Origin of the sequence: Pseudomonas amygdali (assembly GCF_002699855.1) — a bacterium.
GTDB classification, from domain to species: domain Bacteria; phylum Pseudomonadota; class Gammaproteobacteria; order Pseudomonadales; family Pseudomonadaceae; genus Aquipseudomonas; species Aquipseudomonas amygdali.
In genome coordinates this window covers 1-47,689 of the sequence record NZ_LKBW01000224.1, presented here as the reverse complement: position 1 = coordinate 47,689, position 47,689 = coordinate 1, and the positions used below count along the sequence as shown (strand labels likewise).

Sequence of the window (47,689 nt, the reverse complement as noted above, 5' to 3'; positions counted from 1 at the left end):
CCGAGCTGGTAAAACAAGGGCCTGCCTGACGGCAGGCCCTAACCAGCCCGAACACAAAAAAACTGATACTCCCGAACAAAAAACGCGATGTTTACTCATCGCCTTCCCGAAGAGGCAGCAAGCTGCCTCTCAGGTCCGATGACTAAAATCCTTACATTCCTTTTTTGGCCTTGAACTCACGACGGCGACGATGCAGTACCGGCTCGGTATAGCCGTTAGGCTGTCGCGTACCTTCGATCACCAGTTCGACGGCTGCCTGGAAGGCAATGTTGCTGTCGAAGTCTGGCGCCAGCGGGCGATACAGCGGGTCATTGGCATTCTGGCGATCCACGACCGGTGCCATGCGCTTCAAGCTTTCCAGCACCTGAGCTTCGCTGACAACGCCGTGACGCAGCCAGTTGGCCATGTGCTGGCTTGAGATGCGCAGCGTTGCGCGGTCTTCCATCAGGCCGATGTCGTTGATATCCGGTACTTTCGAGCAACCTACACCCTGATCGATCCAGCGCACCACGTAGCCGAGAATGCCCTGTGCGTTGTTGTCCAGTTCGTTCTGGATTTCTTCGGGCGTCCAGTCGGTGTTCGGCGCAAGGGGAATGGTCAGAATATCATCCGCCGATGCCTGCTCGCGTTGAGCCAGTTCGGCCTGGCGAGCGAATACATCGACCTTGTGGTAATGCAGGGCGTGTAGCGCAGCCGCTGTAGGCGAGGGCACCCAGGCAGTGTTTGCGCCAGCCAGCGGGTGAGCGATTTTCTGTTCCAGCATGGCGGCCATCAGGTCGGGCATGGCCCACATGCCTTTGCCGATCTGTGCGCGACCTTGCAGGCCGCATTTCAGGCCGATGTCGACGTTGGAGTTCTCGTAGGCACTGATCCATTTCTCGGCTTTCATCTGCGCCTTGCGCACCACCGGGCCCGCTTCCATCGAGGTATGGATTTCGTCACCGGTGCGGTCGAGGAAGCCGGTGTTGATGAATACCACGCGCTCGCTGGCTGCCTGAATACAGGCTTTGAGATTGACCGTGGTACGGCGCTCTTCGTCCATGATGCCGACTTTCAATGTGTTGCCCGGCAAGCCCAGCACCTGCTCGATACGCCCGAACAGTTCGTTGGTAAACGCGGCTTCCTCCGGCCCGTGCATCTTCGGTTTGACGATGTACATCGAGCCGCTGCGGCTGTTGCTGCGCGAGGTATTGCCGTTGAGGTTGTGGATCGCAGCCAGACTGGTCAGCAGGCCGTCGAGAATACCTTCCGGCACTTCCTTGCCATGCTTGTCGAGAATCGCGTCGATGGTCATCAAGTGACCTACGTTACGAATGAACAGCAGCGAACGACCGTGCAGCGTGACTTCGCCGCCTTGTGGCGTGGTGTAGACGCGGTCCGGGTTCATGGTGCGGGTGAAGGTTTCGCCGCCTTTGGACACCGATTCCGCCAGGTCGCCTTTCATCAGGCCTAGCCAGTTGCGGTAGACGACCACTTTGTCGTCGGCGTCGACGGCTGCAATGGAGTCTTCGCAATCCATGATGGTGGTCAGCGCGGCTTCCATGAGGATGTCTTTCACGCCTGCCGCATCGGTTTGGCCAACCGGGCTGGAAGCGTCGATCTGCAATTCGAAATGCAGGCCATTGTGTTTGAGCAGCACGGCGAACGGCGCTGAAGCCTCACCCTGAAAACCCACCAGTTGTGCATCGTCGCGCAGGCCCGTGTTGCTGCCGCCCTTGAGGCTGATGACCAGTCTGCCGTCGATCAATTTGTAAGCAGTCGAATCAACGTGCGAGCCAGCCGCCAAAGGGGCTGCCTGATCGAGGAATGCGCGGGCGAAGGCGATCACCTTGTCGCCACGCACCTTGTTGTAGCCCTTGCCTTTCTCCGCGCCGCCTTCTTCGCTGATGGCATCGGTGCCATAGAGCGCGTCATACAGCGAGCCCCAGCGGGCATTTGACGCATTGAGCGCAAACCGTGCGTTCATTACAGGCACGACCAGTTGCGGTCCGGCCATGGTGGCTATTTCTTCATCGACGTTTTGTGTGGTGATCTGGAAGTCCGCTGCTTCTGGCAGCAGGTAGCCGATCTCCTGAAGGAAGGCTTTGTAAGCCGAGGCGTCGTGAGCCTGTCCGGCGCGCGATTGGTGCCACGTGTCGATCTGCGCCTGCAATTCATCTCGTTTGGCGAGCAGTGCCTTGTTCTTTGGCGCAAGGTCGTGGATCAGTTGGTCCGCACCCGCCCAGAACGCAGTGGCGTCGATGCCGGTTCCGGGTGTGGCTTCGTTCTGCACGAAGTCGAACAGGACTCTGGCGACTTGCAGGTCACCGACTTGAACGTACTCAGTCATTGCACTTGCCTCACTCTGCTCAGCAGGGTCGAGCACACTCGGGGAGCGCTCTGTTATTGATCTTGGTGTCATGTAGTACGAGATTCTGGATACTACATGAGCCGCCGTTGCGTGAAAACGTCGCTGAATATGTCATTAAACGACTGGATATTCATATCGGGTCACGATGATATTCATTGTGTTCCCAAAAGCGCCCGGGATTGTTCCATAAAGCGTGGCAAACGGTACACGATTTACCGCGCACGGGCTGCCTTCGGGGCTGTCTATACTGGTGCGACCGACGCCGTTTTCAAATCACCTGCACAGAAAAAGGAATAGACCGCGGATCATCTCGTCGTAACGCTGGTTGCTCCCGACAAACCGGGTCAGGTCGAAAGTATCGCGCAGTGCATTGCCGAGCAGGGCGGTAACTTGCTGGAAAGCCGCATGTCGCGCATGGCCGGGCAATTTGCCGGGATCCTCAAGGTGGGCGTCGAGCCGGAAAAGTACGATGACCTGATCAAAGCGTTGAACGCCCTGTCGGCCCATGGCATTCGCATGCTGTTGGCTGAAAGCGTGATAGAGACAACCGCCCCGACTCAGTTGATCAGCATGCAACTGGTCGGTAACGACCGCCCCGGCATTGTGCGCGACATCACCCGCTTGCTGGCCGGGCAGGGTGTCAACGTTGAACACTTGATCACCGACGTTCTCCTGCGCCCATGAGCAGCGAGTTGCTGTTCCACGCCGATGCAGTGCTGGGCGTACCGGTGGGCTTGTCGCTGGATGACCTGCAGGCAGGGCTTGAGACCCTGGCTGATGATCTGATGGTGGAGCTGGTGTTGGGTACTGAGGACTAGATTAACTTTCAGGTTATCCAAGTTAACCGTGCATCTGCCTGTGGATAACCTGGGGGAATAGCCTTGCACGCCATGTTCGCCGTGGGCTGGCGAAAGTTGATCAAAAAACCAACAGTTTCAATGGCTTGTGCACAGATAAGGTTAGCCTGCCTGTGGATAACCCTTGGAGAACCTCTTGCAGGCCACGGGGGGCGTGGCTTGCGAGGTGTTGTGTGTTTTTTGATCAGCCTCGGCCGCGGGATTTCAGCCAGATATCCACACTGTAGATTGCCAGCCCCGCCCAGATGAAGGCGAAGGTGATGATGGTGCTGGTGGTCAGGTGCTCCCCATACAGCAGCACCGCCAGCAGCAGAACCAGCGTGGGCGCGAGGTATTGCAGGAAACCCAGGGTGGTGAAGGGCAGGTGACGGGCTGCGGCGTTGAAGCACACCAGCGGGATCAGCGTCACCGGGCCTGCGGCGGCGAGCCAGATGGCTTGCGTGGTGGTCCAGAATTCCGGCTGGGCGCTCACGGCCGTCGGGTTGAGCGTTAGCCAGATCAATGCCAGCGGCACCAGCATCCAGGTTTCCACCACCAGGCCAGGCAAGGCGGCAACCGGGGCTTTTTTGCGGATCAGGCCGTAGAACGCAAAGGTCAGCGCCAGGGCCAGTGACACCCACGGCAGGCTGCCGACGTTCCAGACCTGCTGGGCGACACCAATGGTGGCGAAAGCGACCGCCAGCATTTGTAGACGCCTGAGCCGCTCGCCCAGCAACAGCATGCCCAGCAGCACGTTGACCAGCGGGTTGATGTAATACCCGAGACTGGCTTCAAGCATGCGGCCGTTGTTAACGGCCCACACGTAGACGATCCAGTTCGCAGCGATCAGCGTCCCGCTGAGTGCCAGCACGGCCAGTCGCTGTGGGTTGTTGCGCAGGTCACGCCACCAGCCGGGATGTTTCCAGAACATCAGCACGATCGAGCCGAAGAGGGCTGACCAGAGCACTCGATGGATGATGATCTCGATGGCCGGAACGGCGGAGATGGCCTTGAAGTAGATGGGGAACAGGCCCCAGATGGTGTAAGCACTCAGGCCCAGGATGTATCCACGGCGTGGATTGGCAGCTTGCATGGAGCGTCCCTTTAATACAGAAATTTCCGGTTTTATTGTGGGGTGATGCGGTTGATGGTTTTGATCGTACTCACGCTGGAGCGCTGGATGTTATACACAGGTTCGGCTGATTCACGACATCTGTGCCGCGTCGCTTGTTCAGGATCGGACGCGGAGCGTCCAGAGCTGCATGCGACGCGGAGCGCCGCACGATAATCTGGGGCTCATCAGGTCAAAACAGCTTCAACGGCTCTTCATTCAGCGCTGACATCTGCTCGCGCAGGGCCAGAATATGGTCGCCCCAGTAACGCTCTGTGCCGAACCATGGAAAGCTGTGCGGGAATGCAGGGTCGTCCCAGCGCCTGGCCAGCCAGGCGCTGTAGTGCATCAGGCGCAGGGCACGCAGTGGTTCGATCAGGGCCAGTTCGCGTGGATCGAAATCATGAAACTCGTTGTAACCGTCCATCAGCTCCGACAACTGGCCGAGGCGCTCTTGGCGATCACCGGCCAGCATCATCCAGATGTCCTGAACGGCAGGACCAAGGCGGCAGTCGTCCAGGTCGACGATGTGGAACATCTCGTCGCGGCACATCATGTTGCCGGGGTGACAGTCACCGTGCATGCGAATGTTGGTATGCGGCGTGGCGGCGTAAACGTCCTCGACACGCTTGAGCAGGTCACGGGCTACCGACTCGTAAGCCGGAAGCAGGCTGCGCGGGATGCAGTCGTTTTCCAGCAGGTAATTGACCGACGCATGGCCAAAGTTATTCACACCCAGTGCTTCGCGGTGCGCAAACGGTTTGGTCGAGCCGACCGCATGGATACGCCCCAGTAACTGACCCAGGCGATACAGCTGATCCAGATTGCCCGGCTCCGGCGCGCGTCCGCCTCGGCGCGGGAATAGCGTGAAGCGAAAGCCGGCATGTTCGAACAGGGTTTCGCCGTTATGCACCATGGGCGCAACAACGGGCACTTCGACCTCGACCAGCTCGTAAGTGAAGCTGTGTTCTTCAAGGATGGCTTCGTTGGTCCAGCGCTGTGGCCGATAGAACTTGGCGATCAGCGGCTGACCGTCTTCGATACCGACCTGATACACGCGGTTTTCGTAGCTGTTGAGTGCCAGGATGCGGGCATCGCTGAGAAAACCGATGCTTTCAACGGCATCTAGCACCAGATCGGGAGTGAGTGTTGCAAACGGGTGAGCCATGACTACTCCTGCGCGCAGCAGGTTGCCGCGTCGGACCGCTGATGGTAACGCAGACCGGTCCCGGTTCGCTAAACCCCTCCTGTTTAAAATGCCCAAGGGTCGAGTTGTCACCAAACGGTCATCCTCCGGTCGCTGTTTAGCCATGTTCGCCACTTAGAGTTGCCGCCAATGAGATCGATCTCAAGCGAGCGACCATGACTGATTTGAAAGAAGTTGCACGACTGGCCGGGGTTTCCCGGGCGACTGCTGCACGCGCCTTCGCAAGTCCTGAGGTGGTGCGCGCCGAGACCCGCGAGCGAGTATTCGTCGCTGCTCGTGAGCTGGGCTTTCGCCCCAATCGGCTGGGCAGACAGTTACGTCTGCAAACCACCAATCTGATTGGCGTCATCGTGCCAAACCTGCTCAACCCGGTGTTCGCCGAGCAGTTTCAGGCTATGGAAAGGGCGGCGCGGGCACGGGGCTACAACCTGTTGTTGGCGACCACCGACTACAGCGCCGAGCGTGAAAGCGCCGTTGTTGAGGAACTGCTGCGCCAGCGGGTCGACGGGCTGGTGCTGACCGTAACCGACGCCGAGCACAACCGTGTGCTGGAGAGCCTGGCCATCGAGGACACGCCGTTCGTGCTGGCCTATCACCAGACCGACAATGAGGAGTACAGCGCTGTGTCTGTGGATAACCGCGCAGGCATGGCGCTGGCGACGCGGTATCTGATCAACGCCGGCCATCGGCGTATTGCGATGGTCGCAGGCCCGGTCATGCAGTCCGACCGCGCCCGCCTGCGTTACGAAGGCTATCGCGATGCCATGAACGAGGGTGGGCTTGAGGCGCGCCCGGTAATTGAAATGCCTGCCCATACCAACGCCGACTTCGCCGCGCTCGAACCGTTGTTACGTGGTCCGACTGCGCCAAGCGCGCTGGTCTGTTCCAACGATCTATTGGCTATCAGCCTGATCGCCGAATTACGCCGCAATGGTTGGGGTGTTCCCGAGCGTCTTTCGGTCATCGGCTTCGACGGCATCACGCTGGGCACGCAGATGCACCCGACGCTGTGCAGTGTGGTTCAGCCGATTACCGAACTGGCGCACATCGTCATCGACCAGTTGCTGTCGCGGATTGCCGGCGCGGCACCGGTTTCTCATTGTCTGCCGTGCCATATCCGGCCCGGCGAAAGCACCCAGCCCTACCAGGAGATGCTTCATGCTCAGCCTCAGTAAAACCCTCGCGGCACTGCTGTTATGTAGTGCGGCCAGCCTCGCCCAGGCCGCCGAAACCGCCATCTGCTACAACTGCCCGCCTGAGTGGGCTGACTGGGGCACGCAGCTCAAGGCCATTGCCGACAGCACCGGTGTACAAGTGCCGCTGGACAACAAGAACTCGGGGCAGGCGCTGGCGCAGATCGTCGCCGAGCAGGCCGCGCCGGTCGCAGACGTGGTGTATTACGGCGTGACCTTCGGCCTGCAAGCGCAAAAGGCCGGTGTGGTCGATACCTACAAACCCAAGCACTGGGACGACATTCCCGCAGGCCTGAAGGACCCTGAAGGGCACTGGTTCGCCATTCATTCCGGCACGCTGGGCATCATGGTCAATGTCGACGCACTGGGCGGTCTGCCGGTGCCGCAAAGCTGGGCGGATCTGCTCAAGCCCGAATACAAGGGCATGGTCGGCTACCTCGACCCCTCCAGTGCATTCGTCGGGTACGTGTCCGCCGTTGCGATCAATCAGGCCATGGGCGGCACACTGGACAACTTCGGCCCGGCCATCGACTACTTCCAGAAGCTGGCGAAGAACTCGCCCATCGTGCCCAAGCAAACCGCTTATGCACGCGTACTGTCCGGTGAGCTGCCGATTCTGGTCGACTACGACTTCAACGCCTATCGCGCTCGCTACAAGGACAAGGCCAACGTCGCTTTCGTGATTCCCAAGGAAGGCACCATTGGCGTGCCGTACGTGATGAGCATGGTTGCCAAGGCACCGCACCGCGCCAATGCCGAGAAGGTGCTGGATTTCGTCCTGTCTGACGAGGGCCAGGCGCTGTGGGCCAAGGCTTATTTGCGTCCAGTGCGCTCGAAGATGCCTGCCGACGTGGCCGCGCAGTTCCTGCCCGACAGCGATTACGCTCGTGCCGGTGTGGTGGATTACCAGCACATGGCTGCCGTGCAGGAAGCCTTTGCTGCCCGTTATCTGCGTGAGGTGAAGTAATGTCAGCCTCGCCGGGACACGCGCTGGCTCTGCACAAGGGCGGATTTATGAAGCTGCGGCTGCGCCCGACCGCTGCGGTGGCACTTGCTCCGGCGCTGGCGGTGTTGCTGGCATTCTGGCTGCTGCCGCTGACCCACCTGATCCTGCTCGGCGCGCAAGGTTCTGACGGCAACGGCAGCGGTTACTGGCAGGTGTTGAGCAGTGCTCAATATCTCGGCAGCCTGGCGCAGACCTGTCTGCTGGCACTGGTGGTCACGCTTGCGGCGTTGCTGGTCGGCGGTATCAGCGGTGTGTTTCTGGCCCGTAACCAGTTTTTCGGACGCTCTGCGCTGGTGGCGTTGCTGACCTTTCCGCTGGCGTTTCCTGGCGTGGTGGTGGGCTTTCTGGTGATTCTGCTGGCCGGTCGCCAAGGCATCTTCGCGGCACTCGGGCTGGAACTGGCTGGCGAACGCTGGATATTCGCCTATTCGCTTACCGGTTTGTTCATTGGCTACCTGTATTTCTCGATTCCGCGCGTGATTCTCACCGTCATGGCCGCTTGCGAAAGCCTGGACCGCAGCCTTGAAGAAGCTGCGCATTCGCTGGGCGCGGGTCATTGGCGGGTGGTGTGCGATGTAATCGTTCCGGGGCTGGCACCCGCGCTGGTGTCCTGCGGTGCGATCTGCTTCGCCACGTCGATGGGCGCATTCGGTACTGCATTTACGCTTGGTACGCGCCTGAACGTCACGCCGGTGGCGATCTACAACGTGTTCACCAATTACGCCAACTTCACCGTAGCCGCCGCGCTGTCGGTGATCCTCGGGCTAGTGACATGGGCGGTGCTGTTGCTGGCCCGTCGCATGGTCGGGACATCAGGGGTTGCCCTTTGAAACGTTCTCCATTGTTTGCTGCGCAACTGGCATTCACGTTACTGGTTTGTGCGTTCATGCTGGTCCCGGTAGTGCTTTCGCTGCTTGCCGGGCTGACCCGCAATTATTTTCTGGGCCTGTCGAGCGGCTTGACATTCGACTGGCTGGTGCAGGTCTGGCAAGCCTATTCACCGACCGTCTGGTTGTCGCTGCAACTGGCTGTGGCCTGTGCGATCTGCGTATGCCTGGTCGGCGTTCCGGCAGCGTATGCGCTGGTGCGCATGAACAATCGCTTCAGCCGGGCCTTTGAAGAACTGATGGTCCTCCCCGTCGCCATGCCCGGCCTGGCCAGCGCCCTGGCGTTGCTGCTGACCTACGGCCAGTTCGGCAGCTTTCGCAGCAGCTGGCTGTTCATTCTGGTGGGCCATGTGTTGTTCACGTTGCCGTTTCTGGTGCGCCCGGTAATGGCGGTCATGCAGCGTCAGCAACTGCCGGTTCTTGAAGAGGCTGCCGCCAGTCTGGGCGCCGGGCCGATCAAGCGCTTTTTCAGCGTGGTGGTGCCCAATTGCCGCGCCGGGATTCTGGCCGGTGTGCTGATGGTCGTGACCCTGTCGCTGGGTGAGTTCAACCTGACCTGGATGCTACACACGCCGATGACCAAGACCCTGCAGGTCGGTCTGGCCGACAGCTACGCCTCAGCCCGACTGGAAGTCGCCAGCGCCTACACCCTTCTTTTTCTGTTGCTGATTGTGCCGCTGCTGATTGCGTTGCAGGCCATCAGTGCGCGTCTTGCCCGAGGAGAGAGCCGATGAGCGGAACCACCATTCGCCTGAAAGGCTGCCGCAAGGCATTTGCCGACGGCACCGTTGCTGTAAAGGATCTGCACTTGACCATTGAGCCTGGCGAAACGCTGGCGATTCTCGGTCCGTCCGGTTGCGGCAAGACCACCACCTTGCGTCTGATCGCCGGGCTTGAACGTCCGGACGTCGGTCAGGTGTTGTTCGATGATCAGGACGTTACGCGCCTGCCTATCGAGCGGCGTGACGTCGGGATGGTGTTTCAGAACTACGCGCTGTTCCCGAATCTAGACGTCGCCGGGAACATTGTTTACGGCCTGAAGATTCGCGGCCTGTCGCCTGCCGAACGAAGCAAGCGTTGCGATGAGTTGCTGGAACTGGTTGGCCTGACCGGTCATGGCAATCGTCGTGTCAACGAGCTTTCTGGTGGTCAGCGTCAACGGGTCGCGCTGGCCAGGGCTCTGGCACCGCGTCCGCGGGTGCTGCTGCTCGACGAGCCGCTGGCGGCACTGGATGCGCAGTTGCGTGAGCGCTTGCGCAGCGAGCTCGATCAGTTGTTGCGTGGGTTGGGCATCACCTCGGTGTTCGTCACCCACGATCAGGGCGAAGCCATGGCCGTGGGCGACCGGATTCTGGTCATGGAAAAAGGCTGCGTGTCGCAGTTGGCAACGCCCAGAGAAATCTATCAGCAGCCGGCCAATGCATTTGTCGCCGGGTTTGTCGGCAATCTGAATGCGTTCAGCGTGGTCGAGCGCACCCCGTCAGGCCTCAAGGTGAGCGGCGGCGAGCTGCCGTGGAACGGCGCTGATCTGCCGGGCACGGTCTACTGCCGCCCGGAACATCTGCGCCTGATGCCGGAGCGCGGGCACCTTCAGGGTCGCCTGGTCGGGCAGTTTTTTCAGGGTGCGCAAAGTCGTTTGCTGGTCGATGTCGGAGGTCCGCAGCCGCTGTTGGTGGACAGCACCGACAACGTTATTCACGCCGCCAACGCTGCCATCGCCCTGAGTGTTGAGCCGCAGGCGCTGTTCACCCTGCATTCGTAACATCGTTTCCGTAGAGAGATTATTTTGAATCGTCCGTTTCTTATTGCCCAGATCAGTGACTTGCACCTCAAAGCCGACGGGCGCCTGACCTATGGCGTGGTCGATACACTGGGTGCATTGCGCCGCGCAGTCGAACACATCAACGCCAGCAAGCAGCGCCCAGACATAGTGGTGATCAGTGGTGATCTGGTGGACTTCGGGCGTGAGGACGAATACGCCGTGCTCAAGCCTGAGCTGGAACGCCTGCACATGCCGTTCTATCTGGTGCCCGGTAATCATGACGATCGACACAAACTGCTGGCTGCGTTTGCCGAAAAGGTGTACCTGCCATTGTCGGCCAGCGGACCTCTGGACTGGGTGGTGGAGAAATACCCGGTACGTCTGATCGGCATGGACACGACCATTCCCGGCGAGCATGGCGGACAACTGGATTACTGTCAGTTGGACTGGTTGCACGCGCAGCTGTCACGTCGTCCTTATGTACCGACGGTGATCATCCTGCACCATCCGCCGTTCATTACCGGCATAGGGCACATGGACCGCGAACCCTTCGGCAACGCGTCGGCGCTGGAGCGTGTGATTGCCCAGCATCCGCAAGTGGAGCGTTTGTTGTGCGGGCATTTGCATCGCCCCATGCAGCGGCGTTTTGGTGGCAGCGTGGCAAGCATCTGCCCTGGCACCTCACACCAGATCGTGCTGGACCTCGACGAAGCCGCGCCTGCCCATTTCAACCTGGAACCGGCAGGCTACGTGCTGCATCGCTGGCATTCGGAACAGGGGTTTGTCAGTCATAACGCAGTGTTCGGCGACTATGAAGGGCCATACCCGTTCTACGATGTGAACGGGTTGATTGATTAATTGATTGCTCATCGCTCCCACGCTCTGCGCCCGGCGTGATACTCAAGTCTTGATGAGCCCGGAAAGCGGGGCTCGACGCGCAGTATCAGGCGGAGTAAAGATCCTTGTGGGAGTGAGCTTGCTCACGAAGACGGTGTTTCAGTCGATGCATTTTCGACGATCATACAGCCCTCTTCGCGAACAAGTTCGCTCCCACGGCCTCCGGCCAGAATCAATAGCAGACCTTTATATAACGATGAGCGATCTGCGTCCTCTTCCTGATTGCCGATCAGGCGCCGATAACGCCGCCATCTTCCCGGGTGATGACCATCACCGATGAGCGCGGTTTACCGTTGGGCAAATGCTCGGGGAACGTGGAACCACCGTTTTCACCGGGATGCTGGATGCCGATGAACATGGTTTTATAGTCCGGCGCAAAGCTGATGCCGGTGATTTCGCAACCAATCGGCCCGACCAGAAAGCGACGAATTTCGCCGCTGGCAGGATCGGCGCAGAGCATCTGGTTATTGCCCATGCCCGCGAAGTCACCCTTGTTGCTTGAGTCGCCATCGGTCTGAATCCACAGTCTGCCGGCTTCATCAAAGCTCAGGCCGTCGGGGCTGTTGAACATGTTCTGCGCGTTGATATTGCTCGACCCGGCCTGCGGTGTACCGGCATGCACAGTCGGGTTACCCGCGACCACGAACAGGTCCCAGTCGAAGGTCATCGCTGAAGGATTGCTGCCTTCTTCGCTCCAGCGCAGGATCTGCCCGTATTGGTTCTTGGCGCGTGGATTCGGCCCGCCTACAGGCTGACCCTCTTCGCCGCGTTTGACGTTATTGGTCAGTGTGCAATAGACCTGACCGTCTTTGGGACTGACTACGATCCACTCCGGGCGGTCCATGCGCGTGGCTTTTACAACGCTGGCCGCCAGGCGCGCGTGAATCAGCACTTCTGCCTGATTATTGAAACCGGCAGCCGCGTCCAGGCCATTCTTGCCATGAGTCAGTTCGACCCACTGGCCCTTGCCTTTCGGATGATCCGGATTGCTGTCGCCTGCATCGAACTGCGCCACGTACAAGGTGCCGTGGTCGAGCAGGTTACGGTTGGCTTTGGGGTTCTGGTGATCGATCTTGTCGCGGCTGATGAACTTGTAGATGAACTCGCCACGCTCGTCGTCGCCCATGTACACCACGGCGCGGCCACCCTTGGTTTGGGTGAAGGCCGCGTTCTCATGCTTGAAGCGACCGAGTGCAGTGCGTTTGACCGGTGTGGACTTGGGGTCGAACGGATCGATCTCGACCACCCAGCCATGACGGTTGACCTCGTTGGGGTTTTTCGCGACGTCGAAGCGCGGGTCGTGCGGGTGCCAGTTGATCTCCTTGCTGGCGGCAACCACGCCATAGCGCTTCATGCCGGCGTCGAACTTCTGCTCGGCGTTGCTGCTGCCGAAGCAATCAGTGAAGTTCTCTTCGCAGGTCAGGTAAGTGCCCCACGGCGTCTGGCCGCTGGAGCAGTTCTGAAATGTGCCGAGCGCCTGGGTGCCGGTCTTGTCGGCGTCCGTTTTGAGCCAGTCGTGCCCGGCTGCCGGGCCACTCAGGCTGATCGGCGTGTTGCCATGAATGCGACGGTTGTAGCGCGAGTCCTGAACGAACTGCCACTTACCATTGTGCTGCTGCACTTCGATCACGGAAACGCCTTCTGCAGCCAGTGCCTTTTGCACTTCTTCAGCCGATTGCGGCTCCTTGCCGTGATCGAAAAGGTAGCGGTAATTGGTGTATTCGTTGTTGATCGCCATCAGTGCGCGATCCTTGTGGCCTGGCATCGGGAACAGGCACATGCCGTCGTTGTTGTCGCCGAACTGCACCTCCTGAGCCTGGGCTGTGCCCTTGCCGCTCGGGTCGAAAGCCGGGCCGCCTGCCTGTAAAGGGTGGCCCCAACTGATCAGAACCGATGAGGTGTAGCCTTGCGGCAGGCTGATGCTGTCGGCAGTGGCGGCAGGGATGCTCTGGAAGCCCAGCAGTGTGCCGGACGCTGCGCTGATGCTGTTCGCGAGAACCGTGCGGCTCAACAGGTTGCCACCCAGAAACATCGCTGCGCCGCACAGGGCACCTGCGCTGATGAAGCCGCGGCGGGTGAGGCCGACCTTGTCTGTGCCGACCAGATTTTCCAGATCTGTGGTTTGATTTTCTTCTAATAGTTTCATCATCAAGGCTCCCTCGAATATGGCAGCCACCTTAGTGCGCACATATGACGGAATTGTGTCGCGGTAATGACTTGCCGACGCTTACATCGGTATACCCAGCAACACCAGTGAAGCGGCAAATCTTGCCTGCACCGTGGCACCGGTTTTCAGCTGCTGTGCATGCAGGTGCTCAGGTGTCGCCAGGGCGCACAGCGTCTGGCCGCCGGGGAGTGAGATGCGTACTTCGCTTGGGCCATCTTCGGCGTCGGTCACGCTGTCGATTCGGCCGATCAGGCAATTGTTTCCATTTGTTTCTTCGCTGTTGTCTGCATGCAGTTTCAGCCAGCCGGCCTTGATCAGTGCAACCACCTCCGTGCCGTTTTCCAGCTCCAGACGCAGGGTGCTGTCATGGGTGACCTGTGCTTCGATGAACACCTCGCCAGCCAATTGCAGGCGAACCTGATCGTTGTGTCCCTGACGGGTGATGCTGACGATCCGCCCCAGCAACTGGTTGCGTGCGCTGGTACGCAAGGTCAGGCGATTGAGCAGGTCAAGGTCGCTGCTGTCTTCGGCCGCTTCCAGCACTTGGGCCTGCAATGCCTGCACCCGCTGATAAAGACGCAGCACTCGCTCGCCCTCTAGCGACAGCTTAGCGCCGCCACCGCCACGTCCGCCGACACTGCGTTCTACCAGCGGCTTTTGCGCCAGATTGTTCAGCTCATCAATGGCGTCCCATGCTGCCTTGTAGCTCAAGCCTGCGCTTTTCGCGGCACGGGTGATCGAGCCCTGTTCGGCAATGTGCTGCAACAACGCGATACGTTGCGGGCGGTGGACCATGTGTTGCGTCAGCAAGGTGGGTAGCGACATGGTAATCCGGGGCGGTCGAGTAGGAGAGGGCAGTATGATCGCTCTCGCGCATGGCGTCGAAAACCGGTCGCGGAGCGTCCAGGGCTGCGCTACCACGCGGAGTGTGGAAGCGATGAGCGTTTTGAGGTTTCTGAGCATAGCGCCCAATCAATCCCCAGGCTTCGGCGTTCTTGCCAGGCAGTACACGTCCACTCTTCGCGCGCCGGCCTTGTTCAGGAGTCGCGCAATGACCTCTGCCGTCGAACCGGTGGTCAGGACGTCGTCCACCAGCGCCAGGTGCTTGCCCTGCACCCAGTCGGGATCAACGAGGGTGAAGGCGTCGCGCAGATTGCGTTTGCGTGCCTTGGCGTCCAGCCCTTGTTGCGCTGCTGTCTCCCGGCTGCGTAACACATGGTGTTCGTCAACGGGCAGCTGCAACTGTTTACCCAGCCACCCGGCCAGCATCGCCGCCTGATTATAGCCGCGCTGGCGCAGGCGCTTGTTGGCGAGAGGAACAGGAATCAGGTAATCGGGACGTGGCAGGTCTTCCTCAAAACGGTGCTGCAGAAACTGCCCGCACAGTTCGGCCAGCAGGCGCCCCATCGGCCATTTACCGTTATGTTTGAATCGGGTAATCAGGCTGTCCACCGGGAAGTCGTACAGCCACGGCGCGATGACCTGCGCAAATCCGGGAGGGCGCTTGCAACATTGCGCGCAGCTCATGCCGGAGAGGGGTAACGGCAGCGCACAGCAGTCGCACTGGCCGCCCAGCCATGGCAGCTCGGCTTCGCACGGCACGCAGACAGGCATTGGCACCTCGCTGCGCTCATGGCATAACAAACAGTGTTGTTTGTTTTTTAACCAGATGTAAACCTCGTATTGGCGGTTGGGTTGACAGCGCATGGCTCTTCCTTAAATATGCCCGACATCCGTGTAGCGCATGGTGCCTTTACGCCCTCGCGCATTGCCCAGAAACACCAAGGAGCCGCCCGATGAGCGCCAGCACCACCGCCACTTTGCGTCACGACTGGACTTTAGCCGAGGTCAGGGCGCTGTTCGTACAGCCATTCAATGACCTGCTGTTTCAGGCGCAAACGGTGCACCGCGCTCATTTCGACGCCAACCGTGTGCAGGTTTCCACGCTGCTGTCGATCAAGACCGGCGCTTGCCCGGAAGACTGCAAGTACTGTCCGCAGTCCGGTCACTACAACACCGGTCTTGAGAAAGAAAAACTGCTGGAAGTGCAGAAGGTGCTTGAGGAAGCAGCGCGTGCCAAAGCCATTGGTTCGACCCGTTTCTGCATGGGCGCGGCCTGGAAGCATCCTTCCGCCAAGGACATGCCTTACGTGCTGGAGATGGTCAAAGGCGTGAAAGCCATGGGCATGGAAACCTGCATGACCCTCGGCCGTCTCGATCAGGAGCAGACCGAAGCGCTGGCCACTGCCGGGCTGGACTACTACAACCACAACCTCGACACCTCGCCGGAGTTCTACGGCAGCATCATCACCACCCGGACCTACAGCGAGCGCCTGCAAACCCTGGCCTACGTGCGCGATGCCGGGATGAAGATCTGCTCGGGCGGCATTCTGGGCATGGGCGAGTCCCTCGACGACCGCGCCGGGCTGCTGATCCAGCTGGCAAACCTGCCGGAGCACCCGGAGTCGGTGCCGATCAACATGCTGGTCAAGGTTGCCGGTACGCCGCTGGAAAACGCCGAAGACGTCGCCCCGTTCGACTTCATCCGCATGCTCGCGGTGGCACGGATTCTCATGCCGCAGTCCCACGTGCGGTTGTCTGCCGGGCGCGAAGCGATGAACGAGCAAATGCAGGCGCTGGCCTTCTTCGCCGGTGCCAACTCGATTTTCTATGGCGACAAGCTGCTGACCACCGCCAACCCGCAAGCCGACAAGGACATGCTGTTGTTCTCCCGTCTGGGCATCAAGCCCGAAGCGGGCGAAGGCCATGCTGATGAAGTGCATCAGGCTGCCATCGAACAGGCGCTGGTCGAACAGCAAAGCAGTTCGATGTTCTACGACGCTGCTTCTGCCTGACCCCTTGAACGGGCCGGTCTGCTCCGGCCCGTGTTGAACTGCCATCTTTCGGACCGGGGCCTGCATGTCTTTCGATCTCCGCACGCGCCTCGACGCCCGTCGCGCCGAACATCTCTACCGCCAGCGCCCATTGCTGCAAAGCCCGCAAGGTCCGCAGGTGGTTGTCGATGGTCAGCCATTGCTGGCGTTCTGCAACAACGATTACATGGGCCTGGCCAACCATCCGGAAGTGATCGCCGCCTGGCAGGCAGGTGCCGAGCGTTGGGGCGTGGGCGGCGGGGCGTCGCATCTGGTGATCGGCCACAGTACGCCGCACCACGAACTGGAAGAAGCGCTGGCCGAGCTGACCGGTCGTCCTCGTGCCCTGTTGTTCTCCAATGGCTACATGGCCAACCTCGGCGCGGTGACAGCCTTGGTCGGGCAGGGCGATACAGTTCTGGAAGACCGCCTCAATCATGCCTCGCTGCTGGATGCCGGTCTGCTCAGCGGCGCACGGTTCTCGCGCTATTTGCACAACGATGTGACCAGCCTGACAAGCCGCCTGGAGAAATCCGTGGGCGATACGCTGGTGGTCACTGACGGTGTGTTCAGCATGGATGGTGACATCGCTGACTTGCCTGCGCTGGCCCAGGCTGCGAAGGCCAAGGGTGCCTGGCTGATGGTGGATGACGCCCACGGCTTCGGGCCGCTGGGTACAAACGGTGCCGGAATCGTCGAGCACTTCGGCCTGAGCGTGGAGGATGTGCCGGTACTGGTCGGCACCCTCGGCAAATCGTTCGGCACCTCTGGAGCATTCGTGGCCGGCAGTGAAGAGTTGATCGAAACCTTGATCCAGTTCGCCCGGCCCTACATTTACACCACCAGCCAGCCACCTGCGCTGGCCTGCGCGACCTTGAAAAGCCTGCAATTGCTGCGTACCGAACATTGGCGTCGCGAGCATCTGGCGAGCCTGATCCAGCAGTTTCGTCAGGGTGCCGAGCAGATCGGCCTGCAGTTGATGGACAGCTTTACGCCGATCCAGCCAATCCTGATCGGCGATGCCGGACGGGCTCTGCGTCTGTCGCAGTTGCTACGTGAGCGTGGCTTGCTGGTGACGGCGATTCGTCCGCCGACCGTGCCTGCGGGCAGTGCCCGATCGCGCGTAACGTTGTCTGCCGCGCACAGCAAGGCCGACGTACAGCTATTATTGGAGGCTCTGGAGCAGTGCTACCCGCTGCTGGATGCAAGTGAATCCACGGAGCCCGTCCATGCGTGATCGTTTGATTCTACTGCCGGGCTGGGGCTTGGGCGTTTCGCCGCTGGAGCCGCTTGCCGCCGCGTTGCGCGGGCTTGACGAGCACCTGCGGGTCGAAATCGAGCCGTTGCCGGATATCGACAGCTGCGACCTGCCTGACTGGCTCGACGAACTGGATGCCAACCTGCCGGATAACGTCTGGCTGGGCGGCTGGTCGCTGGGCGGCATGCTTGCCGCCGAGCTGGCAGCACGGCGTGGCGAAGGTTGCTGCGGGCTGCTGACCCTGGCCAGTAATGCCTGTTTCGTCACCCAGGGCGCGTGGCCGAATGCGATGCCCGCGCAGGATTTCGATGCGTTTCTGGCTGGCTGTTCCGCTGACCATGACGCGACCCTCAAGCGTTTCAGCCTGTTATGCACTCAAGGCGCAGTAGACTCACGCGGTCTCGCCCGGTTACTCAAGGCTGGCGCGCCGCACAGCTCCAAAACTGCTTTGGTCGATGGGCTGAAGATACTCCAGCAACTCGATACACGTAGCGCGCTGCAAACCTATCGCGGCCCGCAACTGCACCTGTTTGCCGGACTTGATGCGTTCGTGCCGGCTGAAGCAGCAAGTGATCTGCTGGCCTTGTTGCCGGATGTCGAGGTCGGTCTGATCGAACAGGCCAGTCATGCATTCCTTGTGGAAAACCCCCACGGAGTAGCCGCTGCGATTCACGCCTTTCTGCACGAGTTGGACGATGACTGATCTTTCTATGCCCAAACCGCCCTCTGTCCTGCCGGACAAACGGCAGGTCGCCGCGTCTTTTTCCCGGGCCGCGGGCAGCTATGACAGCGTGGCCGAACTACAGCGCAGCGTCGGCAGCGAGCTGCTGTCGCGTCTGCCTGCGCAGTTCAGTCCGGTTCGCTGGCTGGATCTGGGGAGCGGCACTGGCTATTTCAGCCGGGCACTGGATCAGGTTTTCAGTGGCAGCGAAGGCATCGCGCTGGATATCGCCGAAGGCATGTTGCGCCATGCGCAGCCATTGGGCGGTGCACAGCACTTTGTGGCAGGTGATGCCGAGCACCTGCCACTGCGTGATCAGAGTTGCGGGCTGATTTTCTCCAGCCTCGCTGTGCAGTGGTGTGCGGATTTCGCCGCGGTGCTCCGTGAGGCTCACCGGGTATTGCAACCAGGCGGTGTGTTTGCCTTCGCCAGCCTGTGCGTCGGCACGCTGTACGAGTTGCGTGACAGCTGGCAGGCAGTCGACGGCCAGGTTCATGTAAACCGCTTTCGTCACGAGGATGATTATCGTCAGTTGTGCGCTGCCAGCGGTTTACAGGTGCGCAGCCTGGATGTGTGCCCGCAGGTGTTGCATTACCCCGATGTGCGCAGCCTGACGCATGAGCTGAAAGCGCTCGGGGCGCACAACCTCAACCCTGGGCGGCCCAGTGGCCTGACCGGACGCGAGCGGATCAAGGGCATGGTTCAGGCCTACGAAGCCTTCCGTCAGGAAGCCGGTCTGCCCGCTACCTATCAAGTGGTGTACGCGGTGCTTGAAAAAGCCTGACGGCTCCACGTCATAAGGAAGATTACCGAGATGAGCGCTGCTTATTTCATCACCGGAACCGATACCGATGCTGGCAAGACCACGGTAGCTGCCGGTTTGCTGCATGCCGTCCGCTTGAAGGGCTTGAGCACCGCAGCGGGCAAGCCTGTGGCATCCGGTTGCGTAGTGACTGCACAGGGACTACGCAATTCCGACGCGCTGGCGTTACAGGCCGAGTGCTCTGTCGAGCTGGATTACGATGAAGTCAATCCGCTGGCTTTCGAACCGGCCATTGCGCCGCATCTGGCCGCGCGCGAGGCAGGTGTCGTGTTGACGGTCGACTCGTTGCTGAAGCCGATGCAGCACATTCTGGATAAACAGGCCGACTTCACCTTGATCGAAGGCGCAGGCGGCTGGCGCGTGCCCTTGGCCGGGCAGAGCAACCTTTCTGATCTGGCCATTGCGCTGGATCTGCCGATCATTCTGGTGGTGGGCGTGCGTCTGGGCTGTATCAATCATGCGCTGCTGACTGCCGAAGCCATCGCCCGGGACGGTCTGCACCTGGCAGGCTGGGTGGCCAACGTCATAGACGCAAACACCTCGCGGCTTGAGGAAAACCTCGCCACGCTGGTCGAGCGTCTGCCTGCACCCTGTCTTGGACGCGTGCCACGATTGAACGAGGCGAGCGCCGGAAATGTGGCGCAATACCTTGAATTAGGGCAACTGCGCTGACAGCGTCGCTATCTTGCTGACAGGCAACGTTGTTTTGGTTTTTTCAAGAGTCAGGCTATCATGCGGCCTAGTGCCATTAGTCTATTTGTCGAGTATTTCTGCGCAAATGCTGGTTCAATGGCACGTGTTCGTTTTTTGAACTGAGGATCGGCTTATGCAAATCACCATGAACAACACCCTCTACCCGGGCTTAAGCGCTATGCAGGTCGGGCAAGGTCGTGTGGATCAGGCGGCCACCCAGATCGCCAGCTCCAACATCGAAGTGTCGGGCAGAAGCCAGTCTTCCGACTTTCAGCTCGAAAACCTGCGTTCCGTCGACCGCAGCCAGCGTTCTGACCTGTCTGCCAATATTGTCGAGCTCAACGCCGGCAAGAGTCAGGTCGAAGCCGGGGTTGCGGTTCAAAAGGCCAGCGACGAAGCGCTTGGCACTCTGATCGACACTTACGCTTAACATCCTGTGTTCTAAAGCTTCGTGTAACGCCTACGCCGTGTCACACCTGCACGGCGTCGTTTGCTGAATTGCCCGCCATCACCCTCCTGTATCGCCCCCGTAACACCTTCCACCCTCGACTAAACTTGCGCTTACGTTTTTCCTGCGCCTGCGCCTGATGCCTTTGCCTGCGCGGTCTGTAGAGCAGGGTGGACGAATGGTGCGCGCTTCGCTATTGACAAGGATTGGGCGTAAACGTATGTTTCAAACACCTGTTTGACCGCAAGGCATACGAGATTGTCTGGTGCTTGAGGCTATGCTTTCAGCGACCGCCCGGTCATTCGTTCCAGGATTCATCAGCAGAGGTTTATCGCTATGCCTGACTACAAGGCCCCCTTGCGTGATATTCGTTTCGTCCGTGATGAGCTGCTCGGTTATGAAGCGCACTATCAAAGTCTGCCAGCCTGTCATGACGCCACCCCGGACATGGTCGACGCCATTCTCGAAGAGGGTGCCAAGTTCTGCGAGCAGGTTCTGGCACCGCTGAACCGGGTGGGCGATACCGAGGGCTGCACCTGGAGCGAGTCGGGCGTGAAGACACCGACCGGTTTCAAGCAGGCTTACAAGCAATTTGTCGAGGGCGGTTGGCCGAGTCTGGCGCATGACGTTGCGCATGGCGGCCAGGGCTTGCCCGAGTCGCTGGGTCTGGCAGTGAGCGAGATGGTCGGCGAAGCGAACTGGTCGTGGGGCATGTACCCTGGCCTGTCGCATGGTGCGATGAACACCATCTCCGAGCACGGCACTCCCGAGCAGCAGGACGCCTACCTGACCAAGCTGGTCTCCGGCGAATGGACCGGCACCATGTGCCTGACCGAATCCCACTGCGGCACTGACCTGGGCATGCTGCGCACCAGGGCTGAACCTCAGGCTGACGGGACCTACAAGGTTACCGGCACCAAGATTTTCATTTCCGCTGGCGAACACGACATGGCCGATAACATCGTCCACATCGTGCTGGCGCGTCTGCCGGACGCACCGGCTGGCACCAAAGGCATTTCGCTGTTCATTGTGCCCAAGTTCCTCTCGGCTGCCGATGGCAGCATCGTTGATCGCAACGCGGTTAACTGTGGCTCCATCGAACACAAGATGGGCATCCACGGCAACGCCACCTGCGTGATGAACTTCGACGGCGCTACCGGCTACCTGATCGGCCCGCCGAACAAGGGTCTGAACTGCATGTTCACGTTCATGAACACCGCGCGTCTGGGCACTGCGCTGCAAGGTCTGGCGCATGCCGAAGTGGCCTTCCAGGGCGGCCTGCAATATGCCCGTGACCGTCTGCAGATGCGTTCGTTGACCGGCCCTAAAGCACCGGACAAGGCCGCTGACCCGATCATCGTCCATCCAGACGTGCGCCGCATGCTGCTGACCATGAAGGCTTTCGCCGAAGGCACGCGTGCCATGGTGTACTTCACGGCCAAACAGGTCGATATCGTCAAGTACAGCGAAGACCCGGAGCAAAAGAAAGCCGCCGACGCCTTGCTGGCGTTCATGACGCCGATTGCCAAGGCCTTCATGACCGAAGTGGGCTTTGAAGCCGCCAACCACGGTGTGCAGATCTACGGCGGTCACGGTTTCATTGCCGAGTGGGGCATGGAACAGAACGTTCGCGACTGCCGGATTTCGATGCTGTACGAAGGCACCACCGGCATTCAGGCTCTCGACCTGCTGGGCCGTAAAGTGCTGATGACTCAGGGCGAAGCGCTCAAGGGCTTCACCAAGATCGTCCACAAGTTCTGTCAGGGCAATGAGGGTAACGAAGCCGTTCAGGAATTCGTGACGCCTTTGGCCGCGCTGAACAAGGAGTGGGGCGACCTGACCCTGAAAGTCGGCATGGCGGCCATGAAGGATCGCGAAGAAGTCGGCGCAGCTTCGGTGGATTACATCATGTTCTCCGGTTATGCCTGCCTGGCGTACTTCTGGGCCGACATGGCGCGTCTTGCGGCCGAGAAGCTGGCTGCCGGTACGTCGGATGAGGCGTTCTACCGCGCCAAGATCCAGACCGCGCGCTTCTACTTCCAGCGCATCCTGCCGCGCACTCGCACGCACGTTGCCGCCATCCTGTCGGGCGCTGCCAACCTGATGGACATGAAAGAGGAAGACTTCGGCCTGGCTTACTAAGCCTCGCTGCGGTCATGAAAACCGCCTGATCGCTGATCAGGCGGTTTTTTTATGGGTGCGTTTTGGCTCATTGTTAACACCAATCTCAACGAGACTTTGGGGAGCACTGACCCCGGATAACTCTCGTTTCCATCACTGCGCGTGGTAATGCATTTCGTGACGCTCTGCGTCACATCGCAGCCATGGGGCGCTATTCAATGCGGTCCGAGATACAGATAGCACCAACGCCCGCGACTTCCGCAATAAACATTTCCCACCTCCTGCCGTTACAGAAAGTAGCTCGTTTATTGATCCTGCCGATGCATTGTTCGCTGGCGGAGGGCACAATGCCATCAGGTCAGCCATTCATTCAGATGCCGGGTAGGAGATAACCCCTTTTGTTGCGTCCATCAGCTGCGCGATTGAGTCATTTTTTGCCTTCACTGGGTCTGCTGGTGGCGGGGCTTGCGGCTGCGTACGTAAAGGACCTGAACGTCTTCTTCACATCGCTATTCAATGTGCTGCCCACGCTGGTTCTGCTGTTGGGCGGTGCGTATTGCTGTGTTTACCGGCGTCAGCGCGAGCTGTTTCTGATGCTCACGGTGTATATCGCCTACTACCTGCTGGATACCCAGACCGATTTTTACCGCGATAACGGCAAGGTCCGTGAGGATGCGGCGGTGATTTTCCACCTGGTCTGCCTGCTGCTGCCTGTGCTGTTCGGGCTGTATGCCGCGTGGGAAGAACGTACGCATCTGTTTCAGGACATGGTCGCGCGGCTCGCGGTATTGGTGGCGGTAGGCAGTGTGGCGCTGGGTCTTGAACAGAGTTATCCGGTCGAACTGCAAGTCTGGCTGGCCGACATCCGCTGGCCTGCGCTGCACGGTGCCTGGATGAGTCTGATTCAGCTGTCCTATGCCATGTTCCTGGTGTCATTCGGGGTGTTGATCTGGCAATACCTGGAAAAACCGCGACCGCTGCACGCCGCGCAGATTGTCGGCCTGCTGGGATTGTTCTGGGCACTGCCGAAAACCTTCATCCTGCCGTTCACGCTGAATATCCTCTGCAGTCAGGTGATGCTGATGATTGCCGCCGCCGTGGCTCACGAGGCGTATCAGATGGCCTTCCGGGATGAACTGACCGGACTGCCTGGTCGCCGGGCGCTCAATGAACGCATGCAGCGTCTGGGACGCAACTATGTGCTGGCGATGAGCGACGTGGATCACTTCAAGAAATTCAACGACACCCACGGCCACGATGTGGGCGATCAGGTGCTGCGTCTGGTGGCCAGCAAACTGTCGAAAATCACCAACGGTGGTGGCAAGGCGTATCGCTATGGGGGCGAAGAGTTCGCCATCGTGTTTGCCGCCAAGACCATTGATGAATGCATGCCGCATCTGGAAGCCATCCGCGAGACCATCGCCAATTACGAGATTCAGCTGCGCAACAAGGACAGTCGTCCTCAGGATGATCAGCAAGGCCGACAACGCCGCGGTGGAGCGCAGGCAGGCAGCGTGTCGGTAACGGTCAGTATCGGCGTTGCCGAACGCCAGCCGGAACATCGCACGCCGGAAGAGGTGCTCAAGAGTGCTGACCAGGCGCTGTATGCGGCCAAGGGGGCCGGGCGCAACTGCGTGGTCGCTTACGGGCAGTTGAACCGGCGCGGCGCTGTTCGTACAACTGAAGCGGCCACCTGAGCCAATCCTGCTATTTTTCCCCGTGACCTGCTATGACTATTCAGTCATGACACGACCCTATGTCTCTGAAATGTTGTTCGGGTAGACTCGTGAAACTCGACTGCTGATCTGCGTCTCTGCATGCATCGATCAGCCTCCAACAGAATTTCGCTCCGTGTTCACGAGGTTTGCCATGGCTGACTACAAAGCGCCACTGCGCGATATGCGCTTCGTCCTCAATGAAGTCTTCGAGGTTTCAAAGCTCTGGGCTCAACTGCCCGAGCTGGCCGAAACAGTCGATGCTGAAACGGTCGAAGCCATTCTCGAAGAAGCCGGTAAAGTGACCAGCAAGACCATTGCGCCGCTGAGCCGTAACGGTGACGAGGAGGGCTGCCACTGGAAGGACACCGTCGTCACCACACCTGCAGGTTTTCCCGAGGCCTATAAGACCTACGCTGAGGGCGGCTGGGTCGGTGTAGGCGGCAATCCCGAGTTTGGCGGCATGGGCATGCCCAAGGTGGTGTCGGCTCAGGTCGAAGAGATGCTCAACTCTGCCAGCCTGGCGTTCGGTCTGTACGCGATGCTCACGTCCGGCGCCTGCGTATCGATAGACACCCACGCCAGCGAAGCGCTCAAGACCAAATTTCTGCCCAATATGTATTCAGGCGTCTGGGCCGGGTCGATGTGCCTGACCGAGGCCCACGCCGGTACCGATCTGGGCATCATTCGGACCCGGGCCGAACCGCAGGCGGACGGCGCTTACAAGATCACCGGCAGCAAGATTTTCATTACCGGCGGCGAACACGACCTGACCGAAAACATCATTCATCTGGTCTTGGCCAAGTTGCCGGATGCACCGCCCGGGCCGAAAGGCATTTCGCTGTTTCTGGTGCCCAAGTTCATGGTCGGCGACGACGGCAGCCTTGGCGAGCGCAACACCGTCAGCTGTGGCTCGATCGAGCACAAGATGGGTATCCAGGCTTCGGCGACCTGCGTGATGAACTTCGACGACGCTACCGGCTACCTGATCGGCGAACCGAACAAAGGGCTGGCGGCGATGTTCACAATGATGAACTACGAGCGTCTGGGCGTTGGTATTCAGGGCCTGGCGTCGGGCGTGCGGTCTTACCAGAGCGCCGTCGAGTATGCGCTGGATCGTTTACAGAGCCGCGCCCCGACCGGAGCGCAGAACAAGGACAAGGCTGCTGACCCGATCATCGTCCACCCCGACGTGCGTCGCATGCTGTTGACCATGAAGGCGTTCAACGAAGGCGGTCGTGCGTTTTCCAGCTACGTCGCACTGCAACTGGATATCGCCAAGTTCAGCGAAGACGATGCCGCGCGCAAGCGTGCCGATGATCTGGTGGCGCTGCTGACCCCGGTCGCCAAGGCGTTCCTGAGTGATATCGGTCTGGAAACCACTGTTCATGGCCAGCAGATTTCGGCGGTCACGGTTACATCCGTGAGTGGGGCCAGGAACAGCTGGTACGTGACGTGCGCATTACGCAGATCTACGAAGGCACCAATGGCATTCAGGCGCTTGACCTGGTGGGGCGCAAGATCGTCGGTTCGAACGGCGCGTTCTATCAGTTGTTTTCGGATGAAGTGCGCCAGTTCATCAATGGCGCGGATGGCGCACTTAACGAGTTCGCCCAGCCGCTGGCAAAAGCCTTGAACATGCTGGATGAGCTGACTGGCTGGGTGCTGGACCGCTCGCGCGGTAATCCCAATGAAATCGGCGCTGCGTCTGTGGAGTATCTGCATCTGTTTGGTTACACCGCCTACGCCTACATGTGGGCGATGATGGCCAAGGCGGCGCTCGGTAAAGAGCAGCAGGAGGAGTTCTATGCGAGCAAGCTGGGCACCGCACGCTTCTACTTCGCGCGCCTGCTGCCGCGTATCCACTCGCTGGATGCCTCGGTGCGCGCGGGCAGCGATTCGCTGTACCTGTTGAAGGCGTCACAATTCTGACCTGCAAAAGCCTTGTAAGCATTTGCTTACACTGCGTGGTGCCAATTGACCTCTTCCCAAGAAAGGGATCCAAAGTTAATCTTCACCCATGGACGTAGCGCAGGACGCGCAACAAGACATAACAGGGACACGTAGGGAAGCCTGCCAGGACGGTGGGGTGAAAGGGAAATCAGGGAAACAGTCTGGAAAGCCCCGCTTAGGCGGGGTTTTCTTTGTTTGCGTTTTGACGATTCTGTTTTCTTTCCGCTCGCAGCACACGATGCTGTGCCCGCAGTGCAACGCTTGTCCTGATCCTCTCCCGAGAAAGAATAATGGCGCGGTGCCAGAGCCGGTTGAACCCTCACCGACGGCCAGGGTCGATTAGCTGTATGGCCAATCAGAGCCAATTCAATCAGGAGCTTTTCATGGACATCATTCGTATCATTTTCGCCATTCTGCTGCCTCCGGTAGGCGTGTTCATGCAAGTAGGCTTTGCTGGCGCTTTTTGGCTGAATATCCTGCTGACCCTGCTGGGTTATATCCCGGGGATCATCCACGCGATCTACATCATCGTCTCGCGCAAGTAACTCTCGCGCAAGTAACAAGGTCGCCCGACCACGCAGTAGCACTCGTTGATCGTTCCCTGCTGCGGGAACGATCACACGGCTTGATCAGGCATCAAGCACATCCCGATAAAAACGCCATTCTTTCTCCAGAGCATCTGCCAGGTTACTCGCCTTGCGGAATCCATGATGCTCGTCTGCGTAGAAGTGCGCTTCAGTCTTGATGCCGTTGTCTTGCAGGGCTTTGAGCATGGCCCGGGTCTGTTCGGGCACTACCACGGCATCCAGCTCGCCTTGAAAGAAAATCACCGGCACCTTGATGCGGTCTGCGTGCAACAGCGGCGTTCGATCCTGATAACGCTCGATGTCCTTGTCCGGGTCGCCGATCAGCCAGTCCAGGTAATCGCCCTCGAATTTATGCGTGGCCCTGGCCAGTGCTACCGGGTCGCTGACGCCATAAAGACTGGCACCTGCACGAAACACATCCTTGAAGGCCAATGTACAAAGTGTGGTGTAACCACCCGCGCTGGCGCCGCGAATGAAGGCCTGTCCTTGGTCAATCAGGCCACGTCCCGCCAGATGCGTGACAACCGCACAGGCATCTTCCACGTCCGCCACGCCCCATGCCAGGTGCAGGCCTTGCCGATAGGCGCGACCGTAGCCGCTGCTGCCGCGATAATTGAGGTCTGCCACGGCGAAGCCGCGGTGTGTCCAATACTGAATACGTGGGTCCAGCACCGGGTAGCAGGCGGAAGTCGGGCCACCATGGATGAACACCACCAATGGCGGTTTTTGCGTGCCGGTCATGGCCGGGTAGAAATAGCCGTAGGCCTCGGCTCCACCGCTGGGATAACGCAGCGGCTGAGGGCGGCTGATCAGTTCGGGCGGCAGCGGCGAGCCTCCCCCGGCAAGCACCTGAACACCGGCGTCGTGGCGAGAAATAGCCAGCACGGCAGATGTGCTCACCGCGGATGCCGCGATGCAATACACGAACTCTTCGTCAATGGCGAGGCTGCGAAAGCGGCTGTAGCCAACGCTGAAATCCTCGACGCTGCCGTCAGCCTGACAAAGCCCCAGAACACTGGAGCCGTCTTCGATCCAGCTCGCCAGATAGCCATCGTTGATTGGCAGCCAGGTGCAGCTGCCCAGTTGCCAAGGCGCAGAAGCGTGATCGGCCGGGCTGGCGGGCAGCGGCGCAAACCCGGAAGGCGATTCACCCCACGGCTGCCAGAAGCCAGCGCGATCAGTCAGGCAATGCAGGCGACCGTGGGCGTCAAAACGTGGCTGTTGCAGCGACTCTTGTGCGCCTTCGCCTGCAACACACTGCGCAGTGCCCCAGCTGCCGTCGTCTTGTCTCGCTGCACACATCAAGCGGGTGCTGGTCCACGGCTGATGCGGGCGTTGCCATTCGATCCAGGCCAGGCGCTTGCCGTCGGCGCTGATGATCGGCGATGCGTAGAAATCAGCGCCTTCTGCCAGCAATCGGCGCTGCCCGTCAGCCAGATCGATAGCGACCAGCCGATGCGTATTGCGGTCTTCTTCAACGGCGAGAATCTGACCACCGCTAAAGAACAGGCCGCCATAACGCTTGTCGCCCTCCGTCAGCGCAACCGGCGCGCTGGCGCCCAGCGTCTGGCGGTACAATTGCTGGTCGCGCTCATTGACGAACACTAGCGCGTCGTCGGCCAGACAGAACGAACCACCACCGTATTCATACACCCGGCTGCGAACGCTGAAGCCTTGTGGTGTCAGGCAGCGCTTGCTGTTCGCGTACCAGTGCCAGATACGACAGGCGCCGTCTTCGGGGCGGTATTCGTTCCAGAACAGGCCCGCCGAGCTGACATCCAGTTCGGCGAAGTCGACGCCTGCAGCGACCGCTTGGGCGGCGCTTAGGCGTTCAGGAGGATTTTGCGATGAGTCGTGAGTTTCGGTCATTGCGAAAGGCCAGCTCTTCAATGGTTTGAGTAGCGGTTTCGGACTCGTCACGAGCCTGAGTGATGATCCCGTGGTGGTAGGACTTGCTGCACACCGGGTCGGCATTGGCCGCGTCGCCGGTCAGCATGAAGGCCTGGCAGCGACAACCGCCGAAGTCCTTTTCCTTCTCGTCACACGAACGGCACGGCTCGGGCATCCAGTCGTAACCGCGGAAGCGATTGAAGCCAAACGAGTCGTACCAGATGTGCTGCATGCTGTGGTCGCGCACGTTGGGGAACTGGATCGGCATCTGCCGTGCGCCGTGGCAGGGCAGTGCGGTGCCATCTGGTGTCACGGTCAGGAAGATATTGCCCCAGCCGTTCATGCACGCTTTGGGACGCTCTTCGTAATAATCAGGCGTGACGAAAATCAGCTTGCACGGATGATTCTCTGCCTCCAGCCGGACGCGGTATTCATTGGTGACGGCTTCGGCGCGGACCAGTTGATCCTTGGTCGGCAGCAGGCCGAGGCGATTCAGGTGCGCCCAGCCATAGAACTGACAGGTGGCCAGTTCGACGAAGTCCGCTTCAAGCGCCAGACACAGCTCGATGATCTTGTCGATGCGGTCGATGTTGTGCCGATGGGTGACGAAATTCAGCACCATCGGGTAGCCGTGCTTTTTGACCGCCTTGGCCATCTCCAGTTTTTGCGCGAAGGCTTTTTTCGAGCCGGCGAGCATGTTGTTGACCTGCTCGTCGCTGGCCTGAAAGCTGATCTGGATGTGGTCCAGGCCTGCTTCCTTGAAGGCGATGATCTTTTCTTCGGTAAGGCCGATGCCCGAGGTGATCAGGTTGGTGTAGAAGCCCAGACGCCGGGCCTCGGCGATCAGTTCGGCGAGGTCCTGGCGCACCAGCGGCTCGCCGCCTGAAAAACCGATCTGCGCCGCCCCCATTTCCCGCGCTTCCTGCATGACCTTGAACCACTGCTCAGTGCTCAGCTCCTGGCCCTGTTTGGCAAAATCCAGCGGGTTGGAGCAATACGGGCACTGCAACGGGCAGCGATAGGTCAGCTCGGCGAGCAGCCACAGGGGCAGCCCGACCTCGGGAGTGGGCGGTATGTAGGGGGTGTTGGTGACGGGGGCCAGGTCAGACAAGATCGATCCAGTTTTTCTTTTTGGCGCCTTCCATGAACTCGTCGACGTCCATGCCCAGTTCGGGAACATTGGGGAACTGCTGCTGAAGCTCATGAATGATGGCGGTGATGGTGCGCATGCCATCGATCAGCCCGCCAATCAGGGCAGCGCTATCATTGAGTTTGATCATGCCCTCAGGGTAAAGCACCACATGCGCCTTTTGCGCAGGCTCGTACTGAAAGCGGTAGCCTTGATGCCATTTGGGTGTCAACGCTCGGAACTGCGGATCGTGCTTCATAGCGTAATCCCCTTATGCCAGACTTTTTGGTCTGTAACGCTGTGATACGGCGGGCGGTTCAGCTCGTAAGCCATGGACATCGCATCGAGCATGCTCCACAGGATATCGAGCTTGAACTGCAGGATTTCCAGCATGCGCTGCTGGCCTTTATATGTAGTGTAGTGCTGTAACGTGATGGCGAGGCCGTGTTCCACGTCGCGTCGGGCCTGGCCCAGGCGAGTGCGGAAATACTCGTAGCCGGCCGGGTCGATCCACGGGTAATGCTGCGGCCAGCTGTCCAGGCGCGATTGGTGGATCTGCGGCGCGAACAGTTCAGTCAGCGAGCTGCTGGCCGCTTCCTGCCAGTTGGCGCGGCGGGCGAAGTTTACGTAGGCGTCAACGGCAAAACGCACACCCGGCAGCACCAGTTCCTGCGAGCGCAGTTGGTCCGGGTCGAGCCCCACGGCCTGACCGAGGCGCAGCCAGGCTTCGATACCGCCGTCTTCGCCGGGCGCGCCGTCATGGTCAAGCAAGCGCTGAATCCACTCGCGACGGATCTCGCGATCCGGACAGTTGGCCAGAATCGCCGCGTCCTTGAGCGGAATGTTCACCTGATAGTAGAAACGGTTGGCGACCCAGCCCTGAATCTGCTCGCGGGTTGCACGACCCTCGTACATCGCCACATGGTACGGGTGATAGATGTGGTAATAGGCACCCTTGGCGCGCAAGGCCTGTTCGAATTCGGCGGGGGGCAGTGCAGTCGCTTCGCTCATGTCAGCTCCTAAAGCTCGATGCTCATGCCATCGAAGGCCACTTCGACGTTGCGACGAACCAGCTCCGCACGTTCCGGGGAGTCTTCGTCGAGAATCGGGTTGGTGTTGTTGATGTGGATAAGCACTTTGCGCTGCTCGGGAAAGCCTTCGAGGACTTCCAGCATGCCGCCGGGGCCGTTCTGTGCCAGATGGCCCATTTCCCGGCCGGTACGCGTGCCGACGCCACGGCGCTGCATTTCGTCGTCGTCCCACATTGTGCCGTCGACCAGCAGGCAGTCGGCGTCACGCATCTTCTCGGCCAGTGCTTCATCGATCTTGCCCAGGCCCGGGGCATAGAACAGCTTGCCGCCGGTGCGGGTGTCTTCGACCAGCAGGCCGATGTTGTCGCCCGGATGCGGGTCGAAACGGTGCGGCGAATACGGTGGCGCGGCGCTGCGCAGTGGGAAGGGCGTGAAACGCAGGTTCGGGCAGGCAGGGATCACGAAGCTGCCTTGCAGCTCAATGCGGTTCCAGTTCAGGCCGCCGTTCCAGTGCTTGAGCATTTCGAACAACGGGAAGCCGGTGCTCAGGTCTTCATGGACCATGTCTGTACACCAGACCTGGTGCGGGCAGCCTTCGCGCAGGCTCAGCAAACCGGTGGTGTGGTCGATCTGGCTGTCCATCAACACGATCGCGCTGATGCCGGTGTCGCGCAATGCGCGCCCCGGCTGCATTGGCGCAAAGCTCTGCAGTTGCGCACGGATATCCGGTGAGGCGTTGCACAGCACCCAGTTTATGCCGTCGTCGGACAGCGCAATCGACGACTGGGTCCGCGCGTGAGCACGCAGGCTACCGTCGCGAAAACCTGCGCAGTTGACGCAGTTGCAGTTCCACTGGGGGAATCCACCACCAGCAGCAGAACCTAGAATCTGGATGTACATGACAGCTCCTGGCACACGTTCTGAAATAAAAAACAGCCACAACCATAAAAAAAGCCCCGGCGAACCGAGGCTTCACAGCGCACTGAAATCAACGGCTTGCGAAGTACATGGTGACTTCAAAACCGATACGCAGATCAGTGTAAGCAGGTTTAGTCCACGACATAAAAATCTCCTCGGATAAGTGCTGCGGTTGGTGACTACATCTTAGTGCATCGCTGAAGGCATACGTTCAGATAGTTAGGGAGCTATGTTACTCAATTTAACAATTGCGCAGGACTGGAATCTGCAGGAAAGACCATTACCGTTCAGGTAAGGATAGCGGGATGGCCGCGTTGGCAGGGCGATTGGCCACGATCAGCCAGCCGCCAGTGGCATTGGTCAGTTGCTCCGCAGCAGCGAGTAACGAGTGTGTATCCAGATTTGACAGAGCGCGTTGCAACGCCTGCGAATGGCTACCCTGATGCCCGGCAAGATGCGCTTGCCACTGCATGTCTGCCTGCTGCTGGTCCGGCATGCTCAACGGCTCGAATTGGGCTGAAAGGGCTTTTATCTGCTCAGGCACATCTGCATCGCGAACCCGCTCGGGCAATCTGCCGATGAACGTCTCAATGTGCTGAAAAAGCTGCCCTGCGTCGCAGGAGGGCGATTGAACACCAAACAGTAATCCGGTCCTTCCATTGATCTGCCTGATGCCACTGAACACGGCGTAACCCAGTTGCAGCTCGACCCGCAGCCGCTGGTAGAAGAGCGCTTGTGAAACGTGCGCGAGCAACCGCCAGGCAGCTTCATCTGCAACGGAGGCCGTAGGGGCCGGGCAAAACACCAGCACCGCGTCTTCCGACGAGGACGACGCTTCAGTCGCCCAGCGCTTGCCAGGGCGAGTGGCGGGCAGCGTTGGTGAGTCTGGTTGCCGAACGCCCGGTGCTGCTTTCAATGTGGCGTCTATCAGGGGCTGGCTGGCAGCACACAAGCCACTGGCGAAGCTGATCCAGCGCGAAGCCGCCCATACGCTCGGCAGATCGCCAACCGTCAGTTGCGGTTCGCTGCTCAGGTAATGATCGGCAAGCTGTTTGAGCAACTGACGAATCGGAATCAACTCAGGCTCGTCGCCTGCCAGCGATGCGGGCTCAGGGTGCTGCAAGCGATGCAGGGCGTGTTCGATAACCGCAACCATCGGCTCGCGCAGGCCGTTCAGTTGAAGCTGCCAATAAGGCCCGTAAGCACTGAACGTCAGGGTCACACCAGCCTGACGTGCGTCTTCGATCAATGGCTTGAGCCCTGTATCGAGCATCCGCCAGAGGGTTGGCTGCGGGGAGGGCAGTTCCCAGCGCAGATAAAACGCGGCTTCATCGCTGTTGGTGAGTGCCGTATCGAGAAACGGATTCGGCGCTGGCAAACGCCAATTGACCTGCTCGATGCTGTGGGTATCGGCGAGTGCGGAGCCGATCAGCGCGTCGGGCGTGAACTGTTCGAGCAGCGCGCGCAATGCCTCTTGGCCTTGCGCGCCTAACTGCGCAGGCGTCTCGCGACAGTAATGATGTGCCAGCGCCAACGCACCGAGCATGTGCAGGCGGCGTTGTTCGAGGCTTTGGTATTGCTCGACCAGCAACGGCCAGTGAGCCTTGAAAAAATCGAGCCAGCTGAAAAACAGGCTGTTGATGGTGAGAGTGTTCGCGAGGGCATCTTTCAGTTCGATATCAAGCAAGAGCTGCCCGCCGAACTGGTACAGCGGTGCGGCTTTCAGGGAGCTGGCAAGGCCCCTGTCGACCAGCTCGGCAATCAGTCCGCCCGGCTGAGTTGCATTAAGCCAGTGACAGAAGAACGCCAGCGCTTCGTCAGACTTGTCCGGCAAGTCCTCAAAGGCAAACAGCAGGTGGTTTTGCTGGTCAGCCTTTGGTCGATTGGCAATCAGCGGTGGGGGCGGTTGTTGTATGGCCTTCACACCACTGGCGAACATTGCGCCATGGTTGATTGCCAGTGTTTCCAGCTCGGCCATTGGTAGCGGCCCACTCAGACACAGGGTCATCTGCCCTGCCTGATAGAAGCATCGATAAAAGTCCTGCAACGCCTGTTGAAAGGCAGGGTTGGGCACTGACAGGCTGTAACGATTGCCAGCATGAAAGCCGCGCAGCGGATGCTGTGGATTGATCGATGCCAGCCGGCGCGCTTGATCGCGTGATGCGCTATCGCCGACCCAGGCGATGAACTCGGCGTGCAGCACTTCGCGCTCGCGCAGTTGATCGGCCATGGTCATGCGCGGACGGGCGAGCATGTCGCACAGTCGCTCCAGCCCTTGGGCAAAGACCGCCTGCGGCAGCTCAAAGAAGAAGTCAGTGGTGCGTTCGCGTGTGCTGGCATTGACCTGACCGCCATGGTGCTGCACGAACGTCATCAGGTTTTCGCTGGCAGGGAAGCGCTCGGTGCCGAGGAACAACAGATGCTCCAGAAAATGCGCCAGCCCGGGCCAGGCCTGCGGCGCATCATGGCTGCCCGCCGCGACGCGCAATGAAGCTGCGCAGCGCTTGAGGCGCGGTTCGTGACACAGCACCACATTCAGGCCGTTGGCCAGCGTTAGGCGTTTGATGTCAGAGGAAGGCGGGGCAGGCATGAGGGTGTCCACGGCGGCAGGGAATGCAAAGCATCATGCTAGCGGATAACCGGCGAAGTTCGCGAGCATGGCTGAACCAAGGCAGGACGCGGAGCGTCCAGAACTGCATGCCTACGCGGAGCGTCGCACGATAATCGAGATTGTCACTCCAGTGAAGGAGCGCCGAGCGTGACGCCTCGGGATCAAGTCAGCGACGTATACAGCCCCGGCCGACGATCGACGAAATAGTCGTTCACCGTCCTGGCCTGGACCAGCAATGCCTTGTCCAGCGTCCCCACCAGCAAGCCTTCGTCCTGACCTGCCAGCAACGGGCGGCTGCCGTCCGGTGCGCAGAGGCTGCTGAGCCCGCAGTAACGAATCGCGCCTTCGCTGCCGCAATAGTTGGCGTACACCACGTAGCAGTGGTTCTCGAACGCTCGCGCCCGTACGGTCACTTCACAGACAAAGTCGTAAGGCAGCATGTTCGCGGTCGGCACCAGAATCAGTTCGGCCCCTGCCAGCGCAAGCCGACGGGTGTTTTCAGGAAACTCCACGTCGTAGCAAATCAACATGCCCAGACGCCAGCCGTTCAATTCGACCACCGGGTAATGATCCTCGCCTGCTGCGAACATCGACCTGTCCAGCTCACTGAACAGATGGGTCTTGCGGTAGTTGCACAGACGTGTGCCTTGGCTGTCGATCAACTGCACGGCGTTGTAGATCTGCTGATCAGGCCCGCGCTCCGGGTAGCCGTACAGAATTGCAATGCCGCTGGCTTGCGCGATGGCGGCAATGCGCGACGCTGCCGGACCATCCTGCGTTTGCGCCAGTTCACTGACCGCCTGTGCACCGATGTTGTAGCCAGTCAGGAACATCTCCGGGCAGATCAGCAGCTGTGCCCCTTGCTCTGCGGCAGCCTGGGCCTGTTGTTCCAGACGCGTCAGGTTGCCGCTTATATCCAGCGGCAATGGCGAGCATTGATACAGCGCAATGCGCATGGGGGTTTCCTTCTGTCAGTCGCCCAGTGCAATCGGGCCGATTTCATGAAACACGTCACCGGGGCCGGGGTTCTCGGCGTGAGTCTTGCCGCCGAAGTGGTTCATGATGCCCCACACGGCGTTGAGCGATGTCTGCACTGCGCCTTCAACCCAGGCCGGTGTCCAGGACACATCGTCACCGGCGATGAACATGCCGCGCTGTTCGCTGGGCATGTCCTGCTGCATGAAGTGCGCGTACATGCGCTGGTTATAGCGGTAATGGCCCGGCAGCGCACCTTTGAAGGCACCCAGGAAGTGCGGGTCGGCCTCCCACGAAACGGTGATCGGGTCGCCGATGATGCGCGCCGCGATGTCCACTTTCGGATAGATCTTCTTCAGCGCATCAAGCGCCAGCTTCACACGCTTCTCGATGGGCTGCGGCAGCATCTTCAGCGCATCGCTCATCCACGAGTAAGACAGGCAGATCACGCCCGGCTTGTCGTCGCCGTTATCGAACAGGTAAGTGCCACGGGTCAGGCGGTCGGTGAGGGTCATGCTCATCAGATCGCGACCGGTTTCCGGGTCCTTGTCCTTCCAGAACGGACGGTCGACCATCACGAAAGTCTTCGAGGATTGCATGTAGCGTGTGCGATCCAGGGCCATCCACATCTTCTGCGAGAACAACGATTCTTCGCACTCGATCTGCGTGGTCAGCAGCCAGCTCTGGCAGGTGGTCAGCACGGCGGCGTATTGCCGGGTGTCGCCCCAGTTGTTCAGTCACGGAAAAGCTTCCGTCCTCGGCGCGGGCAATGCGTTTTACGCCAGGACGCGGTGCGCCGCGGTGCAGCGAAGACAGGCTGGTGCCTTTGGGCCAGTGCGCGCAACGCTCGGGCACATGGCTCCACAAACCGACCGGCACTTGCTGCACGCCGCCCACGATCAGGTGCTGGTGCTCATCGCAATTGGTCATCACCACGCGGAAGATTTCCAGCATCGAGTTGGGGAAGTCCGAGTCCCAGCCGCCGGTGCCGAAGCCTACCTGACCAAATACCTCGCGATGATAGAAAGACAGTTTGGCGAAGGCCTCGGACGTCGCGACGAAATCGTAGAAGGTGCGGTCATCCCACAGCGGCACCAGCTTGTTCCACAGCTCTTTGAGGCGCGGCACATCACGGTCACGGATGGCCTGCTGGATGTCACCGAACTGCGAGCCGCTTTCCAGTGCGTCGGCCCAGGCGTCGGCCACTTCCTGAAACAGCGCCGGCAGATCCGAGAGCATTTGCGCGTAATAGGTGGTGCCTTCCAGGTCGATGACGGTGCTGCCGGAAGCGGCGGTCAGCGGGTTGGGAAAGGGCCTGGACTCAAGGCCCAGTTTGTCGACGTAATGAAAGAATGCGGTCGATGACACCGGAAAGCGCATGCCGCCCAGTTCGGCAACGATGCCTTTGGCACCCTCAAACTCTTGCGAACGCAACCGCCCACCCATCTTGGAGGCTTCGTACACCACTGGCTTGAGGCCCATCTTCATCAGCTCGTAGGCCGCCACCAGCCCGGCGATACCGGCACCGATAATCGCTACTTCCGCGCCATGATTTTCAGCCGGGATACTGCCCAGACCTTTCGGGTGTTCGATCCAGTGATCGAAGGCGAAGGGGAAGTCGGGGCCGAACATCGTGATCGGCTTTTTGCCGTTGGCGGGGTGACGGTTGTTCTTCATGACGGACCTTGATGGGCAACGGCGAAAACAACAGTCTAGAGAAGGGCGGGCACGTTAATAAGACGCAAAGTGTCGTCGATATGCTGTTTATTTATGCAAAGTGACGAATATTTTGGTCATCTTGTATGGTTTCGTGCAGCTATGGCTTGCTTATACCGGCTGGCCGCGGTCGATCTTGCTGCTGAGGATGATCGATGTCGTGGTCTTCTCGACACCATCCACGCTGCCGATCAGGTCCAGTAGTTGGTCCAGTTGCTCGGGAGAGTCCGTGCGCAGCCAGGCGACGTAATCGAACTCGCCACTGACCGCACATAACTGCTGCACCTGCGCCATGGCGCTGAGTCGGCGCAGCACTTCCTTGCCCGAACGAGGTTGCACGGTGATGCCGACGTATGCCTGCAATCCGCCACTGACCACTCGCTGGCCAAGGCGCACGCCATAGCCGGTAATCACCTTGCTGCTTTCCAGGCGTGCCAGCCGGGAGGTGACGGTGGTACGGGCGATGCCCAGTTGACGGGCGAGCATGGCGACGCTTTCGCGTGCATTGATTTGCAGCGCTGCGATCAACTGTCGATCAATTTCGTCCAGCACGGGCGGGCGGGTATCGGGCACGGGTATTTCCTTAAAACTTCCAGCGTTTAGCGGTCTTGGCCAGGCGTGCCTGGAGCCCGTCCAGGTTCTGTGCCAGTTGCTGAGTCATCAAGTGATAGCCCATCAACTCGGCTGGAATGACCGGCTGCGCGGGAGCGCTTTCCGATGTGCGCACCAGACGCTCGGTTGCGCCGGTTTGCAGCGCGCGAGCCATGCCGATCAACTGACGACGTATCTGCCGGTAATCGTTATCCAGTGAAGTTTTAAACGACTCGCCCGCCACTTTATCCAGATCGGCAGGGCGAATATTGGCGAGAATCTCCAGGGTGCTCAGGCACATGCGGAAATGGCCTTGAATGGCGTCCAGCTCGACCATGGACATCTTCACTTCCTTGGAAACCGACGGCAGCAGCGAGCGCAATTGCAGCATCGTGGCGTTGAGCCTGGCGTTCAGCTTCAGATGCTCGTCAGCGGTGACCGGCTGGCCTTGCACGATTCGTCCATAGACCTTGGCGCAGTCACGCAAGCCACTGGCCAGGTTGTAGCGCCAGGAAAACACGGCATACAGTGGCAGGGCGAAGGAGAACGCCAGCGCCAGCGCGATACCGATCAAAATATCTACGGTGCGCCACAACCCGTCACTGATCGGGTTGTAGCCATGACCGGCCACGATAAACAGCGTTATCGCCGACAGCAGCGCGGTGTAACCGCCTTTGCCGATAGCGTGATAAGCAAAAAAACCGCACATAACCGACATCATCGCGTACGTCAGTAGCGGCATTTCCAGATAGCCCTGCTGGACCACCACGATCAGGCCAAGACCAGCTCCGATCAACGTTCCGTAGGCGCGCTCGACTGACTTTTTGCCGATATTGCCGTGGTGTTGCAAACCGCCGATGACGATCAGCATTGTCACCGACGCCCACTCGCCATGAGGCAGATTGAGGCCCGTGGTCAACAGAATCGTTACCAGCAAGCCCACCGCAATCCGCGCCGCGTGGATCAGCCGCGCATGCCGATAACGGCGATATGGGTCCAGCAGCGGACGCAGAACAGGGCGAAGCCAGGAGGGTATGAAAGCAGAGCGCGAATTCGTCATGCGTTAAGAGACCGCGAGGGTAGGGAAGAGATTCCCTGATTGGATGATGGCAGGTCTCAGTAAGCCACATTTTGAGAGGAGATGGGTGGTGTATGTTGGTGATCAGTGAACATGACATCGTGGATTCAAGCGGTAGTAATCACGGTCTGAATTCAGTAAGGATGAAATCCAGCACTTTTTAAGATGCCTTTATATGAGGCTTTATGGTCATTAATGTGTGCTTTTATGATCTATTATCTACAGGTTCAAGCCTGCAAACGTGCTACTTTGTGATTCCTTGAACCCCCGCGCCTGCTCGCTGGTAACTGCTCATGAAAGCTTTTTTCCCCGTTCAATGCAGCGACACGCTGTTGCGGATTGCCCTGCTGGTAAAGCAGGCCCGGCTACAACAGGGCGTTCGGCAAGTGGATCTTGCCGAGCGGCTGGGCATTTCGCTGCGTACATTTCGACGCATCGAAGCAGGCAGCGCAGACGGCGTATCGCTGCGCGACTTCATGCTGGTGGTCTGGGGGCTGGGTGTGTCAGAGCGCTTGTTTCAGGGGCTGCGAGACGACGAGTCGTTTAGCGTCGAACAGCTTGAAGCGGCCGACCGCAAGCGCGTTCGCCTGCCCAGAAGCAAGCCGGAGGACTTCTGATGGCTCAGGCCTACATTTATATGGAGTGTCCTGTCAGCGGACAGGCACTAACGCTGGGCAAATTGACGATCCAGTCCGGTGTCGGGACGTTTCAGTATTCACCTGATGCAGTGCAGGAGAACATCTGGGTGCCGGACCCCTTCAGGTATCCGTTGTCTGCGCGGGCCTATTCCGTGCCGAAAAATGGCGGTGTGCCGGGCTTTATCGATGACGCCATGCCCGATGGCTGGGGGGAGCGGTTGTTGCATCGGGTTGAAAAAGGCCCATTGGACCCGATACAGCTTTTGCTCAAATCTCCCAACAGCGACAGGGCGGGCAACATCATGGCCGGACTGGCTCGCACAGCACAGGACGGACTGGGCCAGACGCCCCCCAAAGCCCTGCATGCCAAGGGGCTTGATCATTTCATCGATGCCTGTGAAGCGATCTACGACAGCCAGCTTAGTGGTGAGCAATTAGAGGCGCTGAAAGTCAGGGATCAGCGATCCTCCGCTGGCGGCGCTCGTCCGAAGCGAACGTATCTGGGCGACAGAAAACTGATTCTGGCCAAGCCTCGCGATAAGTTCGATCACTATGACCTGCCCTCTGTGGAGCATGCCTGCATGACGTTCGCAGGGCTTAAAGGGCTTCAGGCGGCCAACACCTCTTTGTATCGCGGCGAGCGAATCAATACGCTTCTGGTCGAGCGCTTCGACCGCGTCTTTGATGAGCCGACCCGGCGCTTTCGCCGGCTGCCGATGCTCAGCGGTTTGACCTTGCTGGACGCCGAGTGGAAGGCTCGGACACACCCGGACTGGCAATATGCAGCACTTGCAGATGAGTTGTATCGCCGTGGTGCGCCAGACCAGGACCGACAGGAACTGTACCGACGCATGGCTTATAACGTACTGGTCGGTAACGCCGACGATCATCCTCGTAACCATGCCGTCATCTGGAAAGAAGGCGTCTGGAGGTTATCGCCGCTGTACGACGTACTGCCGATTCTGGACGAAGGGCCTGCTCAGGCACTCGCCATGTCAGTCGGTATCGAAGGGCCACGTCTTAACCGGGGCAACCTGCTCAGCCAGCACGCCCACTTTGCCCTGAACAAGGAAGAAGCCGAGGCAGCTCTTGATGAAGTGGCGGGCTGGGAAGCCGAGCTGCACGACTATTACAGTCAATTTCTGGCCGGTGCAGAGCTGGATGCTGCGGTCGATGCGACCAGTGCAGCGCGTTTGAAGCGCTAGTAGATCCAGAGATGTTCGGACATTGGATATGCCTTTGAGGTGAGCCGAATACGGGTTTAATCGGCTCATAAGGTGAGCCGATTGTGCTGGCTATTCGGCTCACCGTCCAGACGTTGTTTCGGGCCAAAAAATTTCAACTACCGTTCGTCCGCCTTCATAGTGGTTCACTTGCTGGCGTAATGGAACCGTATCAGCCTTCCCGACACTTATGACGGCACAGCATCGCTCCTTGTGGGCAATCTGATGAGATCCCGGGCGCAATGCCCCGGTCATCACTAATGGCCAAGCGGAGTTTATCCTTCATGAAAAAAAGTATTTCCCTGCTCACGACTTTGTTTTTCTGCCATGGCGCATTGGCAGGAACGATGCTCGATGAACAGAGCATTACTTCGTACGTCGACAGTCACAGTGCCGAGCAGGTCGCGTTGCTTGAAAAACTGGTGAACATCAACAGCGGCACGGACAACGTGGACGGTGTCGTCAAGGTCGGTGATCTGATGAAGGCAGAGTTGGAAGCGCTGGGCTTCGATACCCGTTGGCACGAGTTACCGGCAGGGATGAACCATGCCGGTAGCCTTGTCGCGGTGCATGACGGTAACAAGTCTGCGAAACGAATCTTGCTGATAGGCCATCTGGACACGGTGTTTCCGGCCACCAGCAAGTTTCAGGAGTATTCATTGATAGATGGCGGCAAAAAAGCCAAAGGCCCCGGAGTGATCGACGATAAGGGCGGCCTGGTCACCATTCTTTACGCCTTGCAGGCGCTGAAACACAGCGGCGCATTGCAGGACATGAATATCTCTGTGGTCCTGGTTGGTGACGAAGAGCTGGCGGCCAAGCCGACTGAAATTTCCAGAGAATGGCTGATTGCCGAAGCCAAAAGAAGTGACATAGCACTGGGCTTTGAATTCGCCTTGTCGCCCAATCAGTTAATCACCGAGCGCAGAGGATTGAGCGAATGGTTTTTGACCAGTACCGGCATAGACAAACACTCAGCGACTATTTTTCAGCCTGAAACCGGTTTCGGTGCGGTGTACGAGTCGGCCCGGGTGCTTGATGAAATTCGCTCCAAACTCTCCGGTGAGCAAGGCTTGACCATCAACCCTGGGCTCATTCTGGGCGGCGCCACAGCCCAGGAAGATGTACCAAACGGGCAAGGCACTGCCTCGGGGAGAAAAACCACAATCGCCAGAATAGTGTCCGTGCATGGCGACCTGCGGTTCAGCAGTGAAGAACAGCGAAGCTCTGCCGAAGCCCGCCTGCAGGAAATAGCCAGTCACTCGCTGCCACAGACTCATAGCGAGTTGAAGATCAAGGCAATCATGCCGGTCATGGTTGATCGCGAAAGTAATCGCAAACTTCTGCAAGCCTACAGCAAGGTCAGCCAGGACCTTGATGGACCTTCACTGGAATCGGCTCCGTCAGCGGAAAGAGGCGGTGCCGATATTTCCTATGTGAACAAATATGTAACGGCGAGCCTGGACGGTCTTGGCGCGTGGGGGCAAGGTGCCCACAGCGAGAATGAAACCATCGATCTGGGTTCGCTGCCCGTGGTGACCAAACGCGCCGCGCTGTTCATCAGCCGCTATGGCAAATAGCTATTCTTCAGCCGGGCGCTGAGCCCTGCCTGGCTGAAGAGCACAAGGCCGACGGCAGCACCTGATGCGTGTTGCCGTCCTCACCTGCAGTGTTGACCAGCCAAGGAGAAAAGCCAGATGGAATTTGATCTGCGGTTGTCGCATGACAACGATCTGGAGCAGTTGCAGCGTCTCTCTGCGCGGGCTCGCCAGCGGTATACGATCATTCCCTCTTTGGCTCATGTCGCCGAAAGCCCACCGCTGGGCGCAGACAGATTCGAAGCCTGCCGGGTCATGGTTGCTGTAGACAGGCATAGCGATGAAGTCATCGGTTTCGTAGCCATGCGCCTACTGGATGATTACTTATACCTGGACAATATCTCGGTCGAACTTCTTGCTTCAGGCAAGGGCGTTGGAAAAAGCCTGCTGTCGTCTGTCGTGGCATACGCGCATTTGCGTCGGGCTGATGCGGTAAGCCTGACAACATTTCGCGAACCACCCTGGAATGGCCCATGGTTTCGTCAGCATGGGTTCTGTCCGATGCCGACGGATTGTATTGGCGATGGGTTAAGGCGCGTCATGAAGCGTCAGTCGCAGACTTTCGATCCTGCGACGCGTGAGACCCTGTGGCGTCTGCTTTAACCCATGCCAAGTCATGGATGCAATCCACTTTAGCGAACTGCGCTTTCCTCATCGAGCTGCAAGGTCGATACATAAATGCCTTGTTGGCTATCCGCCATCTTCGTTTTGTTGTTCAAGATTCGTACAGCCAGTCTTTGCCATATTCGCCTTGCCAGCCTGTTCTTTCACCGCGGTGAGAGCTGCAGCGCTCCAGCCAAAATGTATCAAAACAGAAATATTGTGGACACCTTGTCACCACAAAATGCACGCCACTCGCTGATGCACCGGCTCTGACCCCATAACCAGAAATCTCAGGCATCTCCTTCAGACGAGCGAATATTTGCTGCCATGAATAACCTGAACCTGCTGCAGACCTGCCAGAACGAACAATCGGCGGACGTGATTTACGGTCCGATTCAACCTGAACTGCTGCGCGAGGAAGTGCTGGCCGATTTGCTGGAAGCCAGCGCCCGGCGCAATCCGCAGCAAGTGGCACTGATCTTCGGCGAGCACCGGATCAGTTATGGGGAGCTGGACCGGCAGGCTGATCAGGTGGCTTCTGCGCTGATCAAGGCTGGCGTAAGGCCTGGGCACATCGTTGGTCTGTGGCTACCGCGAGGCATTGAGCTTCTGGTGATGCAGGCCGGTATCGCCAAGGCGGGTGCCGCCTGGCTGCCTCTGGATCAGGACACTCCGGTGGAGCGTCTGCAAATATGCCTGGACGATGCCAGCGCAGTGGGGCTGGTGTCCTGCAACGCGCTGAGCCCGTTGCTGGCTGGTAGCGGTCTGAACGTATGGACGGCCGAAGCGCTGCTGACACAGACCGACGCAGCGTTGGTGCGCCGCAGTGGTGTGCTTCCCGATCATCCTGCGTACGTGATCTACACCTCCGGCTCCACCGGCAAGCCCAAGGGCATCCTGATTTCCCAGCGCAGCATCTGCCATTTCCTGCGCAGCGAAAACGCGGTACTCGGTATCTGCGCCAGCGACCGGGTCTACCAGGGCTTTTCCGTGGCATTCGACATGTCGTTCGAGGAAATCTGGATTGCCTATCTGGTGGGCGCAACGTTGTGGATAGGCCCAAAGGAAACCAGCGGAGACCCCGAAACCCTGCCACGTCTGCTGAACGAGCAGCGCATCAGCGTTTTGCACGCGGTGCCTACCTTGCTGGCGCTGTTCAGCGAAGACGTCCCCTGCCTGCGGGTGATCAATCTGGGCGGCGAGATGTGCCCTGAGTCGCTGGTCGACCGCTGGGCCACGCCGAACCGGCAAATGTTCAACACCTATGGGCCCACCGAAGCCACTGTATCGGCGAGTCTGGCGCGGTTGTCGCGTGGTCGCCCGGTCTCGATTGGTACGCCGCTCCCCAATTATGGTCTGTTGGTAATCGCCAATGACCCAGCGGTCGGCAGCAGCCTGGCACCCAGCCTGCTGCCCCGTGGCGAAGTCGGCGAACTGTGCATCATCGGCCCCGGTCTGGCTGAAGGTTATCTGGGCAGACCGGATCTGACCCAGGAAAAATTCCTGCCTAACCCGTGGTCCACTGGCTATCACGATGCGCGCCTGTACCGCACCGGCGACCTTGCGCGGATCGACGATGAAGGGCAAGTACAATGCCTGGGACGTGCCGATGATCAGGTGAAAATTCGTGGCTTTCGCGTCGAACTGGGCGAGATTGAAGCGCTGTTGGCGCAACAGCCCGGCGTAGGTACTGTTGCCGTCCTGTTGCGCAACGAGGGTGGCATTGATCAGCTGATTGCTTATCTGGTTTGCGACACATCGACGGACTCCACATTCACCAGCCAGCTGCGCAAGGTCTTGCAGGCCCGGTTGCCGTCGTACATGGTGCCGGGGCATTTCGAGTTGCTCGACAGCATGCCGCGCCTCACGTCCGGAAAAATCGACCGCAAAACACTCAAGGCCCGCCCGTTGACGGTTGATGCCGCGGGTGCTGGCGCAGAGTCCGACGTGGCTGAAACTGAAGGCGAAATCGCACTGTTTGCTGCGTTGGCCACACTCTTTCCTGGCATGCCGATCCGCCGCGATGCGGACTTTTTCACCGATCTGGGCGGGCACTCCTTCTTTGCAGCACGTTTGGCCTCGGCCTTGCGGGCGAACCCTCGCTTTGCACAAATCACCGTGCGCGACATTTACCAGCAACGCCGTATCGGCGCGATTGCCGAAGTGCTGGATCAAGCACCGCAAGAGATGGCTGCCCCGGTCGACTGGACGCCTCCGTCCGCGTGGCGTCGCTGGCGTTGCGGCGTGGCTCAGGCTCTGGCATTGCCGGTAATGGTCAGCCTGCGCATGACCCAGTGGCTCGCGCCGTTCTTTACCTACCACTTGCTTACCGGTTCGCCTGACGACTCTGTGGCTTTGGCGACTCTGGCTTCTATCTCGGTGTTTCTGATTGCCACCGTTCTGCAGTTTTTCATCGCGTGGGCGGCCAAATGGCTGATCGTTGGTCGCCTGAAGCCTGGAATATACCCATTGTGGGGCGTCACTTACTTTCGCTGGTGGGCCGCCGACCGTATGGTCGAGTCGGCACCGACTTACCTGTTGAGTGGTTCTTCGCTTTATCCCCTGTGGCTGCGCGCCCTGGGAGCAAAGATCGGTGAGGAAGTGATTATCGGCGGGGCCACGGTGCGGGCCCACGACCTGCTGGAGATCGGTGACGGGGTCAGCGTCGGCAACGGCGTGAGCTTCGAGAACGCGCGCGTCGAGCGGGGCCAGTTGCATCTGGGACGTATCGCCTTGCAGGACAATGCCTGTGTCGGTTCCTACGTGATCATGGAGGGCAATACTGCTATCGGTCCGTGGGGGCATCTTGAGGCGCAATCGGCCATGGCCGACGGCCGGGAGGTTCCGGCGGGTCGTATCTGGCAGGGCTCACCTGCGCGTGATGTAGGCGCGTTCGACACGCTCGGCCAACCTGCGCGGCCTGTGACCAGCCCTGCGCGTTTGCGGGCAGAAAAACTGTTCTTCGTGTTCGGCGTTCTGCTGGTCGCGACGCTGTTCTTCATCCCGGTCTTCCCGACCTTTTTCCTGATCGACTGGTTCGACACGCAGAACGTCTTGCCATGGTTCGAGGGCAGCGGACCATTGGGACAACTGGCGCGCTATTTCCTGCTCGCGTTCCCGGCCAGTGCGGTGCTGATTGTCGCGACTGTTCTGGCCTCTGCCGCATTGCGCTGGATCGTCTTTCCACGTCTCAAGCCGGGTCGCTACGCGGTACACAGCAACACTTATTGCGCCAAGTGGCTGATCAGTCAGATTCAAGAGGCCAGCCTCAATGTGCTTTCCGGTATCTACGCCACGGTGTACTCGCCCTTCTGGTATCGACTGTTGGGTGCGAAAGTGGGGCGCGACGCCGAGATTTCCAGCGCACAGGGCGTCATCCCGGACATGCTGACCCTGGGCGATGAAACCTTTATCGCCGATGCGGTGATGCTGGGCGATGAGCGTATCGATGGCGGCTGGATGACCATGCAACCCACAGTCGTATCCAATCGCAGCTTTGTCGGCAACGGCGGTTACATTTCAGATGGCACGGTGCTGCCGGAAAACGTCCTGATCGGCGTCCATTCCTGCGCGCCGCACAACAGCAAAATGGTCGACGGCGACACCTGGCTGGGCTCACCACCGATCCACCTGCCTGCCCGCGAGCAGGTAAGTGGCGCTCCCGAATCACTGACCTTCAAGCCTTCACCGCTGCGCCGCCTGGCCCGAGGACTGGTCGAAGGCGTGCGCATTGTCACCCCGCACGCGGTAGTGATCGCCGTTGGCTACACGGTCATGCTTGACCTGATGCCTCTCGCCGACGACGAGCGCTGGGGCGCGGTGCTGGCCTACCTTGCAGTGATCGGCATGGCGTACAGCGTGGGTAACTTTCTGCTGATCGCGGCCCTGAAATGGCTGGTGATGGGCCGCTATCGCAAACGCGCAGACCCTATGTGGACACCATTCGTATGGCTCTCGGAAGGTATCACCAGCCTCTATGAAGGCATGGCCGCACCAAACTTCATGCGCTACCTGCGCGGTACTCCGTGGTTGCCGCTGGCCTTCAACCTGCTCGGCTGCAATATTGGCCGAGGGGTTTACATGGACACAACCGACATCACCGAATTCGACTGCGTCAGCATCGGTGCAGATAGTGAGCTGAATGCCGGTGCCTGCCCGCAAACACACCTGTTCGAAGACCGGGTCATGAAGATTGATCACGTCAGCATCGGCGAGCGCGTGTACATGGGCCCACGTAGCGCCGTGCTCTATAGCGCCGTAGTCGGCAACGATGCGCACCTTGGCCCACTGACCCTGGTGATGAAAGGCGAGCATATCCCCGCGTGCAGTCGCTGGGCCGGCTGCCCGGCGGCACCTGACAGGGCATGAAACGCGGGGCGAGCTGGGCATTCGATGAAGATGGCCGGCTCGCCCCTCCAGAGTCCTTCCCTCGGCAGAATGTATTGCTGGTCAGATGCGTCACCAGGCCAGGCTGTGCAAGAGATGAGGCCAGAAACCGCATTCGGGCTTGCGTGCGAACCGCCGTGGAGCAGTGGCTCGAATTGCCATCGGAAGCGATCACGTTCATCAGCGCCCCAGGTCTCGCGCCGCGATTGATGATCGACGGCCTGCCGGAGCCCGGTTTTTCCATCAGCCACGAAGCTGGATTCTCTCTGGCTGCGGTCAATCTCAACGGAGCGGTGGGTGTGGACTTGATGCAGGTCCAGCCTGTACCGGACTGGCAGGTTGTTGCGCGGGATTATCTCGGGCCAGATGTAGGTGCGCGACTGCGGGATGTTTCCGAGACGATGCGCCCGGTCGCGTTTGCCAGGGCCTGGTGTGAGCGAGAAGCTTTTTTGAAACTGCACGGCCGTGAGTTGGGGGAGTGGGCAGAGGTGGGGCAATTGGAGGGCGTGGGCATTGAGGTTGAATTGGGGACGAATGTGGTTGGGATGGTGGCTTTGAAATGGCCTCGATGTGTAGCTCAGAGCCGTCAGGTCGGGACTGTCAGTCGGTACCGCGACTCAAAGCCCCGTGAGACTGTCAGAAATTTTGTGTTCGGGCATAACATGTAGCTAGAGGTGCATGTATGCCGACCAAA

Annotated in this window: 37 protein-coding genes and 3 pseudogenes; 23 read left to right on the top strand and 17 right to left on the bottom strand. The window is 59.6% G+C overall.

Annotated features, from left to right (window positions below):
• Positions 1–151 precede the first annotated feature (151 nt).
• Positions 152–2,329: a malate synthase G gene (locus AO277_RS15115; protein ID WP_044318276.1), complete on the bottom strand. Its 2,178-nt coding sequence runs from the start codon at positions 2,327–2,329 to the stop codon at positions 152–154.
• Between the two features lie 342 nt (positions 2,330–2,671).
• Between AO277_RS15115 and AO277_RS15110 the strand changes: the two are divergent.
• Positions 2,672–3,168, top strand: a pseudogene (locus AO277_RS15110) (glycine cleavage system transcriptional repressor).
• A 223-nt stretch (positions 3,169–3,391) separates the two neighbouring features.
• On the opposite strand, the gene rarD reads toward AO277_RS15110, so the two are convergent.
• Together rarD and AO277_RS15100 are read right to left on the bottom strand one after the other, a co-directional pair.
• Positions 3,392–4,279: an EamA family transporter RarD gene (gene rarD, locus AO277_RS15105; RefSeq protein WP_004663394.1), complete on the bottom strand. Its 888-nt coding sequence runs from the start codon at positions 4,277–4,279 to the stop codon at positions 3,392–3,394.
• A gap of 211 nt (positions 4,280–4,490) precedes the next feature.
• Complete coding sequence (locus AO277_RS15100; protein WP_002555585.1) at positions 4,491–5,465, bottom strand: serine/threonine protein kinase; 975 nt, start codon at positions 5,463–5,465, stop codon at positions 4,491–4,493.
• Between the two features lie 194 nt (positions 5,466–5,659).
• Between AO277_RS15100 and AO277_RS15095 the strand changes: the two genes are divergently transcribed.
• Genes AO277_RS15095 through AO277_RS15070 form a run of 6 tightly spaced genes read left to right on the top strand, consistent with a single transcriptional unit; the run spans position 5,660 to position 11,210 of the window.
• A complete protein-coding gene (locus AO277_RS15095; RefSeq protein WP_002555584.1) occupies positions 5,660–6,679 on the top strand; it encodes a LacI family DNA-binding transcriptional regulator in 1,020 nt (339 codons plus the stop codon).
• Positions 6,663–7,664, top strand: coding sequence for an ABC transporter substrate-binding protein (locus AO277_RS15090; RefSeq protein ID WP_002555583.1), 1,002 nt, complete (start codon positions 6,663–6,665; stop codon positions 7,662–7,664). The genes AO277_RS15095 and AO277_RS15090 overlap by 17 nt, the downstream gene beginning before the upstream one ends.
• Positions 7,664–8,533, top strand: a complete 870-nt coding sequence (locus tag AO277_RS15085) for an ABC transporter permease (protein WP_005735061.1) — start codon at positions 7,664–7,666, stop codon at positions 8,531–8,533. Before AO277_RS15090 ends, AO277_RS15085 begins: the two co-directional genes overlap by 1 nt.
• Positions 8,530–9,324 (top strand): ABC transporter permease, encoded by a 795-nt coding sequence (locus AO277_RS15080; RefSeq protein WP_044318275.1) that lies wholly within the window; start codon positions 8,530–8,532, stop codon positions 9,322–9,324. The genes AO277_RS15085 and AO277_RS15080 overlap by 4 nt, the downstream gene beginning before the upstream one ends.
• Positions 9,321–10,352 (top strand): ABC transporter ATP-binding protein, encoded by a 1,032-nt coding sequence (locus tag AO277_RS15075; RefSeq protein WP_044318274.1) that lies wholly within the window; start codon positions 9,321–9,323, stop codon positions 10,350–10,352. The genes AO277_RS15080 and AO277_RS15075 overlap by 4 nt, the downstream gene beginning before the upstream one ends.
• 24 nt (positions 10,353–10,376) lie before the next feature.
• The gene (locus AO277_RS15070; protein ID WP_044318273.1) at positions 10,377–11,210 is read left to right on the top strand and encodes a phosphodiesterase; all 834 of its coding nucleotides are present in this window, start codon (positions 10,377–10,379) and stop codon (positions 11,208–11,210) included.
• 268 nt (positions 11,211–11,478) lie between these two features.
• Here AO277_RS15070 and AO277_RS15060 read toward each other — a convergent pair whose 3' ends face one another.
• From AO277_RS15060 to AO277_RS15050, 3 genes are all read right to left on the bottom strand, one after another.
• Positions 11,479–13,395: a PhoX family protein gene (locus AO277_RS15060; RefSeq protein ID WP_044318277.1), complete on the bottom strand. Its 1,917-nt coding sequence runs from the start codon at positions 13,393–13,395 to the stop codon at positions 11,479–11,481.
• An 81-nt stretch (positions 13,396–13,476) separates the two neighbouring features.
• Positions 13,477–14,241, bottom strand: coding sequence for a TOBE domain-containing protein (locus AO277_RS15055; protein ID WP_044318272.1), 765 nt, complete (start codon positions 14,239–14,241; stop codon positions 13,477–13,479).
• A 147-nt stretch (positions 14,242–14,388) separates the two neighbouring features.
• The gene (locus tag AO277_RS15050) at positions 14,389–15,123 is read right to left on the bottom strand and encodes a ComF family protein (protein WP_044318271.1); all 735 of its coding nucleotides are present in this window, start codon (positions 15,121–15,123) and stop codon (positions 14,389–14,391) included.
• Positions 15,124–15,212: 89 nt separating this feature from the next.
• Between AO277_RS15050 and bioB the strand changes: the two genes are divergently transcribed.
• From bioB to AO277_RS15000, 10 genes and pseudogenes are all read left to right on the top strand, one after another.
• Complete coding sequence (gene bioB / locus AO277_RS15045) at positions 15,213–16,271, top strand: biotin synthase BioB (RefSeq protein WP_044318270.1); 1,059 nt, start codon at positions 15,213–15,215, stop codon at positions 16,269–16,271.
• 64 nt (positions 16,272–16,335) lie between these two features.
• Entirely contained in the window at positions 16,336–17,526 is a 1,191-nt protein-coding gene (gene bioF / locus AO277_RS15040; protein WP_044318269.1) for an 8-amino-7-oxononanoate synthase, read from the top strand.
• Positions 17,519–18,250 (top strand): alpha/beta fold hydrolase, encoded by a 732-nt coding sequence (locus AO277_RS15035; RefSeq protein WP_044318268.1) that lies wholly within the window; start codon positions 17,519–17,521, stop codon positions 18,248–18,250. Before bioF ends, AO277_RS15035 begins: the two co-directional genes overlap by 8 nt.
• Positions 18,243–19,052 carry a malonyl-ACP O-methyltransferase BioC gene (gene bioC / locus AO277_RS15030; protein WP_002555571.1) on the top strand — a complete coding sequence of 270 codons (810 nt, stop codon included), beginning with the start codon at positions 18,243–18,245 and terminating at the stop codon, positions 19,050–19,052. The genes AO277_RS15035 and bioC overlap by 8 nt, the downstream gene beginning before the upstream one ends.
• A 30-nt stretch (positions 19,053–19,082) precedes the next feature.
• Entirely contained in the window at positions 19,083–19,763 is a 681-nt protein-coding gene (bioD, locus tag AO277_RS15025; protein WP_044318267.1) for a dethiobiotin synthase, read from the top strand.
• A 154-nt stretch (positions 19,764–19,917) separates the two neighbouring features.
• Positions 19,918–20,214, top strand: a complete 297-nt coding sequence (locus AO277_RS15020) for a hypothetical protein (RefSeq protein ID WP_004654758.1) — start codon at positions 19,918–19,920, stop codon at positions 20,212–20,214.
• Positions 20,215–20,568: 354 nt separating this feature from the next.
• A complete protein-coding gene (locus AO277_RS15015; protein WP_044318266.1) occupies positions 20,569–22,374 on the top strand; it encodes a phenylacyl-CoA dehydrogenase in 1,806 nt (601 codons plus the stop codon).
• Positions 22,375–22,751: 377 nt separating this feature from the next.
• Positions 22,752–24,050 (top strand): GGDEF domain-containing protein, encoded by a 1,299-nt coding sequence (locus AO277_RS15010; RefSeq protein WP_031596853.1) that lies wholly within the window; start codon positions 22,752–22,754, stop codon positions 24,048–24,050.
• Between the two features lie 172 nt (positions 24,051–24,222).
• Positions 24,223–26,000 (top strand): annotated as a pseudogene (locus AO277_RS15005) (acyl-CoA dehydrogenase C-terminal domain-containing protein).
• A 404-nt stretch (positions 26,001–26,404) separates the two neighbouring features.
• A complete protein-coding gene (locus AO277_RS15000; RefSeq protein WP_002555565.1) occupies positions 26,405–26,566 on the top strand; it encodes a YqaE/Pmp3 family membrane protein in 162 nt (53 codons plus the stop codon).
• 84 nt (positions 26,567–26,650) lie between these two features.
• Here AO277_RS15000 and AO277_RS14995 read toward each other — a convergent pair whose 3' ends face one another.
• From AO277_RS14995 to AO277_RS14945, 11 genes and pseudogenes are all read right to left on the bottom strand, one after another.
• Positions 26,651–28,477, bottom strand: a complete 1,827-nt coding sequence (locus tag AO277_RS14995) for a S9 family peptidase (RefSeq protein ID WP_044318265.1) — start codon at positions 28,475–28,477, stop codon at positions 26,651–26,653.
• Entirely contained in the window at positions 28,440–29,609 is a 1,170-nt protein-coding gene (gene pqqE, locus AO277_RS14990; protein ID WP_003372397.1) for a pyrroloquinoline quinone biosynthesis protein PqqE, read from the bottom strand. Before pqqE ends, AO277_RS14995 begins: the two co-directional genes overlap by 38 nt.
• Positions 29,602–29,886, bottom strand: a complete 285-nt coding sequence (gene pqqD, locus AO277_RS14985; RefSeq protein ID WP_044318264.1) for a pyrroloquinoline quinone biosynthesis peptide chaperone PqqD — start codon at positions 29,884–29,886, stop codon at positions 29,602–29,604. Before pqqD ends, pqqE begins: the two co-directional genes overlap by 8 nt.
• Positions 29,883–30,638 carry a pyrroloquinoline-quinone synthase PqqC gene (gene pqqC, locus AO277_RS14980; RefSeq protein ID WP_044318263.1) on the bottom strand — a complete coding sequence of 252 codons (756 nt, stop codon included), beginning with the start codon at positions 30,636–30,638 and terminating at the stop codon, positions 29,883–29,885. The genes pqqD and pqqC overlap by 4 nt, the downstream gene beginning before the upstream one ends.
• An 8-nt stretch (positions 30,639–30,646) precedes the next feature.
• The gene (gene pqqB, locus AO277_RS14975; RefSeq protein WP_005735079.1) at positions 30,647–31,558 is read right to left on the bottom strand and encodes a pyrroloquinoline quinone biosynthesis protein PqqB; all 912 of its coding nucleotides are present in this window, start codon (positions 31,556–31,558) and stop codon (positions 30,647–30,649) included.
• Positions 31,559–31,646: 88 nt separating this feature from the next.
• Positions 31,647–31,721 carry a pyrroloquinoline quinone precursor peptide PqqA gene (gene pqqA, locus AO277_RS14970; RefSeq protein WP_003422658.1) on the bottom strand — a complete coding sequence of 25 codons (75 nt, stop codon included), beginning with the start codon at positions 31,719–31,721 and terminating at the stop codon, positions 31,647–31,649.
• A gap of 135 nt (positions 31,722–31,856) precedes the next feature.
• Positions 31,857–34,166: a pyrroloquinoline quinone biosynthesis protein PqqF gene (gene pqqF / locus AO277_RS14965; RefSeq protein ID WP_044318262.1), complete on the bottom strand. Its 2,310-nt coding sequence runs from the start codon at positions 34,164–34,166 to the stop codon at positions 31,857–31,859.
• A gap of 182 nt (positions 34,167–34,348) precedes the next feature.
• Entirely contained in the window at positions 34,349–35,143 is a 795-nt protein-coding gene (locus AO277_RS14960; RefSeq protein WP_044318261.1) for a carbon-nitrogen hydrolase family protein, read from the bottom strand.
• Between the two features lie 15 nt (positions 35,144–35,158).
• Positions 35,159–36,839, bottom strand: a pseudogene (locus AO277_RS14955) (flavin monoamine oxidase family protein).
• A gap of 150 nt (positions 36,840–36,989) precedes the next feature.
• Positions 36,990–37,451 carry an Lrp/AsnC family transcriptional regulator gene (locus AO277_RS14950; protein WP_002555556.1) on the bottom strand — a complete coding sequence of 154 codons (462 nt, stop codon included), beginning with the start codon at positions 37,449–37,451 and terminating at the stop codon, positions 36,990–36,992.
• Positions 37,452–37,461: 10 nt separating this feature from the next.
• The gene (locus tag AO277_RS14945) at positions 37,462–38,529 is read right to left on the bottom strand and encodes an FUSC family protein (RefSeq protein WP_044318260.1); all 1,068 of its coding nucleotides are present in this window, start codon (positions 38,527–38,529) and stop codon (positions 37,462–37,464) included.
• 311 nt (positions 38,530–38,840) lie between these two features.
• On the opposite strand from AO277_RS14945, the gene AO277_RS14935 reads away from it, so the two are divergent.
• From AO277_RS14935 to AO277_RS14910, 6 genes are all read left to right on the top strand, one after another.
• Complete coding sequence (locus AO277_RS14935; protein ID WP_004654729.1) at positions 38,841–39,164, top strand: helix-turn-helix domain-containing protein; 324 nt, start codon at positions 38,841–38,843, stop codon at positions 39,162–39,164.
• On the top strand, positions 39,164–40,390 hold the full coding sequence (locus tag AO277_RS14930) for a type II toxin-antitoxin system HipA family toxin (protein WP_044318259.1): 1,227 nt from the start codon (positions 39,164–39,166) through the stop codon (positions 40,388–40,390). The genes AO277_RS14935 and AO277_RS14930 overlap by 1 nt, the downstream gene beginning before the upstream one ends.
• A gap of 302 nt (positions 40,391–40,692) precedes the next feature.
• Positions 40,693–41,988 carry a M20 family metallopeptidase gene (locus tag AO277_RS14925; protein ID WP_044318258.1) on the top strand — a complete coding sequence of 432 codons (1,296 nt, stop codon included), beginning with the start codon at positions 40,693–40,695 and terminating at the stop codon, positions 41,986–41,988.
• A gap of 117 nt (positions 41,989–42,105) precedes the next feature.
• Positions 42,106–42,609: a GNAT family N-acetyltransferase gene (locus tag AO277_RS14920; RefSeq protein ID WP_005735085.1), complete on the top strand. Its 504-nt coding sequence runs from the start codon at positions 42,106–42,108 to the stop codon at positions 42,607–42,609.
• A gap of 327 nt (positions 42,610–42,936) precedes the next feature.
• Positions 42,937–46,977, top strand: a complete 4,041-nt coding sequence (locus AO277_RS14915) for a Pls/PosA family non-ribosomal peptide synthetase (RefSeq protein WP_044318257.1) — start codon at positions 42,937–42,939, stop codon at positions 46,975–46,977.
• On the top strand, positions 46,974–47,663 hold the full coding sequence (locus tag AO277_RS14910) for a 4'-phosphopantetheinyl transferase family protein (RefSeq protein WP_044318256.1): 690 nt from the start codon (positions 46,974–46,976) through the stop codon (positions 47,661–47,663). Before AO277_RS14915 ends, AO277_RS14910 begins: the two co-directional genes overlap by 4 nt.
• Positions 47,664–47,689 lie beyond the last annotated feature (26 nt).

Bases quoted from the DNA above. Each gene is read 5' to 3' on its own strand.
- pqqB (WP_005735079.1), bottom strand. From the start codon at position 31,558: ATGTACATCCAGATTCTAGGTTCTGCTGCTGGTGGTGGATTCCCCCAG.
- rarD (WP_004663394.1), bottom strand. From the start codon at position 4,279: ATGCAAGCTGCCAATCCACGCCGTGGATACATCCTGGGCCTGAGTGCT.
- AO277_RS15115 (WP_044318276.1), bottom strand. From the start codon at position 2,329: ATGACTGAGTACGTTCAAGTCGGTGACCTGCAAGTCGCCAGAGTCCTG.
- bioF (WP_044318269.1), top strand. From the start codon at position 16,336: ATGTCTTTCGATCTCCGCACGCGCCTCGACGCCCGTCGCGCCGAACAT.
- AO277_RS15075 (WP_044318274.1), top strand. From the start codon at position 9,321: ATGAGCGGAACCACCATTCGCCTGAAAGGCTGCCGCAAGGCATTTGCC.
- AO277_RS14935 (WP_004654729.1), top strand. From the start codon at position 38,841: ATGAAAGCTTTTTTCCCCGTTCAATGCAGCGACACGCTGTTGCGGATT.
- AO277_RS15050 (WP_044318271.1), bottom strand. From the start codon at position 15,123: ATGCGCTGTCAACCCAACCGCCAATACGAGGTTTACATCTGGTTAAAA.
- AO277_RS15095 (WP_002555584.1), top strand. From the start codon at position 5,660: ATGACTGATTTGAAAGAAGTTGCACGACTGGCCGGGGTTTCCCGGGCG.
- AO277_RS15000 (WP_002555565.1), top strand. From the start codon at position 26,405: ATGGACATCATTCGTATCATTTTCGCCATTCTGCTGCCTCCGGTAGGC.
- AO277_RS15015 (WP_044318266.1), top strand. From the start codon at position 20,569: ATGCCTGACTACAAGGCCCCCTTGCGTGATATTCGTTTCGTCCGTGAT.
- AO277_RS15085 (WP_005735061.1), top strand. From the start codon at position 7,664: ATGTCAGCCTCGCCGGGACACGCGCTGGCTCTGCACAAGGGCGGATTT.
- AO277_RS14920 (WP_005735085.1), top strand. From the start codon at position 42,106: ATGGAATTTGATCTGCGGTTGTCGCATGACAACGATCTGGAGCAGTTG.
- AO277_RS15055 (WP_044318272.1), bottom strand. From the start codon at position 14,241: ATGTCGCTACCCACCTTGCTGACGCAACACATGGTCCACCGCCCGCAA.
- AO277_RS14960 (WP_044318261.1), bottom strand. From the start codon at position 35,143: ATGCGCATTGCGCTGTATCAATGCTCGCCATTGCCGCTGGATATAAGC.
- AO277_RS15035 (WP_044318268.1), top strand. From the start codon at position 17,519: ATGCGTGATCGTTTGATTCTACTGCCGGGCTGGGGCTTGGGCGTTTCG.
- bioC (WP_002555571.1), top strand. From the start codon at position 18,243: ATGACTGATCTTTCTATGCCCAAACCGCCCTCTGTCCTGCCGGACAAA.
- AO277_RS14995 (WP_044318265.1), bottom strand. From the start codon at position 28,477: ATGACCGAAACTCACGACTCATCGCAAAATCCTCCTGAACGCCTAAGC.
- AO277_RS14945 (WP_044318260.1), bottom strand. From the start codon at position 38,529: ATGACGAATTCGCGCTCTGCTTTCATACCCTCCTGGCTTCGCCCTGTT.
- AO277_RS15020 (WP_004654758.1), top strand. From the start codon at position 19,918: ATGCAAATCACCATGAACAACACCCTCTACCCGGGCTTAAGCGCTATG.
- AO277_RS15090 (WP_002555583.1), top strand. From the start codon at position 6,663: ATGCTCAGCCTCAGTAAAACCCTCGCGGCACTGCTGTTATGTAGTGCG.
- pqqD (WP_044318264.1), bottom strand. From the start codon at position 29,886: ATGAAGCACGATCCGCAGTTCCGAGCGTTGACACCCAAATGGCATCAA.
- AO277_RS14925 (WP_044318258.1), top strand. From the start codon at position 40,693: ATGAAAAAAAGTATTTCCCTGCTCACGACTTTGTTTTTCTGCCATGGC.
- AO277_RS14930 (WP_044318259.1), top strand. From the start codon at position 39,164: ATGGCTCAGGCCTACATTTATATGGAGTGTCCTGTCAGCGGACAGGCA.
- AO277_RS14915 (WP_044318257.1), top strand. From the start codon at position 42,937: ATGAATAACCTGAACCTGCTGCAGACCTGCCAGAACGAACAATCGGCG.
- bioD (WP_044318267.1), top strand. From the start codon at position 19,083: ATGAGCGCTGCTTATTTCATCACCGGAACCGATACCGATGCTGGCAAG.
- pqqC (WP_044318263.1), bottom strand. From the start codon at position 30,638: ATGAGCGAAGCGACTGCACTGCCCCCCGCCGAATTCGAACAGGCCTTG.
- AO277_RS14910 (WP_044318256.1), top strand. From the start codon at position 46,974: ATGAAACGCGGGGCGAGCTGGGCATTCGATGAAGATGGCCGGCTCGCC.
- bioB (WP_044318270.1), top strand. From the start codon at position 15,213: ATGAGCGCCAGCACCACCGCCACTTTGCGTCACGACTGGACTTTAGCC.
- pqqF (WP_044318262.1), bottom strand. From the start codon at position 34,166: ATGCCTGCCCCGCCTTCCTCTGACATCAAACGCCTAACGCTGGCCAAC.
- AO277_RS15060 (WP_044318277.1), bottom strand. From the start codon at position 13,395: ATGAAACTATTAGAAGAAAATCAAACCACAGATCTGGAAAATCTGGTC.
- AO277_RS15100 (WP_002555585.1), bottom strand. From the start codon at position 5,465: ATGGCTCACCCGTTTGCAACACTCACTCCCGATCTGGTGCTAGATGCC.